The organism is Thermosporothrix hazakensis, from assembly GCF_003253565.1.
In the GTDB taxonomy this organism is placed as follows: domain Bacteria; phylum Chloroflexota; class Ktedonobacteria; order Ktedonobacterales; family Ktedonobacteraceae; genus Thermosporothrix; species Thermosporothrix hazakensis.
In genome coordinates, this window is the sequence record NZ_QKUF01000008.1 from 1 (window position 1) to 57,671 (window position 57,671).

The following is a 57,671-nucleotide window of genomic DNA, read 5'->3' on the forward strand; positions in this document are numbered from 1 at the left end:
AAGACTTTGATGGAGCCAGTCAAGCGGAATGAGCCGATGCCTTTGCTTTTCTTCTTGAAGGTGGGAAAGCCGAGCTTGCCTTTCCACTTGCCTTGTTTCTTCAGTTCGACTCTGCGGAAGAAGTTTTTATATGCTTTCTCCAGGTCTCTCAGTGCCTCTTGCATGGCGCACTTGGACACCTCATACATCCAGGGATAGTCCGTCTTTTTCAGGGCATTGAGTTCTTTGTGCAAGTCAATAGCAGTCGGACGTTTGCCGGTGGCACGGTAGGCTTCTTGAGAACAAGCAAGCCCCCAATTGTAGGCGAAACGGGCGCAACCGGCATGCTTCAAACAGGCGGTACGCTGTTTATTGTTGAGGTCTAATTCAGTTTTGTAGCCTCTTGTGACCTTCATTCGTCTTCCTTCATTACCTGTTCAACGCACTGCTTGATTTTCTCAGCCCGCCTTTTGCTCTGCCTCCGTCCAGAGATACGGGTTGCCATGCTGGTAATAACCCTCATTCTTCATCTTCTCAGTGCTTTCAACAATATATACGATGAAAAACGGATTCGGGGACATCGAACAGGACCAATTGCAGCAAAAAGCCCGGGGAGCTTTCCCCCCGGGCCGTCGCTCTTATGCTTCGCGCAGCCAGACAAGCATCTCGCCCGGCGAACGATTATCCCAGAGGCAATACGGAACCGCCCGCACCTGTACCATGCTGGTTCGCGGTCGCTCCGTACGATAGAGGGAGGGCCCATCAGCCTCAAGCCGCTGCGCCTCGAAGGAAAGCGCCACCGCACCACTTGCCAGATCCTGCACATAGGTTTGAGTAAAGTCAGCAGTTTGTGGCACAAGCAGCGCATCCAGATCAGAGCTGTTGTCCACCTCTTCCAGACAATAGACCAGCGGCCCGCGCTGCAACGCCACGCGTCCCCGATCCTCACGCACCTGAGGATGCGCATAGACGCGCTCGACCGGCATATGTAGCGTCAGCTCGATGACATCACCCTGCGACCACTCGCGCTCAAGGATCAGATAGCCACGCTCACTCGCTGGCTGAACAGGCTCGCCATTTACCCGTACGGTTGCTTTTCGGCACCAACCCGGTTGACGCACCCGAACCCGGAAGCGGGCGGACTGCTCGGGGTCTACCTGAATGCGCACCTCTCCATCCCAGGGATAGCGCGTCTGTTGCTTCAAAGAGAGCTTTTGTGTGCCAAGATCGAGCGTTGCACTTCCCTGCACAAACAGGTGAATAACGGCCTCCTCCTCACGCTGCGAGTAGATATAGTTGCCGAACGAGGCCAGCAAGCGTGCCACATTCGGTGGGCAGCAGGCGCACTCAAACCAGTCCTGCCGATGCACCTGACCATTGCTGGCAAGCGGGTTCTCGTAGAAGAACTTGCGCCCATCCAGCGAGACGCCGCTGATGACCCCGTTATACAGTGCCCGCTCCATCACGTCGGCATAGCGACGATCACAATCGAGATGGAGCATGCGATGCGCCCAGAAGACAAGCCCGATGGCCGCGCAAGTCTCAGCATACGCGGTCTCATTCGGCAGATCATATGCACGCGTAAAGCCCTCATTGTGGCCGGAAGGGCCGATGCCGCCGGTGATATACAGCTTTTTCTCGCAGAGATCAGCCCAGAGGCGCTCACAGGCCTGTTTCAGCGTGTCGTCCTGAAGCTCCCATGCCAGATCAGCCATCGCGCTATAGAGATACATGGCGCGAACGGCATGACCGACAACGTGTACCTGCTCCCGCACTGGCTTGTGCGATTGGTTATACTCATAACCGACCGTCCTGTGAAACTCTGCCAGACGATCCTTCTCGCCCTGCTTCAGCCGCTCCTTGAGTTCCAGATCAAAATAATGGGGTTGCTGGCCTCGCTCATTGATGAAGTACGCGCTGAGATCAAGGTAACGCCGCTCACCGGTGACATGATACAGCTTGACAAGCGCTAGCTCAATCTCTTCATGACCGCAATAGCCGCGCTTCTGGCCAGGATTCGGCCCGAACGTCTGTGCGATATGATCACAATAGCGGCAAATGACATCCAGCAGGGAGCGCTTTCCGGTCGCCTGATAATGCGCCACCGCCGCCTCGATCAAATGTCCGGCACAGTACAGCTCGTGGGCGTCGCGCAGGTTCGTCCAGCGTTTGCCTGGTTCCACTACCGTAAAGTGTGTATTCAGGTACCCATCAGGCTGCTGAGCCGAGGCCAGAAGCGCGATTACCTCATCAAGGAGCGCTTCAAGCTGCGCATCGGGTTTTGTTGCCAGCGTGTAGCTTGCGGCCTCGATCCACTTCGCAATATCCGAATCCCAGAAAATATGCGGAACCGGCTCATCCCCGGGCTTCCATTCGAGCTTCAGTGCATCCACGCGCCCCGTCGTCTTGCACTGCTCATACTGATACGGAATCGTCTGCTCGATATTGGCCTGCAAACGACCGCTCCAAAACGCATCGTTGATAGTCACATCGGTAAATGGGACCGCACGCAGAGAAGCGTGTTCCATCATAGATTGTTCCCTCCTGCAACAGATGTCTTCTGTCCCTTCCGTGGAACCACAGCGGGCGCTTGCCCTGTTCCACAGCCTGTTGATACAATACCTTCACAGGACACGCTCGCACAATGTGCTATTTCTGCATCGTGGTGGAAAATCTCAACATGGTTTACACAACATATCTGCTCAAGGGGCTCCCGGTGCTGGATGGCATGGGATATATTCGGGGCGATACCCTTCACCCTGATCGCGTGCTCGATTTCTGGGTGCTTGGTCTCATTACCAGAGGCAAAATGCATCTTCAGATCGACCGGGAGTATGCCCTGCTGACCACGGGCAATTATTACCTGCTCCCGCCTCATGTGCGGCATCGGGGTACGGAGCCAGCGGATTTTGATGTGATCTATCTGCACTTCACGATCCAGGGCGAACAGCTCACAACGCCACCGAAGCCGGATCAACTGGCATTACCGGTCTTCGGTCATGTGCCAACCGAACTGAATTACCCCGCGCTCTATGCCTTTCTGAAGAAAGCCGCCGATTTCCGCATGTTGAGCCCTGAGCAACTCAGTATTCAGGTCGCCGCCATCCTCTCGCAGTTGAGCATTGTGCAACAGTATGCCGAAAGCGCCGCTGATCCTGCACGTACTCTGGCCTATGGCGTGATGGATTATCTGCGCAAGCACTTCTCCCTGAACACCTGTAGCAGCGATCTCCCGGCAGCTCTGGGCTACAGCTATGGCCACCTTGCGCGCCTGTTTCGCAAACAGTTCGGCATCAGCATTCATCAACACCTGCTGCAATTGCGCATCGATGCAGCGACCGAGCAATTGCTGATGGGAAGATCCATCAAGGAGACGGCGCGGCTGGTCGGCTTTCAAGACTACCACTATTTTCTGAAGGTCTTCAAGAAGCGCAAAGGCGTCTCACCCGGGGAGCTTCAACAGCGCTCGCAGACGCTTGCTGAGCGAGAATAAAAAAACATTGCCCCGTACGAGTCAAAAGAGCAATGTATCAAAAGCACAATTGATTGTGTATGTATGCTCTTTCCATAAGAGTACGGGACAACGCTCTTTTTCTGTCCGCGATCAGTATAATGGAGCCGCTCTTTTTTGTCAAACCGCTCCGCCAAAAAGGTGAGAGATCAGCCCACCGGGGTTCGGCGCAAACGTGGACAAGCCGACGAGGGCGTATGCAAGCAAGCATTCAAAGGAGTAGAATAAAAAGAGAACAAATCCGCGAGAAAAGGAGTGCACAATGTCATCAAAATTACTACTGCTCAGCAATTCCAGCGCACCAGGAAAGGGGTATCTGGAACATGTGCTGCCAGCGATTGATACATTTCTGGGAGAGGAGCGCACAATCTATTTCGCTCCCTACGCGCTCGCCGATTACGACGGCTATACCGCGCAGGTAGCTAAGGCCCTCAAGCCGCTTGGCATCTCGGTTATTGGCCTGCATACACAGCAGAAGCCCCGTGAGACGCTGGCAAGCAGTGCAGCGCTCTTTGTCGGTGGGGGCAACAGCTTCCGCCTGCTGAAAAGCCTGCAAGAACTCGATCTGATCTCCGTTGTGCGCGAACGCGTCGCAAGCGGGGCCCTGCGCTATATCGGTTCCAGTGCCGGCACAAATATGGCCTGCCCTTCTCTGCGCACAACCAATGATATGCCAATCGTCCAGCCCACATCCTTTGAGTCATTTGGCCTGATTCCATTTCAGATCAATCCACATTATATTGATCCAGATCCACGATTTATCTACATGGGTGAAACCAGGGAGCAGCGCTTGCTCCAGTTCCTTGAGGAAAATGATGTTGTGGTGCTCGGGCTGCGTGAGGGCACCTGGCTCCATCGCGATGGACAGCGTTTACAGCTTCATGGCGAGACCGGCGCACGCCTGTTCCGTCGGGGCCAGCAGCCACAAGAGATCGAGCCGAACAGCGATCTTTCCTGGCTGCTTGATGTACCTGCACACTTCGACCAACGCGCATAAATACTATACTTCGCTGCCACGAGAGAGGGCTGATAGAGAGCAGTCCTCTTTCTTTTTTGTGGCAGTAAAAATAGATATCGCGCTCTTTTCGTTCTACTCATTCTTTATTCATAAACACGGATTCTCCAATTTACTGAAGAAAATGTCATTTTTGGTCTCTTTACCCCTTGAATTATAAAGAAAATGATTCCACAATAGAGACAGGATAAATTCATCCTGTAACGAGTTGTCTTGCAGGAAGTGTTTTCGGGAGGATGGAGATGGCAAGACCTGTATCAAGACGTCTACTACACCTGTTTCTACTCGGCTTCCTGGTTTGTGCCCTCAGTATGGTAGGAAGTGAAGCGGCTTCCGCAGCCAAAGCGCCAAAAGAAGCGCCAAAGGAAACCAGTCAACGCCTCATCCCCGATCACGAGAGCCGCAATGCTCTCCGGTACTGGACGAAAGAGCGTTTCCGTTCTGCGGTTCCTAAGGATGTCGAGCGGCAAGCGCCCCGCCAGATTATCAAGCAGCCCGGCAAAGGGGAACCAAAACCCCAGGCATCGGCGGTTCCGGTTGGGGCCTACGACTCCTACCCCTATTCAACAATTGGCAAGGTTTTTTTCACCGATCCGGTCAGCCAGACGGACTATGTCTGTTCCGGTACCTCGCTCAGCAGCCGTAATGGCAGCATCGTTGATACTGCCGGACATTGCGTGATCGAGGGTGGCTCAGGGAACAACTTCTACGTCAACTGGGTCTTCTGCCCGCAATACCTTGATGGCTACTGCCCGCGCGGCGTCTGGCCTGCTCGCCAGTTGCACACTACCGGTCAGTGGGCAAACAATGCTGACTTCTCGCGCGATATCGGCTTTGCGGTCGTTGCTACCAACAACGGCATGACGCTTAATCAGGCAGTGGGCGGGGTTCGGCTCGCGACCGATCTCCCGGCAGAGCAGAACTTCCGCGCGCTCGGCTATCCACAGGAGCCACCTTTCACCGGTCAGCGCATGTATCAATGCACCTCGCCTACTACCGTGCGTGACACCAACGGATCGCCTCAGCCAATCGGCATCAATTGCGATATGACCGGTGGCTCAAGTGGCGGTGGCTGGCTCATTCGGGGACGAGGTAGCTGGTACCTCAACGGGCATACCAGCTACGTGTATACCAACCTGCCAGACGTGCTCTTCTCTCCCTACTATGACGGCTTTGTAGGCTACATCTTCAATCAGATTCAAGGCTAAAACAACCAGATCGCCGCGCCTCAGCACGGGCATCCAGGGGGAGGACTGGGCCTGACCTTTTGGTCAGGCTCAGTTTTTTCTGATAGGTGCTCATTCCCTATGGAGCAAGCTGGCTGGTCAGCTTTGCCGTTTGCTCGATGATGGTATTGATAAACTGGCGTGCAGGCACAGCCAGCGAACCAAGCCGCCTGTAAACCAGAGCAAACGTAAACGACTCGGTGATATCCGAGACAGGCAGGAGCGTCAGGCCATCGGTCTCCTGCGGCGGCCAGAGCAGCGCAGGCGGAATCAACGACACCCCACACCCCTGCTTGATAAGCTCCTTCAAACCCGCTACCGAGCCTATCTCGATTGCCGGTTGCACCTCAAGACCGCGCTGCATGCACATTCGTTCGATCACCTTGCGCAGACGCGTCTCTTCACCAAGCAGAATAAGCGGCTCCGTGAGAATCTGACTCAAGGTCGGCGCTTTCTGCACAAAGGGATGCTGTGTCGAGACCAGCGCCTGCAAAGGCTGCCGAAAGAGCTCCTTCACCACCACCACATCAGAGCGCACCGAAGGATCATAGATAAAGCCTAAATCCACCTCGCCACGCTCCACCATGCGTACCACCCGGTCACTGGTAGAGACCAGCACCTTGAGCCGCATTTCCGGATAACGCTTATAAAAGGTCGCCAGCAGCGAGGGCAGAAATGCCGCCGCCAGCGAGTGGTTACAGCCGATCAGCAGAACGCCCTTCTGTCCCTCCTGCCAGCGCACAAGCTCCTGCTCTCCACGCTGCAACACATCCAGTGTCTCTTTTGCATAGGCCACAAATGCCTGGCCGGCTGCTGTTAACTCGACGCGCTGCTTCTCTCGCTTAAAGAGCTTCAATCCGAGCTCGCTTTCCAGCGCCGCGATCTGCCGACTCAAGGCAGGCTGCGTCACAAGACAGAGCTCTGCCGCCTTCCGAAAGTTCTGCGTGTGCGCCGCCGCCAGAAAATAGGTAAGTTGCCGAAATTCCACGCCTTCCCTCCCTGCAAAGAAAGTGATGCTTTTTTCTTATCAACTCTTAGAGAAAAAAGCATTTGACATATTCACAGTCCACCCAGTATACTACTCAGCAAGAATTGTGACCAGTCGCTTGAGGCGCTCTTTATCTCAGGTTAAGACCACCGGAACAAGAAACAGCACCTCCCTCATACAGCGCAATCGGTCAGAAATCGGTATTCATTCAGCATGAGCCGTGTTGCAGTCTTTGCCCTCGCAACCCTGCAACACCATCAAAGTACCTCGGAGAGAAGACCCGCTTAGCGGTCTGGCTTCGTAAAAGGAGAAGAGACGATGGAACAACCACGTACACTATTTGAGAAGATCTGGCAGGCACATGTCGTACGCGAAGTCGCAGGTCAGGGAACCTTGCTTTACATCGACCGCCATCTTGTCCACGAGGTCACTTCACCACAGCCGTTCGCCGCGCTCAGGTCGACCGGGCGTAAAGTACGCAAACCACTGGCGACCTTCGGCATGATTGACCACAGCATCCCTACCACCCCCGTCGCGGAGTACGGAAGCCGCAGCAATGTACCCATTCCCGACCAGAGCGCCGCTGTTCAGGTCAAGACAATGGAACAGAACGCTCAGTCCTTCAATATTCAGTTCTTCCCGATTAACGACGTGCGCAACGGTATTGTCCATGTTGTGGCACCAGAACAGGGCATCACCCTCCCCGGCACCATCATTGTCTGTGGTGATAGCCATACTTCCACTCATGGCGCTTTCGGAGCGCTCGCTTTTGGTATCGGTACCAGCGAGGTCGAACACGTGCTGGCCAGCCAGTGTCTCTGGCAGGTCAAGCCGAAGACGATGGAAGTGCGCGTTGAAGGCAGTCTACCAGCGGGCTGCACAGCAAAAGACCTCGCCCTCTTTATCATCGGTAAAATCGGCACCGGCGCGGGAACCGGCCACTGTGTTGAGTTCACCGGTTCAGCTATTCGTGGGCTCTCGATGGAAGAGCGCATGACCGTATGTAACATGGCAATCGAGGCAGGCGCTCGCGCAGGCATGGTCGCCCCCGACGAGACCACCTTTGCCTATCTGAAAGATCGTCCGTATGCACCAAAAGGCGAGGCATGGGATCAGGCCGTTGAATACTGGCGCAGCCTGCCAAGCGATCCGGGCGCAACCTATGATCGCGTCATCGTGCTCAACACCGATGAGATGGAGCCACAGGTCACATGGGGCACCACCCCGGCTATGGTTTCGCCGATCACAGGTACTGTCCCCTCTCCCGATGATTTCAGCGATCCCGCTCAGCAAGAGGCAGCACGCCGCGCTCTGGCCTATATGGGACTTGAGCCCGGCACCAGAATGCAGGATATCAAGGTTGACCGCGTCTTTATTGGAAGCTGCACGAACAGCCGCCTCGCCGATCTACGCGAAGCCGCGAAAGTGGTCAAAGGCAAAAAGGTTGCCCCCACCGTTCGCGCGATGGTCGTCCCGGGAAGTGGTCTGGTGAAGCGTCAGGCCGAGGCCGAAGGTCTGGACCAGATCTTCCGCGAAGCAGGCTTTGAATGGCGCGAACCCGGTTGTAGCATGTGTCTGGGCATGAATGGCGACCGTCTGGCTGAAGGCGAGCGCTGCGCCAGCACCTCAAACCGCAACTTTGAGGGCCGCCAGGGCAAGGGCGGGCGTACCCATCTGGTCAGCCCGGCAATGGCCGCCGCCACTGCGATCGCTGGACATTTTGTTGATATTCGCGACTGGCAATAAAATAAGGAGGGGACGAAATGGAAGCACTGACAGTTCATCAAGGAAAAGTCATGCCGCTGAATCGCGCAAATGTCGACACTGATGCGATTATTCCAGCGGTCTATCTGAAAACCGTGTCACGCACAGGCTTCGCCGATGGCCTGTTCGCGTACTGGCGCTATAAAGACAACTCAAAAGAGCCGAACCCCGATTTCGAGCTGAATCAGCCGCGCTACAAGGACGCAACCATCTTGCTGACTCGCGAGAACTTCGGCTGCGGCTCCTCACGCGAACACGCTCCCTGGGCGCTGCATGAGTACGGTTTCCGGGTCATCATCGCTCCAAGCTTCGCCGATATCTTCTACAACAACTGCTTCAATATCGGTCTCCTGCCGCTCAAGTTGCCAGAAGAGACCGTGCAGTACCTGTTTCAGCAGGTTAAGACAAACGAAGGCTATAGCCTGACCGTTGATCTCGGCACTCAGAGCGTCATCACGCCAGACCAGCAGACCTTCACCTTCGAGATCGATCCGTTCCGCAAAGAGGCATTGATGCTCGGCCTGGACGCGATCGACCGCACATTGCAATATCAGGAGGATATCGCGGCGTTTGAGTCCAGGCGGAAGAATACAACTCCCTGGTTCGATGCCTACGCGGCTTCCTGAAGCACATCTCCAGTTGGTTGCCTGCATGCCCGGGTGCATACGGGCAACCATCTTTTTTCAATACAACATGTTGAGATCAAACAGGACGCAGGCCAGATGCCCTTGCGCATCATAGCCGTTGTGGAGCGCCACCTGCTCGGTACACGCGGACAGCAGCGTTGTCCCCTCGTCCATCCTCCACAGTTCTTCACCCCGCAACGAAACCGTCAACGACTGCCCTTCTCGCGCCACATCACAGCAATATAACACATCTGAAACTATAGATATACGCTGACCATGATCAACCCACCGCACCGGGAGGGTGTCACGCACACAGAGAGCCGCATAGGCCACAAATTCCCCGAGCTCAGGATGCTCGTCCAGAGCAGTCGCAAGCAGCAAGGGATAGCTTCCCGGCTCTATGCCATCAATGAACGTTCGCGCATGGAGCGCTGGATCAAACACCGCCAGACGACCGGAGGGAAGCGCCACCGTGCCAATCTGCCGGGAATCCAATGAAAGAATATGCTGCCCTATAGTTCTCTGCTTGGACTGCTGAAACGCCGCAAATGGCTCGCTTAATAGATACTTTTTCTCCTCAAAAAGCAGACTCATAGATGCTTGATGCTTCCTTTCATCATAAAGAACGGGTATTATCTCCATAAAAAGGGGCATGGGGAAAGACTATAGAGCATAATCACACTTCTGCGGAAAGAATACAACAGGGGAGGGCGAGAAGGCAAGCTTTTTCATGCGTTACTCGCTTCACCTGATGCTCATGGCGCTCTACTGCCAGAACGAGGCTCATAGCCTATTTTTCCTGTCCCCTGAAAGTCAGCGCTTCTGTGAAAAAAAACACAGCCATACCGCTCATGGGTGGACTATAATAGGTAGACGCATACAGTGGTTTCGATCTTATTTTGACAAGCCGCTTACAAGGCGGAAAGAATCAAACAAGCAAGGAGAGAGATAGATTGCTTTACGGCACCAGAATTCGCCTTCGTCCGATTGCACGGGAAGATTGCGCCATTATCGAAAAAGATGAAATGACCGAAGATTTTCAGCACAGCTTCAACAATTTCGGGCTGACGGCTCCCGGCTCGCTGTCGAGGCACTTTGACGAACAGGGACACCTCTTCGATGAGAAGCATGGCACACTGGTTGTGGAAACGCTGGATCAGGAAATAGTCGGGACCATCTCCTACAGGCGGGTCAACTATAGCCCGAGAAGTTCGGCCTATCAGCTTGGCATTCATCTCTTTGCGCAGGCACGCCACAAGGGATATGGTACGGAAGCCGTTCAGATGCTCACCGCGTACCTGTTCGCTACCTACCAGATCATCCGCGTAGAAGCGTCCGCCGATATTGAAAATATCCCGTCTCAACGCTTGCTGGAAAAAGCAGGCTTCACACGCGAAGGGATCCTGCGCAAAGCACAGTGGCGGGCCGGAGACTGGCATGACCTCGTGCTCTACAGCAAACTACGAGGCGAATAAAGCCACTAATGGGTTGAACGTTCTGGAGCAAGCCCCACAGCGTTCAACCCCGCGCTCGCTATAGAGCAACCTCAACCACCGGCATTTGAACTTCAACCCCGGGTGCAAGCTTGCTAATCTGCTCAAGCCGCTGAACACCCCGCGCATCTACCGGGAAATGATACGCCCGGATAAGTCCCTGATGAATGCCCCCTTCCAGCGGCACAAACCCGAAACGGCGCAAGATATGATTCCCCTCCGCGGTCACGGCAACTCCATAAATAGTTTCAAGCCGGATATCCATCGCCCGCAGCGCCAGCATGATCCGGGCGAAAGACGCGGTCAAGCAGCCAGCGTAGAGGCGCTTCAGGTGCAGCGGCAGGGTCGCATCAATCGCCATCACCGCAACATACAGCCGAATGGGCTTGCCCGGCTCCACCGGAACCATGTGATGCAGGGCAACCTCATTATCTGCCCGCCGCCCGCTCAGAATATCGTCAAGGAACGAGGGGACAAGATGATGCAGGGCAAAGCCGCCAACCACCTGATCGCCATCCTTTAGCGTCCAGTTACAGTAGGCACATTGCAGAAACCGCAGACAATTCTCTCGCCAACCCATCCCTTCTTCACCGAAATAATGTACATATATCTTCCATAATGCTTCAAATTCCTCAATATCTGTCTGCTTTACAAGTAGCTGCATGATTGCATAGTACTCCTTCCAATCCAAAAAACTTAACAGTTTCTTCTTTTTTCCGAAATTTACTCATTTCGGGCCTATAATACAAATTATAATTGTATCTCCAATTTATTTCACAGAGAGAAATAGAAATACGAGAATGCTATTTTCCTTATAGAGAAATAGTATTTTCATGTTGACCATAGATTTGCATCTCCTCGGTTGCTGCAATAGAAGAGGTAAGTAGGCAACGAAAGTCCCGGGGCCAAACGTGGTAAGGATTGTATGGTATTGATGCAGTAGCCAGGAGAGGAAACAACTATGCAACAGACAGAGACGGTTCGATATACGCTCTGGGCGGCGTTAGAGCAATCATCCTCGCGGCAAGCAAAGGCTGAGAACGCTCAGGGAGTCACAGCAACCATCAGCCAGTTGAGCAGCGGCCGCTACATGCTGGAATATCACACGCCCACCGACCCGGACACACAGACACTGGTTCCGCTTCTCAGCCGGGACGAAGTGGAAGCAGAGCTACGCAGGCAGGCGCTCCCTTTCCTGCCGACCGAGCCCATATGGGAACCCCTTGTCTCACCAGGTGGCGTCCGACGCGACGAGGACTACTATGAATGGAGTGTGCAACAAAAAGAGCATGAGGCCAAACGAACCTAGAACAGCACTGGCGCTCGACCTGTATTCATCGAGCGCCACTTTTCTAGCCAGAAATACGGATACTGTTCTACCAGAAGCTACCTGCAAAAGGCTATTCATTCTGCGCGATCAGAACAGCATCCCCGCGCTATTCTTCGCTTCCCATCACCACCCTGCCGAATGTGCGCCATCACGCAACGATCTACTTCTTAAGCCCTTTCCACCATTCCTGTGGGTCAACCCGCAAAAAGACATCCGCCAGTTGCTTCGCTGAAGCCGAACGCAGGCCCTTGTAGCAGCCCTCAATCCAATCGCTTACACCGGCGTAGCCCTGCACCTGATACTCGCGCGCCTGTACAAGGCATTCCAGCAGATCGGCATCCTTCGCCAGCACGCCTTCTTGCGAGAGTCCCTCTTCATAATCGCGAAAGAGCGCGGTGACGTGCTTTGCAGCCTCCTCAGGAAGCCGTTGCATCTGTTCGGCGAACGCTTCAGCCTCGCCCTCTTTCGCGTCGATATACCGCCGCGCCACACGATGCAGATCACCTATCCGCGCCTCGGGGATATCGTGAAACAGGCAAATGGTCGCCGTCTTCTGTGGATCTGCACCCTCTAGCGAAGCAAGCATATAACCGAGAATGGCTGTACGAAAGGTATGTTCTGCCACACTCTCCGGGGCCGGAATGCCAAGCATCGACCACCCGGCCCGCTTCAAATGCTTCAAATAGCCCGCCTCATACACATATTTCACGATATTTTCAAATTTGTTCGTTATATTTTCCAACGTAGTGCGCTCCTTTCACCCACATCTTTTCCCCCAACAACCAGGGGACTCACCAGCATAGCACAAAAGGAGCCAGACAGCTACTCGGAAACGAATACTCAGGCGGCTTCAAGCGCTTCCAGACGGCGCAAGAAAACGCGATCTTTCAAGCCTTCAAGCAGCGGACGGACGCCAGTCAACCGGGTGAGATCGCCGGTCAGCTCGGCAAGGACAATCTTCATGTGAGCCGCAAACACCACTCGCCCCAGGCACTCAAGCTGCGTCACAAGCTCATTCGCGCGTTCATAGTCCCGCTCAAGCAGCGCCTGATTCAGGTCCAGATGCGCCCTCATCTTCCTATCAATGCGACCATCATTGGACAACGTCTCCAGAATGCGCGATGGCTGGGCCTCCCCACGCTGATTATAGACCTTCATACCCTCTATCGTGACGAAGAGATGCGTATGATACAGCTCCTTCAGCTCTTCCGGCAGCTCTCCATCAAGGAGCAGGGAGAGTTCCGCATCCAGCACCTTCTTCTGTTCCGCAAGTAGCTCGCCAAACCGCTTGAGCAGCGGAATGTAGCGCTCACACCGCGCCTGATCTTCCTGCAACAGCGCGATCTGTAAGGCGGTCAGATAGCTGCCTATCCCGACCAGATGGGCCAGGCTTGGATCATACGCCTCATCACTGAAGAAGGGGAGATACACGCTCTCAATGACCGCAAACCAGCGCTCCACATCGTCCCACCGTCCCCGCTCAAACGCCGCCTCAATCACTGTCCGAATCGAGGAAACGAGATACGTCGGGGTCTGACCGGGCAAAAGCTCGCCGAAGGCCTGTTCAAGTGCCTGTACACTGGCAGGGTAGTTGCCCTGCACCACATAGGAGCGGATCAACATTTGCCAGGCGTCCGCCCGTTCGCTCGCAGGCAAACCGGAAATCTGCAAGCGCTTCTGAGCCAGCGGCACCGCTTTTTCCACGCTACCAAACCGCACATAATGGCTGATTAACGCGTCTAGAGCGATATTCAGCGCCTCCTGATCGCCCTTTTGCTCAAAGTAGCTGCACGCCTCCTGAAGCCGCTGGACCCGCTCCTCAATATCCTGCGGCAATGGTCGCGCCAGATTCGACAACACAGAGATAAAGAAACCATCACAGATAGCCAGATAGTGCAGCTCGTCCTGATCGCCTGCCTGCTCGGCCAGCACTTGCGCCCGTTCGCGCCACTGTGGAAGCTCTTCGATACCGTAGATCTCGTTTCCCGACCCACGCTCATAATAGATGATCAGTTTTCGCAGCAGGCGCGCACCCGTTCGGAGAAAGTCAGGATCTTCTCCCTGCGCTTGCTTGCTCTTCTCCCAATATTCCAGGGCTTTTTGATACGCCTCTTTTGTTGCCAGCGCGAAGCCCAGACTGTCACCAAGCTGCTCATAGAGCGAGATCAGCTCACTCTCAGGAGCAATCGAGATCGCACTTTGCAGATACGCATTGACCTCTTCCACTTCACCGATCTGGTTCGCCTGCCGGGCCGCACGCCGCAAGATACGCAGCGCCTTCGGCACATCCAGCGTGAGTGGCATTCGCACCGCCGACTGGCGCGAGAGCCTGATTGCTTCCTGATAGTGATACGCGATCATCTCGACCTGCTCGTCAAGCCGTTCGCCGGCCACCGCTTCCAGTGAGGCCGCGATACGCTCATGCAGACAAACGCGCTGCGTACGGGAGAGCGTCTTATAGGCAACATTACAGAATAACACATGCTGGAAAGTATAGGCGTTCTTTTCGGTGTGTTCGATAATATCACGTTCAAGCAGCTCTACCAGCGCCGCCGCGATCTCATGCAGGCTGTACTCGCTCAACGCCTCAGCCAGCATGGGCAGGGTGAAGCCGCGCCCGGCCACCGCCGCAACCTGTAAGATTGCTCGCTCCTGTGGTTGTAGCTGGTCCATGCGAGCCAGAATAGCCGAATGGACCGTGTCAGGAAGCTGATTGAGCGCCGCTTTCTTCTCGGTTAGCCCGCGCTCTTTCAGGCCCCGAATGAGTTCAAGCGCAAAGAAGGGATTCCCGCCAGCCCGATCAACAATCTGTGCCATCACCTCCGGGTCAAGCTCTGCTGCTTGCTTGCGAATCAGCTCGCGTGTCTGCCGGGCCGAAAGCGGCCGTAGCGCCAGCGACGTGAAGTTCTGGCGTCCGCCTCCCCAGTTTGGCCGCCGATCCAGCAACTCGGGACGGCTCAACGTGAGCAGCAGCAACGGCGTATTTGTACGCATTGCCGTGAGAGAGTCAACCAGATCAAGCAGGCTGTTACTCGACCAATGCAAATCTTCAAACACCAGAATAAGCGGCGTCGCACGGCTCAATACCTCAATCAGGAGCCGCCAGGCTGAAAAGATACTTTCGCGATCACTACTCTTTTCACCCTCAATTCCCAATGTGCTCAAAATGACCTCAGCGGATCGTTCTGCATCTGTTTGCTGGTACCCGGCAGCCACAAAGAGACTGCTGATGTACTCTCTGGTCATCTTGCTCTCGGCGCCAAGCAGTTGAGCAAGCAGACCTCGAAGAGGGAAATAGGCAATCTGCTGCCCATATGGCAAACAGCGGGCAACTGCGACGTGATATTCTGCCTCGGTACCAAGTGTATCAAGAAATTCTTCGAGCAAGCGAGACTTTCCGGTTCCCGCGGGCGCCATGATCGAGACCAGTTGCGGGCGCTCCTCCTCTAACACGCGCTCCCAGAGCAGGGCAAGCTGCATCAAATCTTGTTTGCGCCCGACCAGTGGAGGCCGTTCCTGCTTGCGCGTCGCACGCGGCCCGATCAGCGGATACAAAGCAATCGGGCGGGGTTTTCCCTTCACCTCGGCCATACGCGGCTGCTCAAAGCAAAAGGCGTGCTCGGTCGCTTTCCATGTACGCTCTCCCACAACGATCTCATCCGGGTTGGTGTGCTGTTGCAAGCGAGCTGCCACATTGACCGCATCACCAGTTGCCAGAAACTCGCCACTGGACGGATCACTTGTCGCTATCACCTCGCCAGTGTTGACGCCGATCCGTAACTGAAAGACAGGACCAAGCAACTCATCATTCGCCACCCGCTCGCGCAGAGCCAGCGCCGCCGCCAGAGCGCGTTCTGCATCATCTCCAAGCGCTTTGGGCAGGCCAAAAATAGCCATAATCGCATCACCAATAAACTTCTCCAGGGTGCCACCATGTGCCGGAATCACCTCACGCGCAATCGCATAGTAGCGCCCCATTAGCGTACGCACATCCTCGGGGTCAAGCGCGTCACCCAGAGCCGTCGAGCCTGTAACATCCGCAAAGAGAATAGACACCAACTTTCGCTCTTCAGCCATGAAGGAACCTTCTTTCGTGAGGAATAAAACAATATGAAATAGATGAAGAACAGAAAATATATTCCTTATTTTAACACAGCCACAGGAAAATAAGAAGAAGCAATCTGGCACAGGTTTCCAGTATTTGACGAGGGAATAGAGGTTTACAGGAGGGACAAGCAGTGGAAATATCTTCAGGCGCTCGAAGCCGCCGAAAGAAGAGCCGTTCTTTCCTCTCCCGGCCACGTCGAGCGCAATTTCTATAAAAGCTCTACACCGTATCTACTATCCATTCAGATGTATGGATAGTATACCTGGATAGAAGACAATCCATTATCAATATATTATACAATGTAGAGCTGAGCGGTCGTATAGCTCAAGGCAAGCAAGAGCAGAAGCTTGACCGCCTCCGCGACAATAAAAAGCCAGTGATGATAGGTCGGGGGCGCAGGTGTGCCCTTCTGCGCCAGCACAATACGCCTGTTGAGAATCGGGGTCAGCCACAGCGTCTGGGCCAGCAGCACCACCAGACAGAGCACGCACAGCAGCCAGCTCAACCCTCCCGGCACATGAAGCAGAAATGCCACCAGCAGCAAGATGGCAAGCACGAACTCCACTTTGTTCAGGGCCGCGAATACAATGCGTCCAATTCCCAGACCAAGCGTGCGGGTAATCCCGGGAGCACGAAACTTGAGTGGCGCTTCTAAAAATGATATACCGAAAACCAGGCCCGCCCAGAGCAATGGGAGCGCGACCTGAAGGAACTTCACAAACATCTCGTTACATCCTGTTCAAACGTAATTGATTTTCGCTCATATCGTACCAAAAGAACGCACATCAATGCAAAGTGCCTGATCGTTTTTTGCCATTTTCTGCCCTCTTTTGCTATACTATGATCAGCAAAACCCTGCGCCTCAAACGCATAAAGACAGGCAGGTGAGAAGAGGAGAGACACCTTGCAAGAGTCATCAGAGAAGCACCATATGCAGATTCGTTTCGGGGCCACTCCCTGCCCCTGGAAATGGAAACCTATTACCGAGGTCGAAACTGGCGATATCCTGATGCTTGGTGGTCAACAGATTCGCGTACAAAAGCTGCGTCAGGATGATGCTGACTGGATTCTCAGTTACATCGAGAGAACAACTGGCCGCAAAGAAGAGCAGCTCTACCGCTCTGGCGATTTTGTCTATGCCCTCATGGAACAGCCCGAAGTGCCTCGCCGCCGTCGCACGAAAACCGACGATTTCAGCGAACGAGGTCTCTGGGGAGAAGAAGAAGAGGAATAAAGCAAACATCTCTTCTCAGCGTGATAGGTCTGGATGCACTATCACGCTCTTTTTTGCCTTACTCCTATCATTGCTAGAATACAAGTTGCACTCTTTTCGTTCCATGCTCACCACTATAGCTGCATAGATAGACAGGTGTTTGTCTTCTTTTTCTCTGTTGTTTCGTGGTATAATACATAAGGAAGTTCTGTAACTGGTTTCTACCGGAAAAGGACTTTCCACTGTTTATCGTATCGTCAGTCATGAACTGTGGCTGGAAAGGGAAGATGTGTTATGGCTGCTACGACTCGTTCCATCCTGTCAATTATTCCTCCATACATCACCGATGCAATCAAGAAAAATGGCTCCCCGCAACAACGTAGCCGCATACAGGAAATGCAAGAGCTTGACCAGCGCCTTCGTACCAGTCGGGCAAACGTTCAACGCGCCACCAGCACCGCGGCACAACCAACGCCGGAAAAAGCCCGCACCGTGCAGCGTACCATCTACGATACACACAATACAAGCGAGCTTCCAGGCGACAGCGTCCGCACTGAGGGCAGCCCGGAAGTGAGTGACCCCGCCGTCAACGAGGCATACGACGGCCTGGGAGCAACCTACAAGCTGTACCAGGAGGTCTACAGGCGCAATTCAATCGATAATAAGGGAATGGCGCTCAAAGGCGTGGTGCACTATGGCCGATCGTATATCAACGCGTTCTGGGATGGCTCATATATGGTCTTCGGTGATGGTGATGGCGACCTCTTTAACCGCTTCACGGTCGCGGTAGACGTGATCGGCCACGAGCTCACTCATGGCGTCACGGAACATGAAGCGCATCTCATCTATGAGGCCCAGCCGGGAGCGCTCAATGAGTCCATTTCCGATGTCTTCGGCATCCTGACCAAGCAATACGCGCTCAAGCAGACAGCCGAGGAATCTGATTGGGTGGTTGGCGCCGGTCTTTTCACCTCGCGGGTCAAAGGCCAGGGTATTCGCTCGATGAAAGCGCCTGGCACGGCCTACGATGACCCCATTCTCGGAAAAGATCCTCAGCCGGACCATATGCGCAACTATGTCCAGACATTCGATGACAATGGTGGCGTTCACATCAATTCCGGCATACCCAACCGCGCCTTCTACCTTACGGCAACAAAAATCGGTGGCTATGCCTGGGAGAAAGCCGGACGCATCTGGTATGACACCCTGCGCGACAAGAAGCTGTTGCCCTATAGCACCTTCCGCCAGTTCGCAAAGCGTACCCTGGAAAACGCGGACAAGCTCTACGGCAAAGGCCCCGAATATAGAGCTGTTCAGGAGGCCTGGAATGAGGTCGGAGTCTCCATATAAAGCAAAACCCTTTTCATTCTCTCTGAAATAACGCTCCGGGTTCCCCACATGATCCGTATGGGGAACCTTTTTCTCGCAGTCACAGCCAGAAATCACCCCGGCATTCTTGCTGATAGACTCATCCCCTCAAAAAGCGCTCGAAGGCCCATACAAAAGGTCCTGTTACCGCTTGGCAATCCTTTCAGTTCGGCTTATACTGACTGCGAATACCAGTTTTTGACTATTCTATTTCTTCTCACTACAACTAAAGGAAGAGACGCCAGCATGACGAGTATCGAAAGCGTCCGTCGTTTTCGTCAGAAAAAGATCCTGGTGCTAGGTGATGCACTTCTGGATACCTATATAGAAACCGAGTCAAGCCGCCTCTGTCGCGAGGCTCCGGTACCGCTTCTGAACAAGGTCGCAGAGATCCACATTCCCGGAGGAGCCGCCAATTGCGCCGCCAACGTGAGCGCCCTGGGAGCCGAGGTCGTCTTTTTAAGCATTGTGGGCTCGGACCGCGCCGCCGATCTGCTGAAACAGGAGCTGCATACGCTCGATACGCTTGAGTTTATCACCAGCCAGCAACAGACAACTCCCCATAAGTGCCGCATTCTGACCGAGCATCACTATGTCGCCCGGCTGGACGAAGGAGCCGTACGCGGGCACATCTATGAAGAGACCTGTTATCAGGAACTCCTTGCCCGCCTGGAAAAATGGTATAGCTGGTGTGATGCATTGATCGTCTCTGATTACTGTTATGGTGTACTCGCTCCCCATATCATCGAGGCCCTCTGCCAGCTTCAAAGCAAGCATGCAAAGCCGCTCATTCTCGATTCACAGGATCTCTTGCGCTTTCGGCAGCTACCCACCACGGTTATCACCCCAAATGAGACAGAGGCACGCATGACCGCCTACGGCTTCGGGTGCGTCTCGGATGATATCTGGCAGATTGCTACCACACTGCAACAACACATGGAGGCGGAAACGATTCTTATCACACGTGCCGAAAAAGGGGCGGTTCTGCTCAAGCGCGATGGCACGCAGGCTCAGATACCCACACACCCGGTCTCGCAGCCGCACGACGTCGGCGCGGGCGATACCTTCGCCGCCACACTGACCCTGGCTCTGACCGCTCATCTTTCCCTTGAAGAAGCGACTGGCATCGCCTGTGAGGCTGCAAATATCGCTGTCAGCCGTCCCAGAACCGCCGTCGTCACCCACCAGGAGCTGCTTCAGCGTATCAGTCTCCGCGCCTCCCGGAATACCACGCCAGATGAAGAAACACTCCTGGCGCTGCTTGAAGCCCAACGCCAGCAGGGAAAACGCATCGTGCTGACCAGCGGCGTCTTTGACATCTTAAATGTAGGGCATCTCTACTTTTTGCGTACCGCACGCCAATATGGCGATGTGCTGGTTGTCGGTGTTAACAGCGAACAGAGCGTCCAGGAGCTCAAAGGGCCCCGCAAGCCAATCAATTCGGCCTCGGATAGATTGGCGCTGGTTGCCGCGCTCGGCCTGGTCGATTATGCGCTGCTCTTCAATGAGCCAACCGCGCACGCTCTGCTTGAGAAGATACGCCCGACTATTTATATAAAAGGCGGAGATCATAGCGACCTGCCAGCCATAGAGGTACAGGCAGCGGAAGCTGTGAACGCTCAGGTGGTACTTATTCCACTGTTAGGCGAGGCAGGCGAGCCAGAGCAATCAGCCTAGCAGGGCATTCGTGCTCTATCTACTTGTCTCCAATGAACAACGATACAGGCTCAGGAGCGTGCCCGGTGTCACAAAAGCAAACGTGCTGTCCAGCCGCTCCAGCCGTTCTACAAGCCGCTTGAGATCAGTAGGTGTCATGGTCCACGCCTGAACGTAGAGATTCAGAAACAACGGGCGCTGGCGGTTGCCTGCCACTGCATCCTGAATGAGCGCCAATGCATGTGTTTCATCTTTTGCCATGCCGATATTCTGACAGATAGGCAGCCCTTCCAGCAGACGCCACGAGGGCCGACGCTGTCCGCCGCCACTCAGGACGCCCCGCATGCCATGTGCCGCCAGCGCCTCAGCATACTGCTGCTGCCGTCCCGCGTGGATCAAAGCCAGCCCCGCGCCGGTTCTGACGGCCCGCACAGCCAGCGGAAGATGCTGAAAGATATTCGCATCAAGCACCTGAACCGTGCGCAGGTGCAACGCCTCCATCATTGCTGTCGTCTGGTTCAGAAACGCGGGAAGCCGCTCCTCGGGCCAGAACGAGGGGAAGATATAGCCCGCCCCGCTTGGCCCGGCCAGCAGCTCATCTTGCGAGGAAGCCGTGCGAAGATACCAGGCGGCCATTGCCGGAGCCGCCTCACCCAGCAATGGTGACAGCGTCCACCCGAGCGGGAGCTGTCCCCGAGCCTCATCACGCCAGAGTTGCGCCATCTTGCCCTGAAGGAACTGAATGTTATCTCCATCGCTCATAGTAAACGAGACGTAGATCTTTTGTGGATCAAGCGGCGCGCTGGCTGCTTGTAGAGGCGCAGGAAACGCAGCAACCGGCTGACTTGACCAGAACTCCAGATTCGAGAAATAGTCGCTCGGCAGGACCGGCAGTTCTGCACGAGAGCTCAGGATCACGCCGAATCCCTCATTGACAAACCAGCCCAGATGCAGCCCCTTCCGCCTGTATGTCTGGAGGATCTCGCGCATCAGGCGAAACTCGGAGTAACCGGTCCGATCGGGCAGCACGCGAAACGGGTTCAACCAGTAGGTAAAGGTGCGTGTGGCAATCAGATAGGGACGCAAGAAGGTTATAATCGAGGGCGGCAGGCCAGCGACAAGCGTTCCATGTGCCTCCGCACGCAGGTGCTCCCAGGCCCACAGATATGCCGAAACGCGACTTCGCCAGCCGAACTTGCGCAGATCAAACAGCACGGGCAGCCCTTCCAGCTCCCGTTGATAGCGGGCAGCCAGCGCAGGCGAGAGCAACAAAGCGTCTTTCTGTCCTGCCAGCATAGTTGCAATATTGATGCTATCGGGCAAAAAGGGATCATAGATGACCAGGCCGGTCAACTGCGCCCGCGCCCGCCGGAGCAGCTCCAGCAAGACCGCTTTCCCGCGCAAGGGTGAGTGGTCATAGGGAAGATCAGGGAAACAGGACTGCAACCAGAAAAGGTCATCCGGGCGCACCAGGAGATAGATCTGCGGGCAATCTCGGTTCAACAGCCCTACCAGCGACGCGACGCTAAGCTGTGTGTCATTCGACATGCCCTCAAGCGAGTAGACCGTGAGGCGGCTCGGCGCCTGAAAGCACGGCAGAGTTCGTGACCATTCATGACTCATACACTCTTCAACTCCTTTCCCCTACTCTACGTTTCACACGCCACAGAAGGGCACGCTATTGACAGCTCACAGCCCCCTTGAGTATGCTAATAGCGTTTCAGGTTTATCGCTCAATCTCAGAAGGAACTCACATGACCACCATTTATGACATCGCAAAAGCCGTCGGCGTCACACAAACAACGGTCGCAAATGCGCTTGCAGGGCGTCATAACGTCAGTGAAGCGACACGGCAGCGGATCCTTCAATGCGCCCGCGAGATGGGCTACCGACCAAACGTGCTCGCTCGCGGATTGGCCCGCCGCAAGACGTTCTCGCTTGGCTTTCTGCTTCCAACGATCGCGAATCCCTTTTATCCTGAAATCGCGGAAGAAGTGGAGCGTGTTGCCCAACAACACGACTACCAGATGCTTCTCTGCAACACGCATTATGACCCGGCGCTCGGTCAGCAGCACCTGGAACGCCTGGTCAGTCGCTGGGTAGATGGCCTGCTGATTATGGGTTCCAGTCTTGATATCACCTGTATTCTGCCGCACTTTCAGCAAGGACTGCCCGTCGTGCTCTGTGACTGGCAGGAGAACGAGAAGCCGCCCGCAGTGCTTCCTCAGGTCAGCACCGACTTTCGCCTTGCCGGGGCGCTGGCCGCCCGCCATCTGCTCGAACTGGGGCACCGCTCGATTGCCGTGATCGTCGAGGAGCCACGCCACGCCCTTCGACTGGCTGGATTTCGCGACACCCTCCACGAAGCCGGGCTCTTGCTTGAGCTGATCCAGCAGGGTTATTCGACCGTCGAGAGCGGGTATGCAGCCGCGAAGGAGCTCCTCGCGCGTCCCGACCGCCCGACCGCCATATTCACTACCTCCGACTGGATGGCGCTTGGAGCCATGAACGCAATTCGTGAAGCCGGGCTCTCAATCCCGCACGACATCTCGCTTCTCGGGCTGGATAACATTCAACTGAGCGCTCACCTGCACCCACCTCTGACGACGATTGCGCTCCCGAAACACGCGCTTGCCAGAACAGCAACCGAGCTGCTTTTACGCCAGATAGAAGGGAAGCAGGAGCAGAGCGACCCTATCCTGCTTCCCCCTGCGCTACTTGTCCGTGCGTCGACCGCTTGCCCGTCGCGTTAAGGGAGCACAGCAAGCACACGCTCTTCCAGCGCGGCAAGCCGGTCCATCAGCTCGGCAACCGCATGCCACTGCTTGCGCACCGCAACCGCTTGCGCCTGCCCGAAGAGGCGCGCCTTCTGCTCAAAGAGCCCTGCAAGCTCGTTCAAGCCGCCCTCTTGCAGGAAAGACACCGCGTCCAGCATACGCCGGGCAGCCAGCGGGAACGCGAAGTAGATCAGCTCCCCACAAAGTCCGGGATGCGCTCCCGCCCGCAGATAGTCAGCGAACAGGCGAATTGCACGAACGCTGCCATAAACCTGCGGGCCGCCCGGATCGTCGCGCACATTCTCGGCCAGCAGCGGAAGCGTCTGCGCTATCATCTCTTGTCTGCCTGGCTGGCGCACACGCACAAAGTCCGAGCGCATGATAAACGGCTCCTGCGTATAGGCGATCGCTTTCGCTTTCCAGGCCTGCAAGAACGCCTTCAGATCCAGCGGCACGCATGGATAGCCCTTCGGATCATGCAGCAGCACTATGTCCTGCTCGACGGCCAGCACAATCACAAAATGGTCTGCTCCACGAGCATAAGCCGCGTTCGGGTTATATGTCAGGTAGCCCATATCAACGGGGCCAACCAGAATCGGTCCCTTTGCCAGCGCCAGGCGCTCCAGCGCGGCCTGCTCGTCGCCTCCCTGCGTGAGTTGACAGGTCCAGCCAAGCGTCTCAATCGCCCGCGTCAGCCCACGATGCGGGTCGAGGCCATCGAAGAAGAACTGTACAGTCTCGCCACGTTTCAGAAACGCATGGCCAAAAGGCATCGTTGTCAGGCATTCCAGGAAGCCAGGCAATGGTACTTCTTCAGAGGCGGCTCCACTACCACGCAGCGCCATATGCAAACTATTTGAATAACAGTAGTCTCCACTACCAACGTATGGAAGCATCATTCGGGTTCTCCTTTCATTGCTCACAGCCAACACTACCAGCAAAGGCTGACATCTCCTGTCAGGAGTTGCCCGAAGATCAAAAAAGGAGCCAGGTGATCCTGACTCCTGAGGCTATTCGTGCTTTTTGTAGGCCCGTTGCACGGTCAAACTGACTTTATTGGTCTCACACATAAACGTGGACGTATGAACCGGCCTGTCATGCGCATCGTAGGCCACTTTCTCGATTTTAAAGAGGGTCGAGCCTGCGTCACAACCAAGCAGGTCAGCTTCTTCCTTGCGAGCAAAAACGACATCAATCACTTTCTCATTGCTCTCGATGTCAACACCATAGACATCATGCAGCACATGATAGGTTGAGACACCTTCCCCTATCTTCTGTTCCAATCCCGGAAAGTGCTGTAGAGGATAGAAAGCGATATCCAGGAAGAGCGGGCGATCATCAACGTACAGAAGGCGCACAAGGCGCAGCAGCGGATCACCGGCAGCAATGCGAAGTGTCCGCGCATCGGCCTCGGTCGCTGGTACAATCTGGCTTGAGATGATGCGAGAGCCCGATTTCTTGCCAAGCTCGGCGCTAAAATCAGCGAAACCGCTTACCGAAAGAAGTTCATTCCGGATCTTGCGCGACGTCACAAACGTGCCCTTCCCGGGCTTGCGCGTGAGCGTCCCATCATCGACCAGATCAGAGATCGCTTTGCGAATCGTGATCCGGCTGACATTATACATCTCGCACAGTTCCGCTTCGGTCGGTAGGCGCTCCTCTGGCTTATAGCGCCCATTCTGGATATCTTCCTGCAACAACTGGCGAATCTGCACATATAGAGGAGCCATCCCGGTACTCCTCAAATTGGTAATAGTCACCTGCCCCTACCTCCCATTTCTGTTCTTCTTCCGATTATAGCGCCTTGCCTCGCACTCGGCAACATCATCACCACGCCCCAAAATACGCAATAGTGATAGCAGCGCCTTCTGTGCCCAGTTCCAGACAGCGTTCGATTGGATAGCCAGAACCGACGCCATAGAGAAAACCGGCAATAAAAGAGTCACCAGCTCCGAGTGAATCAACTACCTGAACCTGCTTGATACCACAGGTGTAGAAGCGCTCACCATCATATGCCAGACTTCCACGCTCGCCAAGTGTTGTCACCACTACCTTCGCGCCCTGCTGATGCGCATGCTGCATGCATGAGCGTATATAGGCGTCGTCTTGATGATATGAGAAGAATGGATAATCGATCGCGGGTAATACCTGCTCCACAAGCGGATGATCCAGCTTATCGGCAAAGTCAAAGGAAGTAATCAGGCCTCTCGCGCGGAACCAGGGAAAATGCTGCTCGACTTTGCCCCAGATCCCCGCGTGCACCATATCATACCCGGCAATAAAGCTCAGATCGTCCTCGGAGAGCGTAAAGGACGCCAGGACGCCTTCTTCGTAGTCGCCCAGTTGCCGATCATTGTTCACCAGTTCAACATACGTTACCGCGGTCGAGCCATCGAGTTCATGCAGGTGCGAGATATCGACTCCCTGCTTGCTGAGCGATTCCTTGAGCAGGCGACCATAGGCATCACGCCCGACCGCACCGACATACGCACTCTCGACCTGATAGCGCCTGAGATAGACCGCCACATTTACCGCGTTTCCGCCCGGGAAATACTTCTGTAGCGCGGGGTATGCATCAATGCAGTTGTCGCCAATGGCTGCAATTCTCATCATTTCCTCCATTGGAAGGGTGCCCCCACAGCATCACGCTATGGAGGCACCTCGGGATACGCTTTTTTTCGTAGTCAATCGAGTCAAAACTTAGTAGGCAACGACTCCATAATAACGACGATTATCAGGATTGTGGTCATGCACAACGGCGAAGTAGTACGAGAACCACTCTAACGGCACAAACATCACCATTGGAGCGAGATCAGGATGCAGGCCCTGTGCCAGTTCCTGGTAGTCAAACACAATCGTCTCACCCTTATATTTGCGTACAAAATTCAGCGCGCGCTCGGTGATATGGCGGGAAGCGTCGGTGCCAAGCAGGAAGACGAAGGGTACGCCAGCCTCCGTGATCTCCAGCGGCCCGTGACGGAACTCGCCGCTCTCGATCACCGCACCATGCCCCCACATAAATTCCATGTTGGTGATGACGCCCTCTTTATACGCCAGCGGAACCAATGGACCAGCCGCAACCGTATAGAAGCCCTTCCAGGCTGTGGTCTGCTCGGCCAGCTTGCGAGCAGTCTCTTCGTAGTGCTCGATATGGTAGCCAAGCACAGCCGGTAGCTTCGGAATATCAGCCAGAATCTTTTCAACCTCGGCAGACGGCTGCGTCTCCTGAATAAAGAAGCAGGCAAGGAAGTAGACAGCCAGCAGGTGACATTCCCACATCGCATGAGCGTTATAGTCAAGCACAAACTGGCCCTCCGCACCAAGCGGGTTCCCCTCGCGCTCATTCACAATGCTGATAGTGGCGGCACCGCGCTCGTTTGCGATACGAAGCGCCTTCACTACCTCCTCGGTTGTTCCCGAATGCGAGATGACGATAACCGCGGACTTCTCGTTCACGCGCAGCGGCGTATGATCCACGAACTCCCACCCGGTATAGACATGGGCATTCAGCGTGCTGTACTTATCAAGCAGGTACTTCGCTGCGTCGCCGACAGCCATCGAGCTACCACAACCGACAAAATAGAAGGTGTCTATCTGCCGGGCGATCAGTTGCTTGACGATCTCCTGTACCTTTGCTTTGCCGCTTTCCAGGAAAGATTCAACCTCGCCGACCATGCTCGAGGTCACCAGAAAATCAACTTTTGATTTATCTAACTGTAACATATTAGATTCCTCTCTTCTTTATGCTTGTGTTGAAGGTGATTGTCCCTGCTTTTTCTTCTTCTCCCAGTAGAAGTACACCGGCAGCCCGGTCGCGCAGACAACCAGAGCCGCTATCAAGCCTTCAATGGGAGCCCAGATAAAGGTTCCCCAGGCCATCCAGGCCGCGCCAAGAATAGCAAGCGCAGTCATCAAAGGCCAGACAGGCATGCGGAACATAGGCGTATATTCGGGACGCTTTCGGCAGAAGATGACCGAAGCATACATCATGATGTTGGTCAACAACATGACGAGCGTAAAATAGCCGAGAAGCGTGCGCAGGTCTGCCAGAAAGATCAACACGATGGCATACCCGCATTGCAGCAGGATCGAATAGCCAGGTGTACCATATTTTGGATGGATATACCCGAAAAGCTTGAAAAAGAGTCCATCTTTCGCCATTGCGTTCTCAAGGCGCGGCTGATACATGACGCATGAGCTCAATGAGCCCAGGATCACAATCATCGCCGAGATCGCAATAAAGGGCGTTGCCACCGCAGCCAGCCCCGGAATAAATGATACCGCTTCCGAAACGGCAGCCTGCGAATGAATCAGCTTGTCAAAAGGCATCAGACCAGTGACCGCGATCGTCAGCAGCGTATAGAGCACCGTTATAATGATCGTCGAGCCAAGCAGCGCACGCGGCAGGGTCTTACTGGGATTCTTAAATTCACCAGCCATATAACAGACCGAGGCCATGCCGGTATAGGACCAGGTGGTTGCGGAAACACCACTCATCAGGCTGCTCATCACGTTGGAGCCCTTCGCCGACGCGGGCACAAAAGAGAGATTCTCAGGATGCATGAAGCCAAGTGCCAGGCCGATAACGACGACAAAAGGGATAATCTTCACCAGCGTGATCAGAACCTGAAACACCCCACCCTCTTTGACGCTGCGATAGTGCATTGCTGCCAGCACCAGCACAATCGCCACCGCCAGAAACTTGCCCCAGATGCCGCCCAGGACCGGGAATAACAGCGCCGCATAGGACACCAGGGACAGCGCCATAATGGAGATGGACGGGGGATCAAGTGCAAAGAAGCTCACCCATCCATACAGGAAGGCCAGCGGGCGAAATCCCGCCTTTTCGAGATAGACATAGCCGCCACCGTTCTCGGGATAGGCTGTCGAGAGTTCCGCCAGCACCAGCACTTGCGGAATCGCGATCAAGCCACCGAGCACCCAGGCAAAAATGGAAAGGGAAGGGGTTCCCGAGGCGTTCGCCACCTCGCCAACCGAGACAAAGATACCGGAACCGATCGTTGTTCCGACGGCAAGCGCCAGCGCGACCCAGAAGCCCAACTGGCGTTTCAGTACTGGACTACTCATACCGTTTTCCAATCTAGCGACGTTGCTGACGCTTCTACTACAATTGCTTCAGATACTCGTAGGATCGTTTCAGGGTCTCATGTGGATGCAGAACATAGTCACCGCTCATGACCTCAAGCGTGATAAAGCCTGTATACTGCGCCTGCTTGAGCGCTTCAAGGTAGTCCGCAAGCGGCAACACGCCATCTCCAGGGGCAAGATGCGCATCCGAGGTTCCATCACCATCGATCAGATGGAAGTGCACGAAATCAGCTCCGAGCTCCTCAATATACTGAGAGACTGTTTCATGAGCCAGATGCATCGCCACAGTATCCAGCATCCCTTTCAGCGCCGGAGAACCCACAAGCTGTTGCATACGCTTCAGTCCTGCAAGATCGGTGACGATATTTGATTCAAAATGGGTTAGCGGTTCAAGTGCCAGCGTGATTCCTTCTCGTTCAGCCACACAAGCGATCTGAGCTAACGAATCAGCGGAGCGCTGCCAGGGCTCGTCGTCCTTCTCGGAGAAATAGCCCAGGCCAGAGGTAACCAGCATCAGCGGCGCCTCCAGCTCGACTGCCGCATGCAGTGAGGCAATAAAGTAATCAACGCTGGAAGCACGAAGTTCAGCATCAGCAGCCGCTATGTTGAACGAATATGCGCACTGCTCGGGGGTAAAGCAACAGAGTTCCAGCCCTCTTGCTCGTATCGCCTCTTTTGTTTGACGTATCTTCTCGGTGGAAGTAGCGCCAGTATAGAAATGAGGTGCGCCGCCCCAGAGCTCAATTGCCTCTATTCCCAGAGCTGCCATTGAGTCAAGGAACACCTCAAATGGATAATAGCGATACGTAATGTTCATGCCTGCTATTTTCATCTTCGCATCTCCCTGCATACATCTTTGTTATGCATTGTTATATGACATTATAATACAAAGTTGAAAGCCCTGCAAGAGAGAAGCGGACGTTTTTTCAACGCGGCGGGCTTGCGCCCCCAAAAAGAAACGCTGCCGGAAGAGTTTCCTCTTTCCGGCAACGCCGCGATCTTACGCGTACCTGATGTTGTTGAAGTGGCTATTTCCTTTTAAGCCCTACTTCCACTTCGAGACGTTCGGGCAGGGTTTGTCGGTCGAGATGTAGACATCCTTCCATGCATCCGGATCCATCAAGCCCATCGCGTTATCAACAAGACCCTTGACACAGGGCTTGGTGACACTCGCGGTCTTGTTCTGGCTCACCGGGAGCCATGCCACATCGTTGACCAACTGCTGTTCTGCCTGATTGTACATCTGCATACGCTTGGTGGGGTCTGCTTCCTCGTCAGCCTTCTTCATCAGCTCCATGTTTGCTTTCTGCTCGGCCAGGTTCGGAGACTTGGACTTGTCGTGTCCATAGTTCCAGCTATTCTGAGCAGGATCAGTGAACAGCAGAGTCAGCCAGTTCTGCGGATCGGGATAGTCAGCGATCCAGCCGCTCTTCCAGATCATCGGTGCCTTGTCGTTGTCACGGGCGTTGTTGGTGACATCGAGGAAGGTGTTCCAGTCGAGGTTGTCGATCACAACCTTGATCCCGAGCGCCTTTTCCCACATCTGCTGGACAGCCTCGGCGGACTGCTTGCCAGCATCGCTGGTGAACGAAGCGGTGTACTTGATGGTCGGCATTGTCTGGCGGGTCAGGCCCTTCTCTTTCAGGCCTTCCTCGAAGAGCTTCTTCGCCAGCTCAGGATCACCTTTGGTGTCTTTCACTCCTGCAGGGCCTGTCAGGTTTGGATTGTAGCCGTCAGAACCCTCGGGGACGATATGGTTGGTCGGGATTGTCGCGCCCTTATCGATGTTGGTCGAGAGGACATCCTTGTTCAGGGCCAGCGCAAACGCCTGACGGATCTTGATGTTGTCAAACGGAGAGACCAGATAGTTCAGCGCGAAGTAGGAAATCCACAACTGCTTGGTCTCAGTGAACTGGCCGTTCGGCAGCTTCTTGGCGGCCTCGCGCTTGGCAGCAGGGACGCCAGAGCGCATCACGTCCTGGTTGGACTCGTATGACTTCCAGACGACGTCGCTGCTCTTATAGAACGGGTGGACGATCTTCTTCAACTGCGGCTTCTCACCGTAGTACTTCTCGTTGCGCTCCAGAACCAGCGCGACGCCACGCTGCACTTTGGTCAGAATGAACGGGCCAGCGCCAGCGCCCTCACCAATATGATCGGTCCATTTGTCGCCATACTTCTCAACAATCTTCGGGTTCACCACATATGAGGTGACATACGCGAGCGACTGCAAGAAGTACTGAGCGCGCTTGCTGGTAACAATCTGCACAGTGCCCGGATCGGGAGCAAGCAGGCTGTAGCCGATCAGCGTGTCACGCTTACCAGCCTGGAACTCATCCAGACCCTTGACCAGGCTCAGGTAGGAAACGGCGTTTGCGGCCTTTGTCTTCGGGTCAAGAGCGCGGTTCAGGCTCCACACAACCTCTTTTGAGGTCAGAGGATCGCCGTTGCTGAAGGTCATGTTCGGGCGCAGCTTGAAGGTGTAGGTCACGCCATCAGCTTCCTGCTTGAATTCCTGCGCCAACTGCCCCTTCAACTTCAGGTTGTTGTCGAACTCAACCAGACCGGTAAAGATCTTCCGTGCCACACTGCTGGAGTTTGATTCGCCGATCATCGGAGGATCAAGCGATTTGACCATCTCAACGCCAGCGATAGGCAGAACGAGGATCTGATCCTCTGCCTTGCCGCTTGTGTTGGCGTTATTGCCCGAGCTTCCGCCACAGGCCACGACCAACAAAGCAAGCATTGTCAGGACAATGGAAAATATCCCATGCCGAAACTTCTTGTGTCTTAACATATCCCTCTCCTGAAAAAGGAGTTTACTGAATAAATACACCAGACATCGTGTCGTAAAGGCAAGGTGTTGTGATGCCAGAATCGTACAAACCGACGAGCTTTCGAGATTAGAGACAGCGATGGTGAAAAGAGAGTGCCTTCTTTTCTCCCTGTCGTCTCGCGTGCATCGGCCTGCACTGCGGTCACATCACTACACAGGCCAGAATGACTATTGCTGTTCTGGATGAAGAAAAACATGCGTAAGGTATCACAGTACCGAATAGAAACCTGAGAAGTAAATACTTTCTTACACTTAGATCGATGTAATATTACAGGACACAGGTAGATATTCTATTCGGCATCCTTTCCATGCTCTCAGCATCCATTTCGCACAGGAAGGAGAACAGCAATTTTCTCCTCTGTAATAGAGTACGTCAGCTTCAAGGAAAACCTCACATATTTGTGTATCTTTTCTTTGAACTGTAAGGAAATCAGCTTCTACATAGAAGAGAGTATACATACATGTATACGTAGAAAATAGAGAGCAATAATACACAACTCCAATGGAAGCTTAGTTTTCACGCTACAGAAACAAAAGCTACTCTCTATGTGCTGACTATTTTATCTGATACAAGCGGCAGAAGAAGTGAGCCAGTCCCGCAGGAACCGACTCACCCTATCAGTGCAGCACGCCTTGCCAGAGAAGCCGCATCTCCTCGCATGTTTCCAGCAACCCATCAAGCGTGCCCTCAGCCGCTATTCGTCCCTCTTTGAGCACGATAATGTGATCTGCCTGCTGTAAAACCGCATGCCGCTGTGTCACTGCCAGGCAGGTTGCATCCGTGCGAGCAAAGAAGCGCTGCCAGAGCAATCGTTCTGTTTCCACATCCAGTGCACTTGATATGTCATCGACCACATAGAGATCAGGTTCATGCACAAACATACGTGCCGCCGCTGCGCGCTGAATCTGCCCACCTGAGAGCCGGACGCCGCGTGGCCCTACAAGCGTATCGAGCCCCTTTTCCAGCCCTTCAACATCACGTTCGAGAACCGCCGCATGCAGTGCTGCCTGAAGCTTATGCTCCGCCTCAGGCCGACCAAGCAGGATATTCTCCTTCAACGTCTCGCTAAAGAGCGTCGGTATTTGTGGCGTGTAGGCACAGCGAGGCGGCACCAGAAACGTCGCCGCGTCCTCTATTGGCCTCCCATTCCAGAGCAATAAGCCTCGCTCTTTGGGCAAGAGACCAAGCAGCACCCGCAAGAGCGTTGTTTTGCCAGAGCCAACCCGACCAGTAATGACCGTCAACGTGCCCCGCGTCAGGCTCAAGGCGATATCCTCAATCCCCCGGTTTGACTCAGGGTAGTGATACGTTATCCCTCTCGCTTCAAAGCACTGCAACGCATCTTCTTCTTTTCGTATATATGATTGTTCTTTCTGCCGGTAATGACGAGGATACACAGGCGCATGGCGTACCACTACCTCGGGAGAATTACCCTGCAACAGCTCCACAAGCCGCTTTCGTGATACCTGCATCTGGCGATACTTCGTCATAAAGATTCCGAACAGGTTGGTCCCCTGCGCCATCCAGCCCAGATAGGACGTAAAGAGGATAAAATCACCTACAGTAAAGCTCCCAGCCCGCAAGGAGGCACCTGCGAGCAAGAGAACAATGCCAGTTCCCAGGTTCGTCGCGCCCGTGACCAGCTCGCTTAGAACCTTACTGAAGATCAGATCTTTGAGCACAGCCTTGCGCCGGGTCTCATTCAGTCGCTGGAAATGGCGCACAACTCGCTCTTCAGCAGCGGCCACCTTGACCGCAAGCGTCGCTCCCAGAATCTCGCCAAGCAACCCGGTAATCGCTCCCATCGACTTCTGGCGTGCTGTTCGATAGCGCTGAATGTGGCGGGTTGCCTGCTGGACCACTACCAGCATCACGAAGAGCGGAAGAACAACTACTATAGTAAGCAGAGCATTCGTCTTCAATAGAAGAAAAAGCGCGACCCCGAGCATTGCCAGTTGCCCGAAAGGATCAACAATCCAGGTCACATAGCTCGCAATCTCCTTCGCATCCTCGTTTAACCGCGTCAATGCCTCACCGGGCGAGGCTGGAAGCGCCCGCGCCGCCGGATACTGCATGATCCGCGCCAGCACATTCCGCTGGATCAATGCCAACCAGATGGCATGTAGCGAATTCTCCATCACGTTTCCGATCGTCACCAGGCTCGAAAAGCCAATCGAGACGGCAACCAGCAGGGCCAGCAGGCTCCACGCATTCCACCCGAGCGGCTCCTGTTGCGAGAGCAGATCAAAGAAGCGCTGTAACAGCATCCCCGGCACCAATGGAATCAGGTAAAATGCGGCGACTCCCACAATTAACACCAGGAAGAGGATAGGCCGGAAGCACACCAGCCGCCAGATCAGACGCAATGTACTCATACCAGCTTCTCCATTCCCATACGCAACAGGCGAGCAAACTGTGAGCGCTCATCCTCAGCCAGCCGACGGCGCTCGCCATACTCACTTAGCCGCCCATCACTCAGAATCAGAATGTCATCCACAAGGTGCAAGGTATGCAACCGATGCGCGATCAGAATAGCGGTACGCCCCTCCAGCAGCCGTGTCATCGCCCGCTCTATCTCGTGCTCGGTCGCCGGGTCCAGCCGCGACGACGCCTCATCCAGAATGACGATCTGTGGATCTTGCAGAAAGACCCGGGCGAAGGCCAGCAGTTGCGCCTCTCCTGCTGATAGGCCGGTATTGTCGGGAGCCAGCAGCGTGCTGAGCCCTTCAGGCTGACGTTTATACCATGCAGCCAGCCCGACAAGCGCAAGCGCCTCTTCTACTCGATGATCAGGGATAGACTCATCAAAAAAGGTCAGGTTGTCACGAATACTGGCGTGAAAAAGCTGTATATCCTGTGTCACCATGCCAATACGCTTACGAAGATCCGTCACTGCCAGCTCTCGGATATCAATGCCATTCAGGCAGATCCGGCCCGCGGTCGGGTCATACAGGCGAAAGAGCAGGCGCGTGATCGTTGTCTTTCCGCTCCCCGTGCGCCCCACGAGGCCCAGCTTCTTGCCCGCATCCACTGTGAAAGAGAGCTCGTGCAATACCGGGTCCGCGTCTTCACTATAGTGGAAGGTTATCCGCTCAAATGAGAGCGAGAGCGGACCGGCGGGCAACGTGGCCCCCCTTCCATCCTGAATTTTTTGCTCCGTTGCCAGAATCTCTTGCGAACGGAGAATGCTTGCTGTCGCCTCCTGAAAGCTCCGCATCTCGTGTGCGAGGGCGTCCAGAGGCTGCTGCAATAATTGCGTATACGCATAAATCACATAGATGACACCCAGGCTGATCTGACCCTGCATGTACAGGTAACCGCCCAGGCCAAGCGAGACGGCCAGGACCAGCGTAAACAGAATCTCTGCCACACCAAAGCCGGTCATCCCCAGCAGGGACGCCTTCCAGGTCGCTCGAAGGCGCTGTACCGCACGTTCAGCCAGCCTCCTCAGTACATAGGTATGCGCATTGTGCGCGCGAATATCTTCAAGCCCCGAGAGCCGCTCTTCAAGAAAGCCCGAGATCGCCGCGTCCGCCGCGCTGACCTCCCGCCACCCCTTCACGCCAACATCGCGCAGCAGCAATAGCGCCCCCAGAAGAAGCAAGCTACCAAATAGCAGGCAGAGCCCGATCCGCCAATCAACAAAGAAACTCAAGGTCAGAATGACCAGGAGCAATACCACATTCCCCGCAATATCAAGCACAAAGCGCGAGAAAAACGAACCAAGCGTCGAGACATCGCCATCGATACGTTGGGTCAGTTCGCCAGGCGTATGGACGCTATGGAAATCGGGATCAAGCCGCAAGCAATGGGCCAATAGATCGCTACGAAGCATATTCGTTGCCCTGACGCCGATATTTTCGGCGACATAGGTTTCTGCCAGCGAGACAACCTGTGCAAGCAATGCCACGCCCAGAAAGAGCAGCGCGAGCACAAGCAAGAACTGAAAAGGCCCCGTTTCACGGGCAGTATCGATAAAGAAGCGCACCAGTTGCGGTTGCACCACTTTCAGGATAATACTTCCTCCAAGAAGGAGCGTTAGCAAGAGCACTTGCCGCATATGCGGACGAACATATCTGAGTAACCAGGCTCTATATCCTGCAAACGAAAGCACAAGAGGAACTCCTTTAACAGCATGAATAACAGTGTAATCAGAGAAAAGCAGGGAAAAGGAGATAGAGATGGAATACACCTGATGCCAGAGCAACAAGCGCATAACAGAGGACATTATAGAGCATCTACTGACGATATTGCCTCTTCTAAAAGCAACACTGCCAGAGATCAAGAGAGACGGTATTTATGCTTCTGTTTGCTTCGCCAGCTAAACGGCCCATAACACATGGAGCGAGTAGCGCTCTAGTATTGAATCAGGTGCATTTCTGGCGAGAAAACCGTTTCGTTCAACATCATAACCACCTCTTTCATATTATTCTCTTTCTGAGTATATGAGCTTCCTTTTGTGGTGTCAAGCGCGGCGATTTCCACTTTCTTGCAGGCCCCAGAGAAGAGATAAAGGGGGGCACATTCTCCCTTCTTTTACACGGAAACGACTTCAGAGTGTCAACAACTCGGCATTGTGCTCCGGAAGGAGGCTCACCACGAGCCTCCCTCTTTTTCACCAGGCTTTCAGCAGGCTCAAGAGCGCGTCAGGAAACGTCTCACACCAGACGAGGTCATCATGTCCCCCGTGAAACTCCCGGTACTCGACCGAATAGCCCCGAGCACGCAAGACATCGCGCATATGCCGAAAAGGGAACGGCGCGCAACCGTCCCCTTCTTAACAACATTGTGATTGCGCCATCAGGCATTCATCAGCCGTTCATGCTCTTCCTCTGAAGCCTCTGTCAGCGCCTCTTCATTCGGTCGAAGCGTGCCCAGCTTGCGAATTTCGGGCCAGACCAGTGAGACAATGCCAACGACTATCATCGTGCCAATACCGCCAAAAACGACCGCAGGCACCGGACCCAGGTACTGCGCCGCCGCTCCCGACTCAAAGCCGCCAAGCTGGTTGGAAGCCGAGATAAAGAGCTCGTTTACTGCTGAAACACGACCGCGCATCTCGTCAGGCGTTCGCGCCAGCAACAGCGTGCTCCGAATCACCACGCTGACACAATCCAGCCCACCAAGCAGGAACAGCATGAGCAAGGAGAGCCAGAACGACCGGGACAGGCCAAATACGATTGTCACCAGACCGAAGCCGGCAACCGCCAGCAGGAGCGCGCGCCCGGCCTTCTTAAACGGACGATGAGCGATAATGAAGGTGACACAAAGCGCACCAACCGAGGGAGCCGCTTGCAGCCAACCAAGCCCGCTCGGCCCCACCTGCAAGATATCCTTTGCAAAGACCGGCATCAGAGTTGTCGCGCCACCAAGCAACACGGCAAATAGATCAAGCGTAATGGCAGCAAGCATAACGGGTGTCTGGCGCAAGAAACGCACCCCTTCCCCGAGCGAACGGAGCGATGGACGTTCCTTCTTCTCGCTAACCTTGCGCGGCGCCGGTCGCGTCAGGCTGATCAAGCATATGTTAATCAGCACTGCAAGCGTGTTGATAATATAAATGGGGAGCGCACTATGCGCCACAGCGATCAGCAGGCCCCCACAGCCCGGCCCAAGCACCGACGCAAGCTGCCAGGCGCTACTACTCCATGTCGCCGCACTCTCAAACGCTTCCTCTGGCACCATCTGCGACATCAATGCCGAGGAGGCAGGATTGTTAAAGGCGACCGCCGTTCCCATCACTACCAGACAGCCATAAATGAGCACAATCGATGTATTCGCATAAGAGCATAAACCAAGCGCGCCAACCGCAATAAAATGAACAGACAGCGCAATAAGGACAATAGCTTTCCGTCTTCCCTGATCAGCAAGCTGCCCGGCTGGCAGGGTAAATAAAAAAACTGGCATGATCATCGCCAGTCCAACAAAGCCAAGCGCCAGCTCGGAGCCCGTGCGCTCATAGATCTCCCACCCAACCGCTACATTCAGCATAGAATCGCCAATTGAAGCAAGCAGCATACCGATAAACAGAAAGCGGAAATTGCGATAGCGCAGCGCCTTATAGGGATCATGTTTGCGCTTTGCAGCTTGCTCGGCCTCTGGCGGCGAACTGTTATGTAATGGTTCTGACATGCTATCCTTTCTCTACTCTTCTATCCCTGAAAAATTGCCCTCTACTACAAGTGACCTTCTACAGCAAGATCGATACATTACACTATGTCATCATTGCGGAGGAAAAAGCAACCCTGTTCACGCAGGAAACGACGTGCTGTCTACGATCGTAGTTCATCTCTTCTATAGAAGAATTTAGCGGTGTAACCATTTCTCCATAAAGATCAATTCATCACGCTGATATCCTGCGCGTAGATAGAACTGCTGCACATCTGCATTCTCGGGCTCGATCAGCAGATTGACCTTATCACAGCCCTTTGCCAGCAGCCGCTGTTCCACTTCTTGCAACAGAATGCTCCCGATTCCACGCCCCTGAGCAGCAGGCGCAACGGCCAGATGATTGATCCAGCCACGCCGCCCATCGTAGCACCCCATAATCACACCGAGCAAGCGATGTTCTTCCTCGACCACAAGAAACAGATCAGCATCTCGCTCCAGCTTACGGGCCATCCCCTCAGGCGTATCCGAAGCGCTCAGTAACAGGCCACATTCCTTCCAGAGCGCCACCACTGCATCATAGTCTTGCAGGCGAAAGCCGCGTATATGCATTCTTCTCTCCAATCCTTCCTTCATCCCATACCTTCTGTTCCCCTGAAATGGAACAGCTTTATGCTGCTTATCATACCACGAAGCAAGCAATCAGAAAAGGCGAAGAGAGCCCATTTTTCCAGCAAGAGCAGGCAGAGAATAGGGAGGAAAGAGGAGAAGCAACCTCATACAAAAGGCTCCTCTGCAATTCTTCTGTAGAGGAGCCCGTTCTTCTATAGAGGAGACGTCAGCGGGGAAGCCAGTGCGAGCCCGCAAAGCTAGCAATAAAAGAAAGCACATAGATCGTCAACACACTTGCAATCACGAGCAAATGTGTGCTATTGCTTCGGAACTGTTTCCGCGCAAGAATCAAAGCCGAAAGAGAAAAACAAATAATAGATAGCGATAAGAGAATCAGAACGTGCCAGTTAAAGGACATGCCAAGAAAAAGGAGAAATGCACTCATTACAGCAACCGATGCTGCAACCTGTTTCATAATATCACTCCGGCCTTTCTTCTAAAATCTAAAAGAACATGAGGGCAACTCTTCCCTCACTCCTGCCGCGCAGGGTACACTATTTTATACGATTCACAAAGAAGAAATGTTTATTACCGAACAAAAATCCAGGATGAGCTGTAACCCGGGGGATTTTCCTGTCCAGAGGGCGATACTGTCTTCTTTCTCCTTATAATAGAGCATCGCAGGAACAGGAGTATAGACATATAATGATACCAGCACGTACCTATTCTCTTATGACAGCAGGAGCATCCATGTAGACGCGAGGATATGATCTTTTTCCGGTTGGACTAATCCGAGACGACAAACGCGCTCAGCATCGTCTGTATTGGGGGTCATCGTGAGGGAACAGGCTGGCAATGTGCCGCACGGGAGGCAGCAGCGGTCTATATTGCTCCATCAGGCCTCCCTATCACGGCATCGAACTCACGTCCTGGCCAGCGCAGGCCGCTATGTCGCCGCTGGTAATCCTCGTGCATCCTGAGGGGCTCCCAACGCCGATCTCCCTTATAAAAACCGACGATACGCCAGAGCAGATGCAGCGCCTTCTCACGGCTCCAGCGCTATCTTGATGAAGGAGGAAAGGCCGTGCCCAAAGAGCCGTTTTTCTGCGTCATCTGCTCCTATTTATGCCATCCTTGCGCGTCTGCTCCAGCTTCATCCTGAATTGACGGAGTCCACACGAGAGCGACGAAACACTATTTCTTGAACGAAAACAACGAAAGGAAGGGAAATCCCTCTCTTTATTTCTTCGCGGTGACAACATCAATAGTGTAGGGATATGGTTCAATACTGTACTGCCCGGGCTGATCTCCAGAGATAGTCACCTGGACAGGAGCGATCGTCGCAGGGACCACAAAATTCGGCAGCCAGAGCCGCCCTTCTTTCACCACAATAAACAGCCCGTAGATGTCTCCAACCGCCGCAAAGCCCTCCATTCGCGAATTGCGGTAGACATCCAGGTGCAGTTCTTGCTTCAATTTCTCCTCCTGCTCCTCAACTTCACCTACAACCAGGCCGATCTCACAGACACGCAGAATATCACTGGAAGAGAAGGCTCCTGTTGAAGCATCTGGAAGATCATAATGAGCAATAAACTCAAGAATGTTCCCGGCAGCATCATAGAAGTAGATCGAAGCAGAATTCCAGTTTTCCGAGCGAAATTCCTCGCCCCCCTGATATTCCAGAATGGGAACCCGAGCCCGCGTCCACTCCTTCACACGCTCCCATTTGGCAGATGGCACCATAAAGGCCACATGATAGATCGCCTCCTGCCCGGTTGCTGCAAATGTCAGGGCCGTCTCTCCGGCCTGAACGGTGAACGAGGTAGTCTCCTCCCGTACCAGCGGCAGGCCCAGGACCTCTGTATAGAAAGCTTTCTGGTTGAGAAGCTGTGACGTCGCCAGGAAAAGTGTCTGTATCTTCATGCCTGGTTCCTTTCTTGTTGAGGACGATACTTTGTACTCTGTATAAGGAGATTATACGCGGCCCCTTCCTGGCTGTACCTGTCCAAAATGCAGATATCCCCTGTGCGTTCGATCAGACTTTCATTCTTCTAAAGCCAGCTCCGATCGAACTGTAATGCCATATCTCCGCAACAGTGCGGCTGTCACCCCGGTGCCCGCCTGCCGCTTGCCTGAAAACGTGCCATCATAAATCGTGGCACACCCGCATGATGGACTGAACTCCTTTAAAATCGCCTCTCTGGCCCCGGCAGCCTGCGCCAGCTTGAGCGCCTGATGAGCTCCTGCAAGAAAGGCCTCTGTCACATCCTGCCCACTCTCATCAATGACACGCGCCTTCCCATCCAGCACATCATCACCATCTCCACCTACAATCTCAGCGGGACGCCGCGGCGTAGAAAGCCCGCCGAGCATCTCCGGGCAGACAGCAATCGCCTCCTGATGCTCAACAAGCCGAATCACGCGGGGATCAGGTTTTGCCTGCCCATTATAACGGCATGGCGTCCCGGTCATGCAGGCACTCACCAGACGAATCGGTTTTCTTGCAGCCATACATTCCTCTCATTCCAAACAAGCTCTTTCAATATCGCGCTCAGAGAGCACATCCCCCGTATTATAGCCGATTTTTGCAGAAAACCCCACCGCTCTTCCTGATATTCCACTAGAAGCGCTCTTTATCTTCTATCGAGGATTTCCCGGGCGTCTCTTCACCACGAAAGCCCGCATAATCGCCCAGCTCAGCAACGATAGCCGCTCCGACGCGTGTACCCAATTGGAGCGCCTCTTGAAGCGAGTAACCACGCAGCCAGCCCGCAAGAAAGCCCGCATTAAAGCCATCTCCCGCCCCGACAGGGTCGACCACCTGCGCCACTGGATGGGCCGGAACCGAAATGCACGATGAACCGACAAAAGCGCACGCGCCCTGTTCCGCTCGTCGAAGCACGGTCACCTGGGCCCGAAACGTCTCGGCCACTTTCCGTACCTCTTCCACCTCCTCCACACCAAACACCGCCGCCGCATCTTCGTGGCTCATCAAAATGATGTCGGCTCGCCTGAGCAGCGGCAGGAGAACCGCACGCGCCTGTTCAGGCTCCCAGAGCGGGGCCCGATAGTTGGGATCAAAAACAACCAGCGCCCCGGCTTCCTGAGCCAGTTCCACCGCATAAGCCACCGCCTCAGCACAGCTTTGACTCAATGCCGGCGTGATTCCGGTGAGATGGACAAGCCGCGCCCCCTCAAACAGCTCACGGTGCAGATGCTCGGGTGCAAGGCGACTGGCGGCAGAAAAGCGACGATAGTAGAAAACACGTCGCAAGCCGTCGGGGAGCCATTCGCGGAAAAAGACCCCGGTTGGAGCCTGCTCGTCTGTGATAATAGCATCCGTTTGAACACCTTCTGCCGCCAGTGTTGAGCGGATACGCTGCCCGAACGGATCGTTCCCGACACGACTGATAAAGCGCACACGATGCCCCAACCTGCTCAACCCGATCGATAGATTTGCCTCAGCGCCAGCAATGTCAAGCGCTAACTGCCCGGCCTGAGCCAGAGGAATCGGCTCTGAAGGATAGAGCACAGCCATGCATTCGCCCAGGGTCACGACCTCCGGTTGCATCATCTCCATCTAGCGAATTGCCTCCACCTGCGCCCGCGCCTGAGCCGTAATCTGCGCCCAATCGCCCGATGCAACCGCCTGCGGTGAAATCAGCTTTCCGCCGATCCCGACAGCAACCGCGCCAGCATCCAGAAAAGCACGAGCATTCTCGACACCAATGCCGCCCGTGGGCACAACACGCAGGAACGGCAACGGTGCCAGGATATCACGCAGGTATTGCGGGCCGCCCTGACGCGCAGGGAAGAGCTTAATCATATCGGCTCCGAGCTCGTGTGCGGTCAGCATCTCGGTCGGAGTCAGCGCGCCACACAGTATCGGTACATTTGCCTCCTTGCAGGCTGCGATCACGTCCGGGCGCACCACAGGCGTCACGACAAACTGTGCCCCTGCCTTGATCGCTTCCCTTGCGTCTTTCGCCGTCAGTACCGTCCCAACTCCTACACACACCTGTTCTCCCTGATGCTCTCTCACTGTCTGAATCGCCTCTATCGCGCCCTTGCCGGTGAGCGTGAATTCCAGAATCGGGATTCCTCCGGCCTGAAGTGCACGAGCCACTTCCAGCGCATGGGTATATGCGTTAAGGCGCACTATAGCAACAATGCGCTCCTGTATGATCTGCTCAACAACAGAAATAGTCATCACTCCCTCCATAGATACGACAAGCCGCCGGGCAATCCCGCATCCTCGCGGCACTCGATAGTGAGTTGATTGATCGTTCTATCAATGATCTGTGCTCCCGGCAAGGAAAATCACTCTTCCTCTGCCGAGAGCAGTGAAGCGGCTATGGACGCGGCTTCACCTCAACAATGATCTCAACTTCGACAGGCGCACCAGCAGGCAGCTCAGCAACGCCGATGGCAGCGCGGCTATGTTTTCCGGCGTCGCCAAAAATCTCCTCAAACAACTGAGAAGCGCCATTGATCACCTTCGGCTGGTCCGTAAAGCCCTCGGCAGAGGCAACATAGCCATTGACCTTGACAATGCGCACGATCTCGTCCAGGGAACCAACCAGGCCACGCACTTCCGCCAGGCAGTTAATCGCGCACAGACGAGCTCCCTGCTGTCCCTGCTCGATAGATACATCACGCCCGAGCTTACCCTGCATGGTCAGCTCCCCGTTGACGGTGGGCGTCTGCCCGGAAGCATAGACCAGATTGCCGGTCCGCACCGCAGGGACATAGCTAAAGGCAGGAGCAGGTAATTCAGGTATCGTGATACCGAGCTCTTTCGCACGTGCTTCAAATGACATAAGACACAATCCTCCTCTATAGAACCTATCGGGTATTTCAATACTATTGACGTAAGCCACGCGCCGCGACCGGCAACACCTCCGTCACTTTGCCCTCGCGCACCAGCAACAGTTCATTCGAGAGGTTAACCGACGTACACACGTGGTTCGGGAAAAAGGCCAGCTTCTCGCCAATTTCGGGCTGAAAGCCGGGCGCAAGCTTGACGAAGCCATGTTCCTCGCTCATCTTGATAACGATCCCGCTCACGCCGTCGGTCGTCACCCCATAGCCCTGCAAGCCCGCGTTCTGCGGAATGACATCGCCGCTGAAGGCTTTGGCTCCGGCATCGATGATCGCGATATCAGGCGCTGGCCGACTGACCACCGTGGTGAGAATCGACAGCGCAATCTCATCAAGCGTGCTGGTGCCGCTTTGCATCGTCATGCGATCAAAGAAGACGTACGTTCCGGGCCGTATCTCCGTGACGCCTGACACCCGCGCGGCATATTCCCCCGAAGGTGTAGACCCCACGCTGACCTCGTTGATCGGGATTCCGTCAGCACGCAGGCAGTTTGCCAGATCAACCATCAGCTCACCTTCCAGCCGGCCAAGCACTTCCGCCTCTTGCGAGGGGGCGTCGGGAAAGCTGATACCACGAAAGGTAAAAATACCATCCAGTTCCAGCCCCGGCGCGTCCAGCACCAGACGACAGAGAGAAGCGGCCCTTTCCGGTTGAATGCCACTTCGATTCAACCCGCTATTGATCTCGATCCGCACAAACAGCGTTACGCCCGCCTCACATGCGGCCTTCGAAAGGTGCTGAATGCCAGCGGCACTATCCGCGCCAACAATCAGGCGGCACTTCTTCGCCAGGTGCGCCGCGTGCCGCGCCTTCATTGCCCCTACAATCGGATAGGCAACAAAGACATCACCGATGCCGCTATCGATAAATACTTCAGCCTCGCTCAATTTTGCCGCTGTAATTCCTACCGCACCGGCCTGAAGCTGGCGGGCAGCTATCGCCGGAATCTTATGCGTCTTGATATGGGGACGCAGCTTCACCTGAGCATTTCTGGCAATACGGGCAAAGCGCTCAATATTTGCCTGTAGCTTCTCATCATCAACAAGCAACGAGGGGGTATCTACATTCTCAATGGGCTGACCGATCAGAGTCATCAGATCTTCATCCTTTCTGGCGTTAACAGGCGACTGGCATAGACGGCGTGCTCCTGACCCTGCCAGAGAACGGGCCGCCCGGCCACAAGCACCGCCTCAATACCGACAGGATAGCGACGCGGCTCGTTATAGGTCGCGGTATCGCTGATTGCTTCCTCATCAAACAGCACCAGATCAGCAACTTTACCGGGAGCAATCTCCCCATGCTCCGATAGGCGAAAACGCCGCGCAGGAAGCAATGTCAGCTTATGAATGGCCTCCTCAAGCGACAGCAGCTTGCACTCCCGAACATAGCGAGCAAGGAAACGAGGGAAGGTACCATACAGGCGCGGATGAGGCCGACCACCGGGGAGCGGAATGCCATCAGAGCCGAGCATAGCGAAAGGGGCCAGCGCGGCCCGATCAATGTCGGCCCGGGACATGAGTTGCAGCAGCACCGTGACCTTGCCGCGCTCGTGCAGGATGAGTTCAAAGAGTGCCTCATCAGGAGCGAGCTGAAGCAGGTCTGCGACTTCGAGCATGTTCTTTCCTTCAAGCCCTTTATACCCTTCCGACTGAACGGAGGCAATACGCACGCCCTCCCATCCAATATACCCTATCTGATTCTCCCAACCCTCGACGCCTGTCTGCAAGTCGAGGCTGACGCGCCTTCGAGACGAGGGATCACGCAGGCGCTCAAGTGTTCGCTCAATCCCGCCATCCAGCACCCAGGGCGGCAGCAACTGCAAAATCGTGGTTGAGCCATTCGTGTATGGGTACATATCAATAGAGACATCCAGCCCTCGCGCCCGAGCTGCTGTTAGCATCTCAAGTGCCCGTTCCATCCCACCCCAGTTGTGGCGTCCGCACACTTTCAGGTGGCTGATATGGATCGCGACATCTGCCTTCTCACCGAGTTCGAGCATTTCTGCAATTGAAGCAAAGAGATGGTCACCCTCGCCGCGCATGTGGGACGTTACCACGCCGCCATAGCGACCGACCACACGCGCAAGGCGTGTCAGTTCTGAGGCAGGCGTATACATTCCCGGCACATACATCAAACCAAGCGACAGGCCCGCTGAACCTGCCTGCATCGCCTCTTCAACCAGCGCTTCCTGGGCCTGGATCTCCCGCTCGGTTGCCTGCCGCTGGCCATAGCCCATCACCGCCACACGCAAAGGCCCATGTGGAAGCAGCGAGCAGACATGCTGCTTCAGAGCCGTCGAGCGCATCGTTTCCAGATACGCGCCCACGGTGGGCCAGTTCCACGGCAGCGAATCTTCGCCCAGAATCGCGGATGAATAGGTCTTTACCGCGGCCTCATGCTCCTGAACAACCGGAGCCATGCCGAAACCACAATTCCCGATCACCAGCGACGTCACACCCTGGTAGAGCTTCGGCGGGACTACGGACTGACGCAGCACGACCAGATCATCATGTGTATGAGCGTCGATAAAGCCAGGAGCGACGGTCAGCCCACTTGCATTGATAACTTGCTCGGCATCGCCCTCAAGCTGCCTCCCAAGCGCAACGATATGGCTCCCTGCGATCCCGATATCTCCCGAAAAAGCTGGCGCTCCAGTTCCGTCCACAATGCGCGCATTGCGGATCAACACAGTATATCTTGAGCTCATAAGAGTCTCTCTTCTCTTTATCAAATATGCCTCAGGGAGCCGCTAGCGCCATGCCATGCCCGATATTACAGCCAGATGAAACCCGGGGATTCATCTCGAAATAGAATGCCAAACATCTGCGGTTGCGACTCTCCATTGAGTCACTTCTGTTATATTTATGCTCTCATACGTACAGCATATATCGAGCAATACAGAAGCGCATATTCTTTGCAGAACGCTTGTCGAGAAAAGCTCGCTGGAAGCCGGCCCGGCAGAGCATGCAAAGAACAGGTTAAGCTGAAATTATCATATTTTCTCTCCCCTGTCAACCTGTATTATAGGTTGACGGGAGCCAGGCAAACACGCTATGATACCGACAGAGAGAACGGAAAAAGAGCGAGAAGCATGCTAGGAAAACTCCATAGAGAAACGTTGGCCGAACAGGCCGCCACCAGCCTGATGAACTATATTCGCACCAGAAATCTCCAGCCCGGCGACACCCTGCCCTCAGAAGCCGAGCTGGTCACGGAATTTGGTGTCAGTCGCCAGGTGATCCGTGAAGCCCTGAAATCATTGCAGGGCAAAGGCGTGATCGAGATCATCAATGGCAAACGCCCGACCATTAAGCCGATCAGCAGCGAGCTCCTCCAAACCTTTTTTACGCATGCCGCCCACTTCAACCATCATACCATTATAGAACTCATCGAGGTCCGCAAAGGCATCGAGGTCCAGAGCGCTATGCTGGCAGCCCAACGCCGCAGTGAAACGGAGCTGGCGCACATGGAAGAGATCCTTGCCGCGATGCGTCGTTCGGTCGGAGCTATCGATACAGATATTGATACCTCCGTCGATACATACATTCAACTCGATGTCGCGCTTCATCAGGCGATTGCTACTGCCACCCACAACAGCATGATGTATCACTTGATCCACTCGATCAGAAGTGCATTGATAGAGACAATACGCGAAGGGCTGCTGCATCGACACACCTCAGAGGAAATCGAACGCGTCCAGGAGGTGCATGAAATGCTGGTCGCCGCGATCAGGGAGGGAAACGCCCCGGCGGCAGCTCAGACGATGGCCGTTCACTTTGATGAAGCGCTCACCGCTCTGATGAAGGATGCCTGAACCGTGCTGCTTACCCTCGCATACTGCAACAAACAACACCAGAAGAAACGACTGCTCACATACAGGCAGTTTTCTGGTGTAGAAGCCTGCCCTGCTCTATCCTATCCCCCTTTCTTCCCCCCTGCTATGAAAGAAGTACTACCCGGGACGACAGGAATGATGCGGGAAGATGGCAATAAAGCCTCCCGCTGAGCCACCGGGCATTTGACGTTTGCCTCATCTAATGCCAAAATAGCAAGGGAAAAATGTATCCAACTTTCTCAGGAAACACCCGGGGCCGACAGCCCAATATCCAAAGGAGCGATGTAAAAGGATAACATAATGCGAGACATTACCATCTTCAGCGGTAGCGCACACCAGGAACTGGCACAAGAGATCGCAGAGTATCTCGGCCTGACCCTTTGTCCTACAACTATTCGGCGCTTTAGCAATGATTGTCTATATGTCCAGATGAACGAGAACTGCCGGGAAAGTGATGTATTTATCGTACAACCGATTGTCCCTCCTGTGCAGGAAAATCTCGTTGAGCTTCTTTTTATGCTTGACGCTGCCCGTGGTGCATCAGCAGGACGTATCACAGCAGTTATCCCCTATTATGCCTATGCCCGTTCGGATAAGAAAGACGAGCCTCGTATCTCTATAGCCGGTCGTCTCGTGGCCGACCTCCTGGCAACAGCAGGCGCGAACCGTGTGCTGACAATGACCCTGCATGCTGCGCAGGTTCACGGCTTCTTCAGTGTCCCGACCGATCACCTCAACGCGTTGAATGTGCTGGCTCGTCATTTCCGACAGTATGACCTGAGCAACACGATTGTTGTTTCACCTGATCTGGGCAACGCAAAATCCGCCTCACACTTTGCGCGACTGCTCAACATCCCGGTAGCGGCAGGAAGCAAGCGCCGGATCAGCGACGATCAGGTGATCATCGATAACATCGTCGGTGAAGTTGAGAATAAAGATGTCATCGTGCTGGATGACGAGATAGCGAACGGTGGCACGATTATTCAGATTCTGGAAAGGCTACGCGAGCACCACGTGCGTCAGATTCGGGTTGCCTGCACTCATGGCCTCTTTACTGGCAAAGCCATTGAGCGGCTCAAGGCGCAAGATGACATCACCGAGATCGTCACCACCAACACAGTCCCCCTTGCTCCCGAAAAGCGCCTTCCAAACATGACCGTCCTTTCTATTGCTCCTCTACTCGCCGAAACCATCCGCCGCAACCACAACGGTGAATCGGTAAGCAGCCTGCTTCTCGACGACAAGTTCTAAACGACTCACTCCGTCTGGCACGCGATGTCTCTCGATGTTGCGTGCCCTTTTTCATCTGTACATGCCTCTCTTTTTGATCCACTTCACCCCTGATCTAGAGCCGCCTTCTCTGCTCACTCGCCTGCCCAAAACGAGCACAGCATCTTTTTCATGGTCACAACAGTATTATGTATCAGAGCAAGATTCTGTAGTGAGAACATCCCTACATTACCGGCTAGCAGGAGGAAAACCATGAACGAGCCAGCACAGGAGCGGCCATCCATTCCAGCAGCGGAGCAGGAAACGACACACCCCGTTTCGCCACAGCCCGACACCGTTCCGGCCATCCCGGAGAAACAACCAACCCCTCAGAAGCCACAACCAGCCGGCTCAGGCAAAAAGGTCCGTATAGCCCTTATTAGCGGCCTCATAGCAGGCATATTAAACGCTCTCGTCACATTGCTTATCACTCTGACGAACGCCTCTACCTTTCTCATCGCGCGTCAGCAGATCGCAGCAGACAGACTGACCGTCAAGATCGCCCTCGCGCTTGTGGGTTGGCAAGCGGGAATCCTTCTTGCAAGCCTCCTGCTCGGGCTTGCGACGGGCTGGATCACCGGCAAAATTACACGACTGCGCTGGCTCGGCTTTCTCGGCGGAGCGCTGGCGGGCGCAATCTACTCCCTTGCCATTTTTCTGGCCAGTTCATTTCCTTCCTATCCCGGTAATCTGAGCGTCGTCAGCGAGCCATTTTCGATCGCACGTCTGCTCATTTCCGCTCTGCTCCTGGGGCTCTGGGCGTTGGGTGGCGGGCTTGTCGGGCTCTTTGGAGCATGGGTCGCAACCGTATCCCTATCAACTCGAAAACAGCCTTAGCCCGTCACGGAGAGCAGGTTCATTCCTGCTCTTCTTTGCTTGTGCTGCTCTCTGCGACAAACAGGCTTTCCACGTTATAGATCGGTCGATAGCCGAGCTGCTGCCTGGCCTTCTCAATCGCGTATACCCTATCGATGCACGCAGGAAGGGGCCAGCCCTGCTGTTCAAACAAGGCGAGAACGGCGGGCGCTCTCTCTCGCAGGACCGCGACAGGGTCATGCAAAAGCTGCTCTGTATCGCTTTCCTGAAACGGCGATAGCGCAGCAATATTAAACAGATCAAAACGAATATCCTTGTTCTCCACTGCCAGGATATGAGCCGTCGCCGCATCGCGCACGTCAACCCCGCGATAGAGCCGGTGAAGCACCTGTGCAGCTCGTGGCTCGGGCATAAAACGAGCGATACGCAGGCAAATGACGGGCACCCCCCGTCGATACGCGAACTGACGACACAACTCTTCAGCGGACAGCTTGGTGCTATCATAGATGTCGCGTGGCTGAGGCAAAAGCTCTTCGGTGACCCAGACTGCCGCATCCTCTGGTTCCATCGCTGCACCATAGATCGAAGTTGTACTGGTATAAACAAAACGCCGTATCTTGCGACGAGCAGCCGCTTCCAACAAGACAATCGTTCCCGTGACGTTCGTATTCACAAAATCCTGTATAGAATGGCTGGACAGATGACGCGCATGAAGCGAGGCCGTATGAATCACAGCATCCACTTGCTGCATAATTACCTCAACCGCATCGCGATTCAGGATATCCACAACATGGCTTGTCCACCTTCCCGGAACAAGATCAACACCTACAATCTCAGCCCGTGAGGCAAGCTGAGAAGCGACTTCCGCCCCTAGTTGGCCGGAACTCCCGGTGATAAGAATACGCATATACTTCTCCCCGTATTCTAGCGCTATGCGAATTCTGCCATCTCTTTTCTGCTCTCTTACTCATATACTCTACATCATCTCTTGCTGCTTCACACTTTTCTTCTATTATTATCTTGACTGGAAGCGCTGTCACCTCCTTCTCTCGGTCAAAAAGTTTTCACCTACGCATCTATAGTAACATACATTTCTATGTAATTTGCATTTTCATAGAAAATCAGGACTTTTTTCTATATAAAACTTTTTCGATATACTTATACACAAGAAATAAAAGATTCCGAGGAGTCAGCGATCAAACCCCTGATCGTTCCAGGCAGCCGGGTCTTCACGCGCCTCCAGATGCGTCATGGCCGCGCATCCCGGGACCGCCTGATCTATCGCAAGCTCGATCTCTTCACAGAGCGCATGCCCGCGCTGAACCGTCCAATCTCCCGGCACAAGCACATGAAGGGAGGCAAAGCTTCTCGATCCAGAGCGACGCGTCCGAAGCGCATGAAAAGCCACTCCCTGACGTTGAAATGGTTCCAGCGCCTCCTGGATACGCTCAAGGTCATCCGGTGGAAGCGCGGTATCAAGCAGCCCCAGACCGGCACTGTGGAGGATACCTAACCCGACCCGGATGATATTTGCGGCAACAAGCAGCGCTATCAGCGGGTCCAGAATCAACCAGCCGGTGAACAGAACCAGAACCAGGGCGACAAGAACCCCGACCGTTGTCCATACATCTGTTAATAAATGGTGTGCATCAGCCTGTAGAGTCACCGAACGCAGGCGCTTCCCGGCCTGAAGCATCAGCAGAGCCAGCCCACCATTGATAGCAGCACCAGCAACCGAGAAAACAATCCCCCAGTTCAACTGTTCGAGCGGCTGCGGGTGAAAAAGGCGTGGAATTGCCTCGACGATAATAAAAACGGCAGCAGCAAGGATCAAGGTTCCTTCCGCGCCGCTTGCAAAGTATTCCGACTTGGTATGACCATAGGCGTGTTCTTCATCAGCCGGACGCGCCGCCAGACGCACCGCCCAGAGCCCGATCAACGCGGCGAGCAAATTCGCGGTCGATTCTGCGGCGTCCGAAAAGAGACCAACCGAGCCCGTAATCAGGTAGCCCACAAATTTGATGCCCATCGTAACCACTGCGGCAAGCAGCGAAAGTGCCATGTAGAAGCGCGGCGTCCGATCCATGAGAAGAGCCTTCTACTTTCTATTCTTACGCGCTATTTCTGCTCGCTATTCCTACTTTCTATTTGTGACCAGCTTTTCTACTATAGCTTCATCTCGAGAGGGAAGTGACTTCGAGAACAGGTCTAGAGCCGCGGCAACCACATCTTCCTGTGCAATGGTGTTGACAAAGGATGCATGATGATCACACGATTTCTGCGACCGATCGACGCCACACACCGGGCAGATCAGCAACCAGGAAACAAACGGGCGATGATGTAAGCGCGACAATGGCCCGTAGTTCATCATATTGAAACACCAATAGATTCCCACCGTAGCCGCTCCTACAGCCCGGGCAAGATGCAGCGGCCCCGAATCATTCGAGATCACCACGCGACTCCGCGTCAGGAGCCCGGCCAGCCCCCCTATGGAGAGACGATCACAGAGATTGTACCCTTCGTGCCGCATCGCGTGAATAACCTGTTCCACGACTGGCCGTTCGCTTCCCGTACCGGTGACAACCACCCGCGCCCCCGCCTCATATAGCGCATCGCCAACCGCTGCAAAGCGCTCTGGAGCCCAACGCCGGGCCGGATCACCAGACCCTGGATGCAACACCGCCAATGGCCTCCTCTCTTCAGGCAACACCCGCTGAGCTTCAGCCAGATCGGCAGGAGTGACTGTCAGACGTGGCTCAAGTACCGTCATCTTTGCACCCGCCAGAGAAGCCACTTCAAGGTAACGCAATACCTCTTGCTGGAAAAAGATATAGGGAAGCCAGCGATCCAGCGGCGGCGCATCCTCGGCCTTCAGACCAATGGTGATCCGCGCCCCAAGCCGCAACAGAAACGGATTGGAATACTTGCCACCACCATGAATCTGAAAAGCCAGATCAAACCGTTCCCTTGCCATCTCCTGAAAGAAGCGTTCAAGCGCCTCCTCATCATTCTGATACGTCTCGGGCATGCCAACACCCGCGCAAGGGGGAATCACAATCACGCGGTCAACCGGGCCGGGCCGCCCGCGCAAAAACGCCTGATGCCAGGACTTCGCCAGCAGCACGATCTCGGCTCGGGGATATGTTGCACGCAATGCTTCAAGTGCGGGTAAAGCGCAGATAAAGTCACCAAGCGCATTTGCTCTTAGCACAGCTATCTTCCGTACATCAGGGATAACAGATCCTTCGGGTACCATCGTCACTCCTTTCAAATTGAGTTCATTCATTCCCTTCACGAGTAGTAGGGGGATGACGAAGACAAGCCAGCACCCTGTTTTGTCCTTCACAGATTGATTTTCTTCTATTTGCCACCATTTTCCTACAATGGATATATGGAGATGTTACGTTTCTTGCTTGCCCTGCGTGCTCAGGAGAAAGGAGCCTTTCCCTCCGGTGAGGGACATCTTGAAGTTTTTCAATACTCAAACGATTGGCAATCGTATTTCCAAAACTGGAGGTCGCGACATGTATACTCTTGGCATCAATGCCGCCTTTCATGACTCAGCAGCCTGCCTGCTTCAAGATGGGAGGATTATCGCGGCGGCGGAGGAAGAACGTTTCACTCACCAGAAACATGGCAAGCGCCCCATCCCCTTTTCTACGTATGAGCTCCCATTTCATGCTATTGCATATTGCCTGCAAGAAGCTGGAATCTATCTGAAAGATGTCGACCATATTGGCTATTCCTTCGATCCTGCACTTTTGCTCGGTTCCCACAAAGGCGACGCGGCACTTGTATTACCCCTGGAGCCAAGCGCCCGGCCGGTCGCGCCCGAATGGGAATCGCCCTGGGAGCCACTCTTTCTCTCTTCCATCGTCAACGCGCCCCGGCACCTCACAGGAGGCGTCCCCCACCACTTGAAAGCTCGCTTCCGGGGGGAACGATCCTATCAGTGGCACTTTGTCGAGCATCACCTGTCCCATGCCGCAAGCGCCTTTCTGGTTTCACCCTTTCAGCAAGCAGCCATTATGACGCTTGACGGGCGCGGCGAGAAGGCCACGACCACCTACAGCATCGGCGAAGGGCTCAGCATTCAGCGCCTGAGGCAGGTCGATATGCCGCACTCGCTCGGCCTGCTCTATGAGCGCGTGACCGAATATCTCGGCTTCCTGCATTCATCCGACGAGTATAAGGTGATGGCACTGGCCTCGTTCGGCAAGCCAACCTATCTGAACGAGTTCCGCTCACTGATCCATCTCGGCTCCGATGGAAGCTATACGATTGATCCCCTGCGGCTTGAGGAGCGCTTTGGCCCGGCTCGCTTCAAGGGTGGGCCACTGGAGCAGCGCCATTTCGATATTGCGCACTCGTTGCAATGTGTCCTTGAAGAGACGGTGCTTCATCTGGCTGATTGGCTCCATCAGACAACCAGGCTTGACGCGCTGTGTATCGCTGGCGGTGTCGGCCTCAACTGCGTGTTGAATGCTCGATTACGCGATAAGAGCCCTTTCAAGCATATCTGGGTTCAACCGGCAGCGGGAGACGCTGGAACCGCTCTGGGCGCGGCTCTGGTGGTCGATGCACAGCAGCGCCCCGGCGCAACCCGCAGCTATCAGATGGAGCATGCCTTCCTCGGTCCCGCATTCTCGGATGAGGAGATAGAGCAGTTCCTGCGCTGGTCGAAGCTATCGTACAGGCGCTTGAGCGATCCTGCCGAAGAGACCGCGGCCCTGCTTGCCGAGGATAAGATTATTGGCTGGTTCCAGGGACGGATGGAGTTTGGGCCCCGGGCGCTCGGAGCGCGTTCTATCCTCGCTTCACCCTTGCATGCTTCTATGCAAAATCGGCTCAACGAGATCAAAGATCGCGAGGATTTTCGCCCGGTTGCTCCGGTTGTGCTGGAAGAAGCGGTTGCTGAGTGGTTCGTCAACGGGAGCGTTTCACCGTTTATGCTCTTTGTCTACGATATTGTCCCGGAAAAAGCAGATCAGATCCCTGCCGTACGCCACATCGACGGCACCGCCCGCATTCAAACAATCAACCGGCAACAGCAGCCCCGCTATTATGACCTGCTCAAGGCGTTTGAGCAGCGGACCGGCGTTCCTGTTCTGGTGAATACATCGTTCAACACGCGTGGCGAGCCGATTGTTTGCACGCCACGAGACGCTATTGAATGTTTCTGGACTTCTCCGCTGGATGCACTGGTAATCGGTTCATTTTTACTGGAAAAACGACAGGATAGCTGATGAGCATTGAAGTATCAGTCGTAGTGCCAACCTGCAACCGCAATGAGCTGCTTGAGCGCTGCCTTGAAGCATTGGTCTCTCAGGATTTCGCGCCGGACGCTTATGAGATCTTGATAGTGGATGATGCAGCCAGCCATGCGACGCGACAGCTTATTGAACGCTGGCAGAACAAAACCCTGCCCTGCATTCGCTATCTCGCAGGCAAAAAGTGCGGCCCGGCTGTTGCCCGTAACCTGGCATGGAGGCAGGCAAGAGGCCGATTTATCGCTTTTACCGATGATGATTGTCAACCACAGCATGACTGGCTTAGCGCTGGCATGGCCGCTTTTCAAGATGGCACTGGCGCTCTTTCTGGCCGCGTCATTGTACCCCTGCCGCCTGTTCCCACCGACTACGAGCGCAATGCAGCTCTGCTTTCAAACAGCGATTTTGTCACAGCCAATTGCTTTCTCCGTCGAGACGTGCTGGAACGACTCAACGGCTTCGATGAGCGTTTCACGGCCCCCTGGCGCGAGGACAGCGATCTGTTCTTCTCACTTTTGAAGGCAGACATTCCCTGGAAACATGTACCACAGGCAATTGTGGTGCACCCTATTCGGCCCGCTCCCTGGGGTATCAGCATACAGCAGCAACAAAAGAGCATGTTTAATGCGCTGCTCTATAAAAAGCATCCCGAGCTCTATCGCGAGCGCGTCCAGGCGACGCCGCCACTCCAGTATTACGGGATGTTGAGCGCTCTCTTGCTCGCTGTCTTCGGGCTGAGCAGGCGGTCAAAGGCGCTGACGCTGCTTGGAGGCCTGTTCTGGTTCAGCCTGACCGGGCGCTTCTGCCTGCGTCGCCTGCGCCACACATCACGCGCCCCGGCCCATGTGCTGGAAATGATCGTGACCTCGGTCCTGATCCCGCCGCTTGCCATCTTCTGGCGCTTGCGCGGCGCCCTGAAATTTCGCGTTTTCTTCTGGTAGTGCCTTGAGGAGAGAAACTATGCAGATGCCAGGCTATATCCAAATTGAACCCGTAGGACAATGTAACCTGCGCTGTCAGATGTGCTCGATTCAGTTTCGGCAGGATGGCCCCCCATATGGCCCGCCTGCCTTCATGCACTTCGAGACATACACCCGCATTATTGATCAGTTCCCCGGACTTCAGGAACTGCATCTCCAGGGACTGGGGGAACCGATGATGCATCCCCGCTTCTTCGATATGGTTGAGTACGCGGCCAGCAGGGGAATCAGGGTGACAACCAACTCGAACATGACACTGCTGAACGATCGTAAAGCCGAACGCTGCGTGACCTGCGGCCTGGATTGCCTGCATGTTTCGATTGATGCTGCAACCGCTTCTACCTATGAACGCATCCGGGTTCGAGGCCACTTCGATCGTGTGCTACGCAATCTGGAACGGGTGCTGAACGCCCGAGAGCGCCTGAGAAGCCAGAGCCCGCACTTCCATATGGTCATGGTCATCATGCGTCAGAATTTGCAGGAACTGCCCGATATCGTTCGATTTGCCAAACAGTGGTCTTTTGAGCAGATCTTTGTGCAGCATCTCTGTCATGATTTCGGCGAGGCCAGCCTACCCGAGCGCTATCTACCCATGCGCGATTTTGTGCAACAGGAAACACTGCTCAACGAAGATCCCGAGCACGTTGAGCGCTACTTTGCCGAGGCTCGAACCCTGGCCACCGAACTGGGTATCGAGCTACGACTTCCACGCATCAGAATGCGAATGCACCCACCGGGGACGCCCGGTCCAGAGCGCTGTGACTGGCCCTGGCGTGGGCTGTACTTCAGCTATCAGGGGTACGCGATGCCCTGCTGTATGATCTCAACGCCCGATCGCTTCAATTTTGGCAAGATTACCGATCAGCAGGGCGCCGAGCTCTGGCACAGCGCGGCCTATCAACAGTTTCGCGAGCAGCTCTCTTCTGAGAATCCACCGGACATCTGTCGTTCCTGCTCAATTTATTCTGGCACATTCTAGCTTTTTGGAGAGACACATCATGGCATCAGTTGACATTCTGCTTCCAACCTACAACCGCCTGACATCGCTTGTGATGACACTTTCCGGGGTGGCAGCCCAAACCCTGACTGATATACGCGTCATCGTCGCCGATCAAAGTCAACCTCCGGTCGGAGAAGAGCAGGTCATTCAAACGCTGAGGCGAGTCATTGAGGCGCGTGGCGGCTCGGTTGATTGGCATACCCGTGAGCCGCTTCATGGCATCGCAGAACAGCGCGATTTCTTGCTGCGGCAGGCGACAGCGGATGCCGTCCTCTATCTCGACGATGATGTATTTATGGAGCCCTGGGTGCTCGGCAAGTTGCTTGATATGTTGAAGCGGGAACAATGTGCCTTTGTGGGTGCCTTTCCTGCCGGGCTCTCGCATCGAGAAGATGTGCGTCCTCATCAGCAAATAGTGGAATACTGGGACGGCCCGGTACAGCCAGAGGTCGTTGAGCCCGACTCGCCGCAGTGGGAGCGCTGGCAGCTCCATCGCGCCGCCAACCTGTATCACGCAAGCCAGAAGCTGGCACCCGGAGAGTTTCGGCTGTATAAGGTGGCCTGGATCGCCTCCTGTATCCTCTACGACCGTCAGAAGCTGCTTGACGTCGGTGGTTTCTCTTTCTGGTCGCGCCTGCCCCGCTATCATTCGGGTGAAGAGGTCCTGGTTCAGAACCTGCTCATGCGGCGCTGGGGCGGCTGCGCACTGATGCCTTCCGGCACCTACTATTCTCAGGTTCCCACGACCGTACTGAACAAGGCCGGGACAGTAGACGGTCATGCCCTGAGCCTGCTTCCCGAGATGGTTGAACGCTATACAACAATACAACAAGGATAAGTGCTGTTATGGATGACGCCTTTAAGCCAGGATTGCTTCGACGGCTTCCAGAGCCGCCGCGTCGCGTTGCCCTCTTGCGAGCATCGCGCATCGGCGACTTTATCTGTGCGACTCCGGCATTTCGGGCGTTACGACATGCCCTCCCCGATGCCGAACTGACCCTGATTACCCTGCCTATGCTGCATGAGATTGCCAGCCGGTTGCCCTACTTTGAACATATAGTCGATTTCCCCGGCTTTCCTGGTATTGCTGAACAGCTCTTCTCGGCACGCGAAACTGTGCGTTTCCTGCAAGAGATGCAAGCACAGCAGTTTGATCTTGCCATTCAGATGCAGGGAACCGGGGTCTACTCGAACCCCTTCCTGCTGCTCCTGGGGACGAAGGCGACAGCAGGCTTCATTCGGCCTGACGACAGCCCCGGTCTCCTGGATGCCGCCCTTCCCTATCCGCACGGGGTGCACGAAATTCGCTGTGTGCTCTCCTTAACTGAGTTTCTCGGCGCGCCTACCCGGGGCGAAACGCTGGATTTTCCGCTTCGTGCAGAGGACCGTCAGCAGGCAGCACAGCTTCTGGCAGGAGTGGAACCGCCTCTGATCGGGCTGCACGCCGGTGCCCGAGACAAAACCCGGCGCTGGCTTCCTGCACGCTTCGTCGAGGCCGGTTGCACGTTACAACAACGCTTCGGCGGCACGCTGCTGCTGCTCGGGGAGCCAGAGGAGCTGGATAACAGTCGCCAGATGGAGCGCCAATTCCGTGAGCTCCACTGTCGCTGTCTCAATCTGGTCGGCAAGACCTCGCTTCCCATCCTGGGTGCAGTTATCAAGCGACTGAACGTTCTGCTTACCAACGACACCGGACCGGCTCATATTGCTTATGCGCTTGGTACGCCGACCGTCACGATCTTTGGCGGCGGCGATCCCGCAACCAATGGTCCCCTGCAAGCCGGTCCATTCCGTCCGCTCGCTTTCCCTGTTCCCTGTCGACCCTGTGGTTATGCGACCTGTCCGATCGCATATCGTTGTTTGAGGAACATTTCAGTTTCACAGGTAGTAGAAACAGCA

General features: G+C 54.8%; 52 protein-coding genes (1 of these 52 running past the window's edge). 20 read left to right on the top strand and 32 right to left on the bottom strand.

Translation table 11 applies throughout. The features are described 5' to 3' along the window. Window positions 1-395: helix-turn-helix domain-containing protein (locus EI42_RS13145; RefSeq protein ID WP_146505366.1), on the bottom strand; the 395-nt coding region annotated here is incomplete at its 3' end. A 222-nt stretch (window positions 396-617) separates the two neighbouring features. Next, window positions 618-2,510 carry a glycoside hydrolase family 127 protein gene (locus tag EI42_RS13150; RefSeq protein ID WP_111322676.1) on the bottom strand — a complete coding sequence of 631 codons (1,893 nt, stop codon included), beginning with the start codon at window positions 2,508-2,510 and terminating at the stop codon, window positions 618-620. 149 nt (window positions 2,511-2,659) lie between these two features. Here EI42_RS13150 and EI42_RS13155 point away from each other — a divergent pair, with 149 nt between their 5' ends. The 3 genes from EI42_RS13155 (at window position 2,660) to EI42_RS13165 (ending at window position 5,713) form a co-directional block, all read left to right on the top strand. Then, window positions 2,660-3,472, top strand: a complete 813-nt coding sequence (locus EI42_RS13155; protein ID WP_170142594.1) for an AraC family transcriptional regulator — start codon at window positions 2,660-2,662, stop codon at window positions 3,470-3,472. Between the two features lie 280 nt (window positions 3,473-3,752). Next, window positions 3,753-4,487 (top strand): dipeptidase PepE, encoded by a 735-nt coding sequence (pepE, locus tag EI42_RS13160; RefSeq protein ID WP_111322680.1) that lies wholly within the window; start codon window positions 3,753-3,755, stop codon window positions 4,485-4,487. A gap of 260 nt (window positions 4,488-4,747) precedes the next feature. Continuing rightward, window positions 4,748-5,713: a trypsin-like serine peptidase gene (locus EI42_RS13165; RefSeq protein ID WP_137686034.1), complete on the top strand. Its 966-nt coding sequence runs from the start codon at window positions 4,748-4,750 to the stop codon at window positions 5,711-5,713. A 97-nt stretch (window positions 5,714-5,810) separates the two neighbouring features. Here EI42_RS13165 and EI42_RS13170 read toward each other — a convergent pair whose 3' ends face one another. Next, on the bottom strand, window positions 5,811-6,719 hold the full coding sequence (locus EI42_RS13170) for a LysR family transcriptional regulator (RefSeq protein ID WP_111322684.1): 909 nt from the start codon (window positions 6,717-6,719) through the stop codon (window positions 5,811-5,813). 318 nt (window positions 6,720-7,037) lie between these two features. Here EI42_RS13170 and leuC point away from each other — a divergent pair, with 318 nt between their 5' ends. Both leuC and leuD read left to right on the top strand, forming a co-directional pair. After that, the gene (leuC, locus tag EI42_RS13175) at window positions 7,038-8,465 is read left to right on the top strand and encodes a 3-isopropylmalate dehydratase large subunit (RefSeq protein WP_111322686.1); all 1,428 of its coding nucleotides are present in this window, start codon (window positions 7,038-7,040) and stop codon (window positions 8,463-8,465) included. Between the two features lie 17 nt (window positions 8,466-8,482). Next, window positions 8,483-9,109: a 3-isopropylmalate dehydratase small subunit gene (gene leuD / locus EI42_RS13180; protein ID WP_111322688.1), complete on the top strand. Its 627-nt coding sequence runs from the start codon at window positions 8,483-8,485 to the stop codon at window positions 9,107-9,109. 57 nt (window positions 9,110-9,166) lie between these two features. Here leuD and EI42_RS13185 read toward each other — a convergent pair whose 3' ends face one another. After that, the gene (locus EI42_RS13185) at window positions 9,167-9,703 is read right to left on the bottom strand and encodes a DUF4241 domain-containing protein (RefSeq protein WP_170142595.1); all 537 of its coding nucleotides are present in this window, start codon (window positions 9,701-9,703) and stop codon (window positions 9,167-9,169) included. Window positions 9,704-10,062: 359 nt separating this feature from the next. On the opposite strand from EI42_RS13185, the gene EI42_RS13190 reads away from it, so the two are divergent. After that, window positions 10,063-10,584, top strand: a complete 522-nt coding sequence (locus EI42_RS13190; RefSeq protein WP_170142596.1) for a GNAT family N-acetyltransferase — start codon at window positions 10,063-10,065, stop codon at window positions 10,582-10,584. A 58-nt stretch (window positions 10,585-10,642) separates the two neighbouring features. Here EI42_RS13190 and EI42_RS13195 read toward each other — a convergent pair whose 3' ends face one another. Then, window positions 10,643-11,266: a hypothetical protein gene (locus EI42_RS13195; RefSeq protein ID WP_111322694.1), complete on the bottom strand. Its 624-nt coding sequence runs from the start codon at window positions 11,264-11,266 to the stop codon at window positions 10,643-10,645. 297 nt (window positions 11,267-11,563) lie between these two features. Between EI42_RS13195 and EI42_RS13200 the strand changes: the two genes are divergently transcribed. Next, window positions 11,564-11,911 (top strand): hypothetical protein, encoded by a 348-nt coding sequence (locus EI42_RS13200; RefSeq protein WP_111322696.1) that lies wholly within the window; start codon window positions 11,564-11,566, stop codon window positions 11,909-11,911. Window positions 11,912-12,092: 181 nt separating this feature from the next. On the opposite strand, the gene EI42_RS13205 is transcribed toward EI42_RS13200, so the two are convergent. The 3 genes from EI42_RS13205 to EI42_RS13215 form a co-directional block, all read right to left on the bottom strand. Beyond that, complete coding sequence (locus tag EI42_RS13205; protein WP_111322698.1) at window positions 12,093-12,674, bottom strand: HD domain-containing protein; 582 nt, start codon at window positions 12,672-12,674, stop codon at window positions 12,093-12,095. Between the two features lie 98 nt (window positions 12,675-12,772). Next, window positions 12,773-16,009, bottom strand: a complete 3,237-nt coding sequence (locus EI42_RS13210) for an ATP-binding protein (RefSeq protein WP_111322700.1) — start codon at window positions 16,007-16,009, stop codon at window positions 12,773-12,775. A gap of 323 nt (window positions 16,010-16,332) precedes the next feature. Then, complete coding sequence (locus tag EI42_RS13215; RefSeq protein WP_111322702.1) at window positions 16,333-16,764, bottom strand: hypothetical protein; 432 nt, start codon at window positions 16,762-16,764, stop codon at window positions 16,333-16,335. Between the two features lie 180 nt (window positions 16,765-16,944). Between EI42_RS13215 and EI42_RS13220 the strand changes: the two genes are divergently transcribed. The 3 genes from EI42_RS13220 to EI42_RS13230 all read left to right on the top strand — a co-directional run bounded on the left by EI42_RS13220 (window position 16,945) and on the right by EI42_RS13230 (window position 20,298). Beyond that, window positions 16,945-17,274: a hypothetical protein gene (locus EI42_RS13220; RefSeq protein ID WP_137686033.1), complete on the top strand. Its 330-nt coding sequence runs from the start codon at window positions 16,945-16,947 to the stop codon at window positions 17,272-17,274. 273 nt (window positions 17,275-17,547) lie between these two features. After that, window positions 17,548-18,603, top strand: a complete 1,056-nt coding sequence (locus tag EI42_RS13225; RefSeq protein ID WP_111322706.1) for a M4 family metallopeptidase — start codon at window positions 17,548-17,550, stop codon at window positions 18,601-18,603. 264 nt (window positions 18,604-18,867) lie between these two features. Then, a complete protein-coding gene (locus EI42_RS13230) occupies window positions 18,868-20,298 on the top strand; it encodes a PfkB family carbohydrate kinase (RefSeq protein ID WP_170142597.1) in 1,431 nt (476 codons plus the stop codon). A 15-nt stretch (window positions 20,299-20,313) separates the two neighbouring features. Here the strand turns inward: EI42_RS13230 and EI42_RS13235 are convergent, their stop codons facing one another. After that, a complete protein-coding gene (locus EI42_RS13235) occupies window positions 20,314-21,900 on the bottom strand; it encodes a GxGYxYP domain-containing protein (RefSeq protein ID WP_111322710.1) in 1,587 nt (528 codons plus the stop codon). A gap of 131 nt (window positions 21,901-22,031) precedes the next feature. Between EI42_RS13235 and EI42_RS13240 the strand changes: the two genes are divergently transcribed. Then, the gene (locus EI42_RS13240) at window positions 22,032-23,030 is read left to right on the top strand and encodes a LacI family DNA-binding transcriptional regulator (protein ID WP_170142598.1); all 999 of its coding nucleotides are present in this window, start codon (window positions 22,032-22,034) and stop codon (window positions 23,028-23,030) included. Here EI42_RS13240 and EI42_RS13245 read toward each other — a convergent pair. The 13 genes from EI42_RS13245 to EI42_RS13300 all read right to left on the bottom strand — a co-directional run bounded on the left by EI42_RS13245 (window position 23,027) and on the right by EI42_RS13300 (window position 38,195). Continuing rightward, window positions 23,027-23,953 carry a hypothetical protein gene (locus EI42_RS13245; protein ID WP_111322714.1) on the bottom strand — a complete coding sequence of 309 codons (927 nt, stop codon included), beginning with the start codon at window positions 23,951-23,953 and terminating at the stop codon, window positions 23,027-23,029. The genes EI42_RS13240 and EI42_RS13245 overlap by 4 nt on opposite strands. Window positions 23,954-24,064: 111 nt before the next feature. After that, entirely contained in the window at window positions 24,065-24,784 is a 720-nt protein-coding gene (locus EI42_RS13250) for a GntR family transcriptional regulator (RefSeq protein ID WP_111322716.1), read from the bottom strand. A gap of 97 nt (window positions 24,785-24,881) precedes the next feature. Continuing rightward, window positions 24,882-25,664: a fructoselysine 6-kinase gene (gene frlD, locus EI42_RS13255; RefSeq protein WP_111322718.1), complete on the bottom strand. Its 783-nt coding sequence runs from the start codon at window positions 25,662-25,664 to the stop codon at window positions 24,882-24,884. A gap of 90 nt (window positions 25,665-25,754) precedes the next feature. Beyond that, the gene (locus tag EI42_RS13260) at window positions 25,755-26,777 is read right to left on the bottom strand and encodes an SIS domain-containing protein (RefSeq protein WP_111322720.1); all 1,023 of its coding nucleotides are present in this window, start codon (window positions 26,775-26,777) and stop codon (window positions 25,755-25,757) included. 18 nt (window positions 26,778-26,795) lie between these two features. Next, window positions 26,796-28,142, bottom strand: a complete 1,347-nt coding sequence (locus EI42_RS13265; protein WP_111322722.1) for an amino acid permease — start codon at window positions 28,140-28,142, stop codon at window positions 26,796-26,798. Between the two features lie 37 nt (window positions 28,143-28,179). Beyond that, on the bottom strand, window positions 28,180-28,995 hold the full coding sequence (locus EI42_RS13270) for a sugar phosphate isomerase/epimerase family protein (RefSeq protein WP_111322724.1): 816 nt from the start codon (window positions 28,993-28,995) through the stop codon (window positions 28,180-28,182). 213 nt (window positions 28,996-29,208) lie between these two features. Continuing rightward, entirely contained in the window at window positions 29,209-30,960 is a 1,752-nt protein-coding gene (locus EI42_RS13275) for a peptide ABC transporter substrate-binding protein (RefSeq protein ID WP_111322726.1), read from the bottom strand. Between the two features lie 657 nt (window positions 30,961-31,617). Continuing rightward, window positions 31,618-33,375, bottom strand: a complete 1,758-nt coding sequence (locus EI42_RS13280) for an ABC transporter ATP-binding protein (RefSeq protein ID WP_111322728.1) — start codon at window positions 33,373-33,375, stop codon at window positions 31,618-31,620. Continuing rightward, entirely contained in the window at window positions 33,372-35,114 is a 1,743-nt protein-coding gene (locus EI42_RS13285; RefSeq protein ID WP_170142599.1) for an ABC transporter ATP-binding protein, read from the bottom strand. Before EI42_RS13285 ends, EI42_RS13280 begins: the two co-directional genes overlap by 4 nt. Window positions 35,115-35,615: 501 nt before the next feature. Continuing rightward, entirely contained in the window at window positions 35,616-35,741 is a 126-nt protein-coding gene (locus EI42_RS34340; RefSeq protein WP_282957320.1) for a hypothetical protein, read from the bottom strand. Between the two features lie 59 nt (window positions 35,742-35,800). Then, window positions 35,801-37,132 (bottom strand): MFS transporter, encoded by a 1,332-nt coding sequence (locus EI42_RS13290; RefSeq protein ID WP_111322732.1) that lies wholly within the window; start codon window positions 37,130-37,132, stop codon window positions 35,801-35,803. Between the two features lie 174 nt (window positions 37,133-37,306). Continuing rightward, window positions 37,307-37,720 carry a GNAT family acetyltransferase gene (locus tag EI42_RS13295; protein ID WP_111322734.1) on the bottom strand — a complete coding sequence of 138 codons (414 nt, stop codon included), beginning with the start codon at window positions 37,718-37,720 and terminating at the stop codon, window positions 37,307-37,309. A 226-nt stretch (window positions 37,721-37,946) separates the two neighbouring features. Further along, complete coding sequence (locus EI42_RS13300) at window positions 37,947-38,195, bottom strand: hypothetical protein (protein ID WP_111322736.1); 249 nt, start codon at window positions 38,193-38,195, stop codon at window positions 37,947-37,949. A 380-nt stretch (window positions 38,196-38,575) separates the two neighbouring features. Between EI42_RS13300 and EI42_RS31910 the strand changes: the two genes are divergently transcribed. Then, a complete protein-coding gene (locus EI42_RS31910; RefSeq protein WP_137686032.1) occupies window positions 38,576-38,788 on the top strand; it encodes a hypothetical protein in 213 nt (70 codons plus the stop codon). A gap of 171 nt (window positions 38,789-38,959) precedes the next feature. Here EI42_RS31910 and EI42_RS13305 read toward each other — a convergent pair whose 3' ends face one another. The 7 genes from EI42_RS13305 to EI42_RS13335 all read right to left on the bottom strand — a co-directional run bounded on the left by EI42_RS13305 (window position 38,960) and on the right by EI42_RS13335 (window position 45,309). Further along, the gene (locus tag EI42_RS13305) at window positions 38,960-39,643 is read right to left on the bottom strand and encodes a VOC family protein (RefSeq protein ID WP_111322738.1); all 684 of its coding nucleotides are present in this window, start codon (window positions 39,641-39,643) and stop codon (window positions 38,960-38,962) included. A gap of 120 nt (window positions 39,644-39,763) precedes the next feature. After that, window positions 39,764-40,213, bottom strand: a complete 450-nt coding sequence (locus EI42_RS13310) for a 2-thiouracil desulfurase family protein (protein WP_111323085.1) — start codon at window positions 40,211-40,213, stop codon at window positions 39,764-39,766. 127 nt (window positions 40,214-40,340) lie between these two features. Beyond that, a complete protein-coding gene (locus EI42_RS13315; RefSeq protein ID WP_246046270.1) occupies window positions 40,341-41,300 on the bottom strand; it encodes a sugar kinase in 960 nt (319 codons plus the stop codon). After that, window positions 41,301-41,930 carry a bifunctional 4-hydroxy-2-oxoglutarate aldolase/2-dehydro-3-deoxy-phosphogluconate aldolase gene (locus EI42_RS13320; RefSeq protein WP_111322740.1) on the bottom strand — a complete coding sequence of 210 codons (630 nt, stop codon included), beginning with the start codon at window positions 41,928-41,930 and terminating at the stop codon, window positions 41,301-41,303. A gap of 142 nt (window positions 41,931-42,072) precedes the next feature. After that, complete coding sequence (locus EI42_RS13325) at window positions 42,073-42,540, bottom strand: RidA family protein (protein WP_111322742.1); 468 nt, start codon at window positions 42,538-42,540, stop codon at window positions 42,073-42,075. Between the two features lie 43 nt (window positions 42,541-42,583). After that, the gene (locus EI42_RS13330) at window positions 42,584-43,696 is read right to left on the bottom strand and encodes an alanine racemase (RefSeq protein WP_111322744.1); all 1,113 of its coding nucleotides are present in this window, start codon (window positions 43,694-43,696) and stop codon (window positions 42,584-42,586) included. Continuing rightward, window positions 43,696-45,309, bottom strand: a complete 1,614-nt coding sequence (locus EI42_RS13335; RefSeq protein ID WP_111322745.1) for an N-acyl-D-amino-acid deacylase family protein — start codon at window positions 45,307-45,309, stop codon at window positions 43,696-43,698. The genes EI42_RS13330 and EI42_RS13335 overlap by 1 nt, the downstream gene beginning before the upstream one ends. Window positions 45,310-45,693: 384 nt before the next feature. Between EI42_RS13335 and EI42_RS13340 the strand changes: the two genes are divergently transcribed. The 3 genes from EI42_RS13340 to EI42_RS13350 all read left to right on the top strand — a co-directional run bounded on the left by EI42_RS13340 (window position 45,694) and on the right by EI42_RS13350 (window position 48,543). Further along, window positions 45,694-46,416: a FadR/GntR family transcriptional regulator gene (locus tag EI42_RS13340; protein ID WP_170142600.1), complete on the top strand. Its 723-nt coding sequence runs from the start codon at window positions 45,694-45,696 to the stop codon at window positions 46,414-46,416. 321 nt (window positions 46,417-46,737) lie between these two features. Further along, the gene (locus EI42_RS13345; protein WP_111322748.1) at window positions 46,738-47,688 is read left to right on the top strand and encodes a ribose-phosphate diphosphokinase; all 951 of its coding nucleotides are present in this window, start codon (window positions 46,738-46,740) and stop codon (window positions 47,686-47,688) included. Window positions 47,689-47,919: 231 nt separating this feature from the next. Beyond that, window positions 47,920-48,543: a YrzE family protein gene (locus EI42_RS13350; protein WP_111322750.1), complete on the top strand. Its 624-nt coding sequence runs from the start codon at window positions 47,920-47,922 to the stop codon at window positions 48,541-48,543. Between the two features lie 19 nt (window positions 48,544-48,562). On the opposite strand, the gene EI42_RS13355 is transcribed toward EI42_RS13350, so the two are convergent. The 3 genes from EI42_RS13355 to EI42_RS13365 all read right to left on the bottom strand — a co-directional run bounded on the left by EI42_RS13355 (window position 48,563) and on the right by EI42_RS13365 (window position 51,868). Further along, window positions 48,563-49,429: an NAD-dependent epimerase/dehydratase family protein gene (locus EI42_RS13355; protein WP_111322752.1), complete on the bottom strand. Its 867-nt coding sequence runs from the start codon at window positions 49,427-49,429 to the stop codon at window positions 48,563-48,565. A gap of 282 nt (window positions 49,430-49,711) precedes the next feature. After that, on the bottom strand, window positions 49,712-50,608 hold the full coding sequence (locus EI42_RS13360) for a cation diffusion facilitator family transporter (RefSeq protein WP_111322754.1): 897 nt from the start codon (window positions 50,606-50,608) through the stop codon (window positions 49,712-49,714). Window positions 50,609-50,659: 51 nt separating this feature from the next. Beyond that, entirely contained in the window at window positions 50,660-51,868 is a 1,209-nt protein-coding gene (locus tag EI42_RS13365) for a glycosyltransferase family 9 protein (RefSeq protein ID WP_211326157.1), read from the bottom strand. 178 nt (window positions 51,869-52,046) lie between these two features. On the opposite strand from EI42_RS13365, the gene EI42_RS13370 reads away from it, so the two are divergent. The 5 genes in view from EI42_RS13370 to EI42_RS13390 are tightly spaced (at most 25 nt apart) and all read left to right on the top strand, a layout consistent with a single transcriptional unit that may run on beyond the window. Next, window positions 52,047-53,768 carry a carbamoyltransferase family protein gene (locus EI42_RS13370; protein ID WP_111323089.1) on the top strand — a complete coding sequence of 574 codons (1,722 nt, stop codon included), beginning with the start codon at window positions 52,047-52,049 and terminating at the stop codon, window positions 53,766-53,768. Then, window positions 53,768-54,733 carry a glycosyltransferase family 2 protein gene (locus tag EI42_RS13375; protein ID WP_111322758.1) on the top strand — a complete coding sequence of 322 codons (966 nt, stop codon included), beginning with the start codon at window positions 53,768-53,770 and terminating at the stop codon, window positions 54,731-54,733. The genes EI42_RS13370 and EI42_RS13375 overlap by 1 nt, the downstream gene beginning before the upstream one ends. Before the next feature lie 25 nt (window positions 54,734-54,758). Continuing rightward, a complete protein-coding gene (locus EI42_RS13380) occupies window positions 54,759-55,751 on the top strand; it encodes a radical SAM protein (RefSeq protein ID WP_211326159.1) in 993 nt (330 codons plus the stop codon). A gap of 19 nt (window positions 55,752-55,770) precedes the next feature. Then, the gene (locus EI42_RS13385; protein ID WP_111322762.1) at window positions 55,771-56,610 is read left to right on the top strand and encodes a glycosyltransferase family 2 protein; all 840 of its coding nucleotides are present in this window, start codon (window positions 55,771-55,773) and stop codon (window positions 56,608-56,610) included. 8 nt (window positions 56,611-56,618) lie between these two features. Then, window positions 56,619-57,671, top strand: partial view of a glycosyltransferase family 9 protein gene (locus tag EI42_RS13390; RefSeq protein ID WP_111322764.1) — the 5' portion only. 54 nt of this gene lie beyond the right edge of the window; only the first 1,053 of its 1,107 coding nucleotides appear in the window; its start codon is at window positions 56,619-56,621; its stop codon lies beyond the right edge, outside the window.

Bases quoted from the DNA above. Each gene is read 5' to 3' on its own strand.
- EI42_RS13150 (WP_111322676.1), bottom strand. From the start codon at position 2,510: ATGATGGAACACGCTTCTCTGCGTGCGGTCCCATTTACCGATGTGACT.
- EI42_RS13155 (WP_170142594.1), top strand. From the start codon at position 2,660: ATGGTTTACACAACATATCTGCTCAAGGGGCTCCCGGTGCTGGATGGC.
- pepE (WP_111322680.1), top strand. From the start codon at position 3,753: ATGTCATCAAAATTACTACTGCTCAGCAATTCCAGCGCACCAGGAAAG.
- EI42_RS13165 (WP_137686034.1), top strand. From the start codon at position 4,748: ATGGCAAGACCTGTATCAAGACGTCTACTACACCTGTTTCTACTCGGC.
- leuC (WP_111322686.1), top strand. From the start codon at position 7,038: ATGGAACAACCACGTACACTATTTGAGAAGATCTGGCAGGCACATGTC.
- leuD (WP_111322688.1), top strand. From the start codon at position 8,483: ATGGAAGCACTGACAGTTCATCAAGGAAAAGTCATGCCGCTGAATCGC.
- EI42_RS13185 (WP_170142595.1), bottom strand. From the start codon at position 9,703: ATGAGTCTGCTTTTTGAGGAGAAAAAGTATCTATTAAGCGAGCCATTT.
- EI42_RS13195 (WP_111322694.1), bottom strand. From the start codon at position 11,266: ATGCAGCTACTTGTAAAGCAGACAGATATTGAGGAATTTGAAGCATTA.
- EI42_RS13200 (WP_111322696.1), top strand. From the start codon at position 11,564: ATGCAACAGACAGAGACGGTTCGATATACGCTCTGGGCGGCGTTAGAG.
- EI42_RS13210 (WP_111322700.1), bottom strand. From the start codon at position 16,009: ATGGCTGAAGAGCGAAAGTTGGTGTCTATTCTCTTTGCGGATGTTACA.
- EI42_RS13215 (WP_111322702.1), bottom strand. From the start codon at position 16,764: ATGTTTGTGAAGTTCCTTCAGGTCGCGCTCCCATTGCTCTGGGCGGGC.
- EI42_RS13225 (WP_111322706.1), top strand. From the start codon at position 17,548: ATGGCTGCTACGACTCGTTCCATCCTGTCAATTATTCCTCCATACATC.
- EI42_RS13230 (WP_170142597.1), top strand. From the start codon at position 18,868: ATGACGAGTATCGAAAGCGTCCGTCGTTTTCGTCAGAAAAAGATCCTG.
- EI42_RS13235 (WP_111322710.1), bottom strand. From the start codon at position 21,900: ATGAGTCATGAATGGTCACGAACTCTGCCGTGCTTTCAGGCGCCGAGC.
- EI42_RS13240 (WP_170142598.1), top strand. From the start codon at position 22,032: ATGACCACCATTTATGACATCGCAAAAGCCGTCGGCGTCACACAAACA.
- EI42_RS13245 (WP_111322714.1), bottom strand. From the start codon at position 23,953: ATGATGCTTCCATACGTTGGTAGTGGAGACTACTGTTATTCAAATAGT.
- EI42_RS13250 (WP_111322716.1), bottom strand. From the start codon at position 24,784: ATGGCTCCTCTATATGTGCAGATTCGCCAGTTGTTGCAGGAAGATATC.
- frlD (WP_111322718.1), bottom strand. From the start codon at position 25,664: ATGAGAATTGCAGCCATTGGCGACAACTGCATTGATGCATACCCCGCG.
- EI42_RS13260 (WP_111322720.1), bottom strand. From the start codon at position 26,777: ATGTTACAGTTAGATAAATCAAAAGTTGATTTTCTGGTGACCTCGAGC.
- EI42_RS13265 (WP_111322722.1), bottom strand. From the start codon at position 28,142: ATGAGTAGTCCAGTACTGAAACGCCAGTTGGGCTTCTGGGTCGCGCTG.
- EI42_RS13270 (WP_111322724.1), bottom strand. From the start codon at position 28,995: ATGAAAATAGCAGGCATGAACATTACGTATCGCTATTATCCATTTGAG.
- EI42_RS13275 (WP_111322726.1), bottom strand. From the start codon at position 30,960: ATGTTAAGACACAAGAAGTTTCGGCATGGGATATTTTCCATTGTCCTG.
- EI42_RS13280 (WP_111322728.1), bottom strand. From the start codon at position 33,375: ATGAGTACATTGCGTCTGATCTGGCGGCTGGTGTGCTTCCGGCCTATC.
- EI42_RS34340 (WP_282957320.1), bottom strand. From the start codon at position 35,741: ATGCGCGATGTCTTGCGTGCTCGGGGCTATTCGGTCGAGTACCGGGAG.
- EI42_RS13290 (WP_111322732.1), bottom strand. From the start codon at position 37,132: ATGTCAGAACCATTACATAACAGTTCGCCGCCAGAGGCCGAGCAAGCT.
- EI42_RS13295 (WP_111322734.1), bottom strand. From the start codon at position 37,720: ATGCATATACGCGGCTTTCGCCTGCAAGACTATGATGCAGTGGTGGCG.
- EI42_RS13300 (WP_111322736.1), bottom strand. From the start codon at position 38,195: ATGAAACAGGTTGCAGCATCGGTTGCTGTAATGAGTGCATTTCTCCTT.
- EI42_RS31910 (WP_137686032.1), top strand. From the start codon at position 38,576: ATGTGCCGCACGGGAGGCAGCAGCGGTCTATATTGCTCCATCAGGCCT.
- EI42_RS13305 (WP_111322738.1), bottom strand. From the start codon at position 39,643: ATGAAGATACAGACACTTTTCCTGGCGACGTCACAGCTTCTCAACCAG.
- EI42_RS13315 (WP_246046270.1), bottom strand. From the start codon at position 41,300: ATGGAGATGATGCAACCGGAGGTCGTGACCCTGGGCGAATGCATGGCT.
- EI42_RS13320 (WP_111322740.1), bottom strand. From the start codon at position 41,930: ATGACTATTTCTGTTGTTGAGCAGATCATACAGGAGCGCATTGTTGCT.
- EI42_RS13325 (WP_111322742.1), bottom strand. From the start codon at position 42,540: ATGTCATTTGAAGCACGTGCGAAAGAGCTCGGTATCACGATACCTGAA.
- EI42_RS13330 (WP_111322744.1), bottom strand. From the start codon at position 43,696: ATGACTCTGATCGGTCAGCCCATTGAGAATGTAGATACCCCCTCGTTG.
- EI42_RS13335 (WP_111322745.1), bottom strand. From the start codon at position 45,309: ATGAGCTCAAGATATACTGTGTTGATCCGCAATGCGCGCATTGTGGAC.
- EI42_RS13340 (WP_170142600.1), top strand. From the start codon at position 45,694: ATGCTAGGAAAACTCCATAGAGAAACGTTGGCCGAACAGGCCGCCACC.
- EI42_RS13345 (WP_111322748.1), top strand. From the start codon at position 46,738: ATGCGAGACATTACCATCTTCAGCGGTAGCGCACACCAGGAACTGGCA.
- EI42_RS13350 (WP_111322750.1), top strand. From the start codon at position 47,920: ATGAACGAGCCAGCACAGGAGCGGCCATCCATTCCAGCAGCGGAGCAG.
- EI42_RS13355 (WP_111322752.1), bottom strand. From the start codon at position 49,429: ATGCGTATTCTTATCACCGGGAGTTCCGGCCAACTAGGGGCGGAAGTC.
- EI42_RS13360 (WP_111322754.1), bottom strand. From the start codon at position 50,608: ATGGATCGGACGCCGCGCTTCTACATGGCACTTTCGCTGCTTGCCGCA.
- EI42_RS13370 (WP_111323089.1), top strand. From the start codon at position 52,047: ATGTATACTCTTGGCATCAATGCCGCCTTTCATGACTCAGCAGCCTGC.
- EI42_RS13375 (WP_111322758.1), top strand. From the start codon at position 53,768: ATGAGCATTGAAGTATCAGTCGTAGTGCCAACCTGCAACCGCAATGAG.
- EI42_RS13380 (WP_211326159.1), top strand. From the start codon at position 54,759: ATGCCAGGCTATATCCAAATTGAACCCGTAGGACAATGTAACCTGCGC.
- EI42_RS13385 (WP_111322762.1), top strand. From the start codon at position 55,771: ATGGCATCAGTTGACATTCTGCTTCCAACCTACAACCGCCTGACATCG.